Raw genomic sequence first — 53,866 nt, forward strand, 5'->3', positions numbered from 1 at the left:
CAGTCTTGAATCTGATTTGCTCACCTTTGGGAATCCCAAGAGTCCACGACTCCTAGCCCTTTGTTTTTATGCATGTCGTTATCCCGGAACCGCTGCACACTTCCGGACGACATGCATTAATAGGTTCTCGAACCGTTTTGAGACGTCTCTTACCGCCGTCGCAAAGTTGAGTTTTTTCAGTGGCTTGCCGGTTCTTGTGCTTTGGTCGACAGCTGCTTCAACACATCTACGAAGTCATCGAAGCGCTCCTTTCCAACCTCTTTGGACCATTGCTCATGCAACTGCCGAAGACATCCGAAAATGGCTACGACGACTTCATGTCCCCGTGGCGTCAGATAGACCAGTCGGCGATCGCTGCCGTCGGCTGCACGACGCTCGACATAGCCCAGGTCTTCAAGCTGGCTGAGCAGATAATTCACAGCTTGTCGCGACATCCGCTTCTGACGCGCGAGTTCGGACGGTCTCGTGCCATCCGGCAGCGGAAACGAGAACACAGCAAAATGCGCCTCCTGGAAGTCGGCAAAGCCCGCCTCGTGAATGGCTTGCAGCATGCGTTCGCGCACATGCTGCCAGACAATGCGCAGCAGCGCGCCAAAAAACGGCGGACCGGGCAACGCGTCGGGAATTGAATCCGGGGGCAATGGGATTGACATATATGTAAAGCCACTTTACGTTTTGATGTAAAGTTACTTTACATTGTGGGGGCCTTAGATGGAAGCGGTACGAAACGATATTGTGCGGATCGGGCAACTCGAACTGCGTTTTCTCATCAGTGAGGTCGGCGCGACGGTGTTCGAATTCACAGTGCCATCCCGGGCGCGCGTTCCCGCTCCGCACAGTCATCGGGATGCAGACGAATTCCTCTACGGCCTTGAAGGCGCGCTCACCGTCATTGTCGACGGGCAAACGCGCGAGATTCGCGCCGGCGACGCCATATTCATTCCGCGAGGGGCAGTGCACCATCACGAGAACCTGCATGATGGCACAGCCAAGGTCTTGGCGACCATCACGCCGGGTACAATTGGACGGCGTTATTTCGAGGAAATTGCCGAGGTGGTGAACGTGCCCGGCAAACCGGACCTCGCGAAGGCCAATGAGATCATGCTCCGCTACGGACTGGTCCCGGTCTGATCAGGTCACCCAAGCTTCACAATTTTGCGGTTGATTGCGCATCACCCCGCCGCGCGCGCACGTCACGCTGGAGAGTTGCCAGCTGGCCAGTTATTTTTTCAGAAGCTCGCTCAGCTTCGCCTGTTCGTCCGCCGTCAGCTTGCTGCCAGTCGGTTTGCCAGCCCTTTTGCGCGCAAAGACCAGCAGCGACAGTCCGCCGGCGAGCACCAGCAGCACCGGAGCGCCCCAGAGCAGCACCGTCTTCATACCGACACGCGGCTTCAGCAGCACGAATTCGCCGTAGCGCGAGACGATATAGTTCAGCACCGCCTCGTCGCTGTCGCCATCGGTGATGCGCTCGCGCACCAGCAGGCGCAGGTCCTTGGCGAGATCGGCGTTGGAATCGTCGATCGACTGGTTCTGGCAGACCATGCAGCGCAGTTCCGCCGAAAGGGCCCGCGCCCGGGCTTCCAAAGCCGGATCAGCCAGTACCTCGTCGGGATTGACGGCGAAGGCGGAGAAGGGTGTGAAGAGGATGAACAGGATGACGAGGAGTCGGGAGAGCAGCCGCATTCCCCTTCTCCCCTCGGGGAGAAGGTGCCCGACAGGGCGGATGAGGGGGCGGCCACTCGCAGCAAAAACGACCTTTCGCTTGCGCTCAAGCTCCTCGCGGCTCTGCCGCTCGGCCCCCTCATCTGCCCTTCGGGCATCTTCTCCCCTGTGGGGAGAAGGGGGAAAAAGGAGAGAGCCCATCATTCCGCCGGCTCCATTGCAGGCGCTGCCGGCTTTGCCGCCTTCGCCTTCCTGCGTGGCGCGCCGACGCGCAGACGGCGGTCGCTGAGGGAGACGAGGCCGCCGAAGGCCATGATCAAAGCGCCGCCCCAGATGCAGAGGATGAACGGTTTCCACCAGATGCGCACGACGATGCCGCCGTCCTTGGTGGCGTCGCCGAGCGAGACGTAGAGCTGGCTGAGGCCGAAGGTCAGGATGCCGGCCTCCGTCGTCGGCATCTGGCGGGCGGTGTAGAGGCGTTTGGCCGACCAGGTATCGGCAACCGCGACACCGGCGCGGCGGATGGTGAAGTGGCCGCGCTCCTCGGTATAGTTCGGCCCGGTCGCCGGCTGCATGCCGTCGAAATGCAGGCTGTAACCGCCGGCATCGGTGGTCTCGCCGGGCTTCATCTCGATGACATGCTCGGTCTGGAACGTCGTCACCGCGACGATGCCGAGCACGCTGATGCCGAGCCCGGCATGGGCAAGGGCGGTGCCGAAGGCCGAACGCGGCAGGCCGGTCAGACGGCGCCAGGCGACATTGCCCGCGACCTTGCCGACGCCGGCGCGATACCAGAGATCGGCGATGGACCCGAAAACCAGGAACAGCCCGGCCGCGAGCCCGAGCACTGAGAGTACCGGCCCGCCATGCTGGAGATAGAAGAAGATCACCGCGGCAGCGAAGGCGAGGCCGGCGACGACATAGAGCCGCTGCAAAACGCCGAGCAGGTCGCCGCGCTTCCAGGCCAGCAGCGGCCCGAAGGGCACGATGACGATCAGCGGCGCCATCAGCAGGCCAAAGGTCAGGTTGAAGAAGGGCGGCCCGACGGAAATCTTGTCACCAGTGAGCGTCTCCAGCAGCAACGGGTAGAGCGTGCCGGTGAGCACCGTGCCGCAGGCGACCGTCAGGATCAGATTGTTGACGACGAGCGCGCCCTCGCGCGAAATCGGCGCAAACAGCCCGCCGGCCGAAAGCTTCGGCGCGCGGAAGGCAAACAGCGACAGCGCCCCGCCGATGAAGATCAGCAGAATGCAGAGAATGAAGACGCCGCGGGAGGGATCGCTGGCAAAGGCATGCACCGAGGTCAGCACGCCGGAGCGCACCAGGAAGGTGCCCATCAGCGACAGCGAGAAGGTGAGGATGGCGAGCAGCACCGTCCAGATCTTAAGCGCCTCGCGCTTTTCCATGACGAGGGCCGAATGCAGCAGCGCGGTGCCGGCAAGCCACGGCATGAAGGAGGCGTTCTCAACCGGATCCCAGAACCACCAGCCGCCCCAGCCGAGTTCGTAATAGGCCCAGTAGGAGCCCATGGCGATGCCAAGCGTCAGAAAAGTCCAGGCGGCGAGCGTCCAGGGCCGCACCCAGCGGGCCCAGGCGGCGTCGATGCGCCCTTCCAGGAGGGCGGCGACGGCAAAGGAGAAACAGACGGAGAAGCCGACATAGCCGAGATAGAGCAGCGGCGGATGGATCGCCAGACCGATATCCTGCAGGACCGGATTGAGATCGCGGCCCTCGGCCGGGGCCGGATCGAGCCGCAGGAAGGGATTGGAGGTCAAAAGGATGAACAGCGTGAAGGCGACCGAAATCCAGGCCTGCACGGCCAGCACATTGGCCTTCAGCGTCTCCGGCAGGTTGCGCCCGAAGACGGCGACGAGCGCGCTGAACAGCGTCAGGATCAGCAGCCAGAGCATCATCGATCCCTCGTGATTGCCCCAGACGCCGGAATATTTGTAGATCAGCGGCACCAGCGAATGCGAATTCTCCCAGACGTTCTCGACCGAGAAGTCGGAGACGACATGGGCATAGGTCAGAACCGCGAAGGCGAAGCACACGAGCAGGAACATTGCCAGCGAACCTGATGTCGCCACATCCATCATCGCCCGGTCATGGCGGCGCGCGCCGATGACAGGGACGACCGAAAGAATGAGCGCCGTCGCCAGCGCCAGCACCAGCGCGTAATGGCCGATCTCGATGATCATTGCGTCGCCTTCGCCTCCTCACCCTGACCCTCTTTCCACAGCCCCTGCTGCTTCAGCCTGTCGGCCACATCCTTCGGCATATAGGTCTCGTCATGCTTGGCAAGCACGGTATCGGCGGTAAAGACGTTGGTCCCCGGCGCAAACATGCCTTCGGTGACGACCCCCTGCCCCTCGCGGAAGAGATCGGGGAGGATACCGGTATATTGGACCTTCACGGCATTGGCGCTGCCGTCGGTGACGGAAAATTCCACCGTCGAGCCGGCGCCGCGCACGACGCTGCCTTCGCCGACCAGGCCGCCGAGCCGGATGCGGGTTTCCGGCGCCACCGGCGTCTTTGCCAGATCGGCCGGCATGTAGAAATAGGCGACCGACTGGCTGAAGGCGAACATCACCAAAAGCACGGCGGCGGCAATGAAGCCCATGCCGCCTGAAATCACCGCCAGGCGCTTCTGCTTGCGCGTCATTCAGCCAATCCTTCCGTTGATATGCCGAGTTCCTTGGCCATCGCCAGCAATTGCCTGCCCTGTTCACCCGCCGGCGGAAAGGCCGCAAGCCCGCGCTTCAGCGCAGCGGCGGCATGATCCTTGTCGTTCAAGACGGCGTAAGAGCGGACGAGCCGCACCCATCCCTCGAAATTGTTCGGTTCTGCGCTGAGCTTGGCATCGAGGCTTTCAACCATGCCGCGGATCATCTGCTGCCGGTCGCCGGCGCTCATGTTTTCGGCCGCCGCCACATCCTGCGGCGTGGGATTGCCGGGGGCAGCCGTATCGGCGCCCGGGGCAGCCTGATTGGCGCCCGGGGCAGCCGCACCGGCCGGCGCGCCGCCATTCATGGCGATATGCTGGTTGACCAGCGGCAGCCAGGGCGCATCGGCCGGCGATTGTTTCGCCAGCGCCTCGAAGGCGCCGCGCGCCTCATCGGACCGCCCCGCCTGCTCCATGCTGAGGGCTACGTAGAAGCGGGCGCGCGGATTATCCGGTTCCAGCGCCAGCGACTGTTCCAGCACCTGACGCGTCTCCTCCGTCACCACGCCGTCGGCGACCGCCATCAGCGTCTCGGCAAGGCCGTCGAGCCGGGCGGGGCTTGGGCCGAGCAGCCGGATGGCGTTGCGATAGGCCACTTGCGCATCGTTCACCCGCATGGTGCGCAGATAGATCGGCGCCAGCACGTCCCAGCCCTTGCCGTCATCGGGGCTTTGCGCCAGATGCCGTTCCGCCTTGGCGATCAGCACCGCCACATCGTTGCCGGGATTTTCCAGCCGCGCTTCCAACGGCTGCGAGGGCAGGTCCGGCCTGCCCGTCGTCAGATAAAGACAGAGCCCGAGAAGCGGCAGCACCAGCAGCACGAAGGCTTCGGTGAAACGGTGGTGCCGCAAGGGTTTCGGTGCCTCTTCCGGCTCGCCGGCAGAAACGGCGATCAGCCGGCGACCGACTTCCGCCCTGGCATATTCGGCTTCTTCAGGCGTGATCAGCCCGCCATTGAGATCGCGGTCGAGTTCGCGCAACTGATCGCGATAGACCGCCGCCTCACCCGCACGGATATTCTCAGCCACCTTCGCACCGCGCAGAAGGGGGTAGAGCAGGACAGCGGCGACGACTGCCGTCAGAACGGCAACGAGAATCCAGAACAGCATATCGGCCCAAATACGTGAAGCGGGCCGCCATTCCAACTGCCAAAGCCGGAATGACGAAGATTTGAGGCTATAAGCCGCAATTCACCTGATTCAGCCGAGCGGCGACCAGCTGCCATCCTCGTTGCGGCAGGCAGCGCCCCGCACCACGGTGTCCTTGCCGTCGACGGTCAGCGTATGGGTATATTGCCGGCAGTTCTGCGAGCCGACCTGATAGGGTGCGGCGGCGACCACCTTGCCGGTGACGTCCTTGCCGGTCCACAGCACCGGCTGGCCGACGGCGGCACCTTCCAGCGCCCGATATTCCGCCTCCAGCGCCCGCTGCTTGTCGCTGTCGTTCAGCGTCACGCCGCTGCGGCCGGCGAGGCCGCCTTGCAGCGCGGTGAGGAAGGCGGCCGAGGCCGAGGGCTTGCTCGAAAAAATGCCACGTGAAGCGGCACCCTTCGTCGTCGTGCAGCCGGTGAGCGCGACGGCGACGAGGAGAGCGGAAGCGATCATGCCTTGCGAGCGTAAAATCATTGCGTCGAACCACGATCAGGGGTCAATTTCAGCCGATCGAAGTGCAGCGTCCCCGTGTCAGCATTAAGGCAAAGCATGCTATACATTTGCCAGTATCTTTGTGACATCAAGCAGTTGCTCATGCAACATCCTTTGTGATGCCGGGCAGGATAAGCTTCGCCTTGAGCCCGCCCCATTCGCCGCGGGACAGCTCAAGCCGTCCTTGATACTCACTCGAAATCTCGGTGACGATCGACAGGCCAAGCCCGGTTCCGGGCTTGCTCTCGTCGAGCCTGCGGCCGCGCTTCAGCGCCTCGCGGATCTGATCGGGCTCCAGGCCCGGTCCGTCATCCTCGACGGCGAGCTCCACCCAGTGGCGGCGCGCGCTCGCCTCCGCTCCCCTGACGTCGTCGCCGGCCTCGACGGCCGAAAGCCGGACCTTGCTCTTGGCAAAACGCGCCGCATTCTCCAAGAGATTGCCGACGGTCTCCTCGAGATCCTGCTGCTCCATGGCGACGGCCAGATGCGGCGGCGAGACGACGAGATCGAATTCGGTATCGACGTTCAACCGGCGCATGACGCGCACCAGCCGCTCGAGCGCCGGCTCGGCATCGGTGCGGGCAAGCACGGATTCGCGCTGGGCGGCGATACGCGCCCGGTTGAGATAGGACTGTACCTGCCCCTGCATCGATTCCGCTTGGCTGCGCACCAGTTCGCCATGGGATTTTTCGAGCACGCGCGCCTCATTGAGGAGCACGGCGATCGGCGTCTTCAGCGAATGCGCGAGATTGCCGACCTGCATGCGGGCCCGCTCGACGATGCGGCGGTTGCTGTCGATCAGTGCGTTGACCTCGTTGGCGAGCGGCAGAATCTCCCGCGGGAAATCACCTTTCAGCTGCTCGCTCTCGCCGGCGCGGATGCGCTCCAAGGCGGCGCGTGCCTTGTCGAGCGGCTTCAGGCCATAGAGAATCGCCAGCGCATTGACGATCAGGCTGCCGACGCCGAAGCCGGCGAGCGCCAGATAGAGGCTGTGGGAAAAGGTGCGCACGTCGTCCTCGACGACATCGACATTGCCGGTGACGCGGACGCGCGCCGCTCGCCCGTCTGTGTCGAGCACCACTTCGGTTTCGGCCACCTGCACGCGGTTTCCGGAGGCATCCGTCACCTGGTAGTAGCGTTCGTAATTCTTGTCGAAGGGCGCCTCGACGACTGAAGGAACCGGAATCAGCGCGGAGCCGAGCGAGGGCGATACCAGCGGCGCCGTCGTATAGGTGCCGAGCGGCTCCACCACCCAGTACCAGCCGGTCTTCGGCTGGGCAAAACGCAGGTCGCCGAGCTGTGGGCTGCCGCTGAGCGCACCCTGATCGCCTATCGTCACCGAGTTGATAACGTTATAGAGCTGCGCCCGCAACAGATCCTGGAAACCGCGCTCGGCGCTCTTGCGATAGAGGGTGGAGATCAGCAGGCCGATCACCACAAGCGCCACTGTCGACCAGACCGTGGTCAGTAGCAAAACACGTGCGGTGAGCGACTTAATTCGCATGTTTCGGCGCTTGGATGCGGTAACCGAGACCGCGCACCGTTTCGATCAGATCGACGCCCATCTTCTTGCGCAAACGGCCGACAAAGACTTCGATCGTGTTGGAATCGCGGTCAAAATCCTGGTCGTACATGTGCTCGACCAATTCGGTGCGCGAGACGACCTCGCCCATGTGATGCATGAGATAGGCAAGCAGGCGGTATTCGTGCGAGGTCAGCTTCAGCGTCGTGCCGTTGACTGTCGCCTTCGAGGATTTTGTATCGAGCCGTACCGGTCCGCAGATGATTTCGGATGAGGAATGCCCGGCCGCACGCCGGATCAGCGCCCGAATGCGCGCCAGCACTTCCTCGACATGGAAGGGCTTGGTGACGTAGTCGTCGGCCCCTGCGTCGATGCCGGCGACCTTGTCGCTCCAGCGGTCGCGCGCCGTCAGGATCAGCACCGGCACGCCGCGGCCGGCGCCGCGCCATTTTTCAAGAACGGAGACCCCGTCCAACTCCGGCAGGCCGATATCGAGAATGATGGCGTCATAAGGCTCGGTATCGCCGAGGAAATGGCCTTCCTCGCCGTCGAACGCCTGATCGACGACATAGCCCGCCTCCTTCAGCGTGTCGGCCAGTTGCCGGTTCAGATTGACGTCGTCTTCGACTACCAGAATGCGCATCGGTCCGCCTTCGTCCGCTTCATATCGATGATGTCCTGAATAGACCGATTCCGCCTACATCGGAACCTTTACCGTCACCTTGCGTGGGCGCTGGCCGTTGCCCGACACCAGAACGGTGATGATACAGGTATCGCCCACCGGCTGCACGGACAGGAGCTGACCGCCCGTCTGCTCGACGACCTGGGCTGCGGCAGCGCTGCAATCGCCTGCTACGCGATGAATGAGGGTGCCCGCGCCATCCGGTGAGGGCGCCGATACCACCAGTCCGGCGGCCAATGCTGCGACGCTCAGAGGAAAGGCCATGTGCTATGCTTTCAAGGTAATGCCAACGTGCCCCGAATATGTACTCACGCGACCTGAATGGCAAATGAATGCGCTGTAATACAGGGCATTTAGAACCATTCTCGATTGCTGGCGGCGGCTGCTACCGCGGCACCTTCGGCGACCTTCTCCGCGTGGGAAAAGTCTTCGGCACCAGGCGCATACGGAGCGCTGGGGGTGGATGCTCGGGTCAAGCCCGAGCAGGACGGAGGGTGGGGATAACGACCTGCAAGAAGCGGGATGTGCGGAGGAATTCCATCAAAATCGTCGGGGCGGATTTGCGTGGGAATTGCGCAAAACAAGGACGGCAATTCCAACAAAACCGCTGCGCACTTACGGTATTTTCTCCATAGGCTTCCCCACCCTCTGTCCTGCTCGGGCTTGACCCGAGCATCAGGCTTGACCCGAGCATCCATGCCACGGCAGCTGGTGGATGCTGCCGGGAATTGCCATCGCAGCTTTTACCGGCCGATTGAAACTGTTATGTCCTTGCGGCTCCCGCATTCAGGCCATTTCAGCACCCATGCCAAATTCCTTCCGCTTCCGCTCGGCGCAGACGGTCACCGTGCTTGCCGTCACCCAGCTGATCGGCTGGGGCACGACGTTCGACATGCTCGGGGTCATGGGCCGCATCGTGGCGCCCGCTCTCGGCTTGGCGAACGAGGTGGTGTTTGCCGGCCTGACGATCATGATGATGGTCAGCGCCCTCGTCGGTCCCACGACCGGTCGCTGGCTCGCCCGCTACGGCGCCGCCCGGGTGCTTTCGGCCTCATCGCTCACCTTTGCGCTTGGCCTGCTTCTGCTTGCGGCGACAAACGGCGTCGTGCTCTATGCCGCCGCCTGGGTCGTCATCGGCATCGGCGGGGCCTGTGGCCTTTCGGCGCCGGCCTATACCGCCGTTGTCGAGCGCGAAGGGGTAAACGGCAAACGCGTCATCGCCATTCTCATGCTGTTCACCGGCCTATCGAGCACCATCTTCTGGCCGATCCTCAGCCTGCTGAACGAAGCGGTGGGATGGCGTGTCACCTTCCTCATCTGCGCCGGCCTGCAATTCTTCGTCTGCCTGCCGCTGCATCTTTTCGCCCTGCCGAAACCAATCGTGACGCATGTCGACGGCAGCGGGGCAGACATTGCCCCAGTGCCACTGTCGAAGACGGCGCGACGCAAGGCCTTCCTGCTGATTGCCGCGGCGACAACGATCTCGACCTTCATCACCTTCGGCGTCTCGCCATCGCTGCTCGAAATCTTCCGCCAGTCCGGCGCCTCACCAGCCTTCGCGCTGCAGCTCGGTTCGGCACGCGGCATCCTCGGCATCTCGGCGCGTTTCCTCGACATGCTGCTCGGCCGGCGCGGCAACCCCATGCTCAGCGCGGCCACGGGCATCGGCCTGATGATGATCAGTTTCCTGATTTTGTTGGTCGCCGGTTCGTCGACACCGCTGCTCGTCACCTTCGTTCTACTCTACGGCTTCGGCGCCGGCGTCATGACCGTCGCCCGCGCGCTTCTGCCGCTGGCGTTGTTTTCACCCGCCGAATACGGCCTGCAGTCGGCCCGGCTGTCGCTGCCGCAAAACCTCGCCAACGCCATCGCCCCCGTCATCTTCACCGCCATCCTCGACCGTGCCGGCACCGGCCCGGCGCTTATCGTCTGCGCCGCTCTCGCAGCCTTGTCGCTGATCTTCGTGCTGATATTGATGACGATGGTGCGCGGCGCCCACGCGTCGCAGCTGAGGCCGGCCGCCTCTCAAGAACCCGGCCGTCAGGTCAGCCCTTCTTAATATGTCGTGATTATCATCGACATTAGAACGAGTGCGGCTCTCCGTCCACGCGCCGCGACCGTTGCCGCCGCCTGACCATCAGCACGCCGCCGTTTTGCCGAATCTTTTGAATCGCTTGCCGCCGCCTTTTCGAAAGTTGAGTCCGGCGGCTCGGAAGTTGATTGAGGTTCGGCGCGTTCCCGCTGCGCAAAATCATTCATCCAGTTGAAATATCAATGGAATGTGGCAACCGAATGCGGATATTCAAAGCGGCCGCGTCACCGCCGTGCGGCTGTCGTAATCGGCGGCAATGCGCTTTTCGCGGAGCGGCCGCACTCGCTCGATCGAAAGCTGATAATCCGGATGGGCCTTGTAGGCGGCAAGTGCTGCCTCATCGTCAAATTCGCCATAGACCACGAGATCGATCTCGGTGCCCAGCTGATCGGTCTTCACATTGGTGCCGATTTCCAGGAGCCGCGCATGCGGAATGGCGGTCAGGATCGAAAGCCCGGCCCTCACCTCCTGCAGATGTTCCTCCTGCACGGTGAAGAAGACGATATGGCGGATCACGCGAAGCTCCTGTCAGGTTTCAGAGGGTCAGCCGCGCGATAACACGCGCGCCCCAGGCCTTCAACCGCGCGATCAAGCCATGCGCAGCATTGGGACGCATCGCCGCATGGAAGGCCATGGCATAAGCCGCAAGCTTTTCCGCCCGGTCGGTGCCGTTGACGATGCGCCGCGCGTTCACCCAGTCCTCGGTCGCCTCGTTCAGGTGATCGGCAAGCTTGTGGCCGGTAAAGCTGCCTTGCAACATGCCGTCGATCAGGATCGTCACCGCCGCATCCATCTCCATCGCCCGGTCGGGATCGGCAACGAGGTCGATGCCGGTCAGCGTACTCATCGCCTCGTAGTTCCGCTTGTGGGTGAGCTGCACCAGGCCGCGCCCGAGCCAGCAGCGGCCATCTTCATCCGGCCGCCAGTAGGGCGTCTTCACCCAGGAAAGCCGGCCGGCGGCAAAGGCCGTTTCCAGGATTTCGACGGCGCGGGCATCGCTTTGCGCCAGGGTCTCGCGAACCGGCTGCATCGTATAGGCGGTCTCGTGATAGGCGGTTGCGAGGATATAGGCGAGCCACCGCCAGTCGGCATGGGAAAACCGCTCTTCCCAGGCGTCGAGAATCGCCGTCACGCCCACTACCTGAGGATGCGTCATCTCTCCCTTGAAGAGTTCGCCCCGCACCGCATCGAAAAAGACACTTCGGTCCATGTGGACAACCATTCCGCGCTTCCCAGAAATATTGTGGTTAAAACCGCCTTAATCGATTAAAATTCATTTAATCGTTTAAAGTGTTTAAGCCACTGATTTACACACCTTTTGTCTTGTGCAATGCATCTTCGTGCCCTGAAGCCTTGCCGCGAAAAGAGGAGACTTCCGATGCAGACGCCTGCGACTCCGCAAACCACCATTCCCCAGCACCTGGTCGACCAGATGGAAAACGAATGGCGCCAGATTCGCCTTGAACGGGAAAATCCGCGTCCGGCCCCGCAGCCTCAACAACAGCGCTGAGAGATACAGGCAAAGCGGCGCGGATGTAAGGCCAGCCCTCATCGCGTCGCAGCCTCAAACCGCTTCGCCAGCGTTTCCAGCGAGCGGGTAAAGATCAATTCGTCTCCCAGCGCCCGCGCCAAAACCAGCGCGCCTTGAATGCCGGCGACACCTTCCTCTGCGAGCGCTTGCGCCTCTGAACAGCCTGCGCGAGTCAGCGCCGAACGCAAGGCGCCAATCCAGCGGATGAAGTAGTCACCGATCGCCGCCGAAAACCGCTCCCTTGTGTCGTCAAGGGCAAAGGCGCCGACAAGGCAGATGCGGCGGCCGGATCTGAAGTAATCATTCACATTGACCCACATCGCCGCGATCGCCTGGTGGGCGTCGTCCTGTCTCAGCGGCCGATAGATCGCCTGCTCGAACCAAGCGTCGATATCGGCAAGCACGGCGTTAGCCATCTCCTCCTTTCCCCCGGGAAAGAAGTGGTAAAGGCTGCCCTTGCCGAGGCCGGTGCGTTGGGTGATGCGGCTGAGCGACGTCCCTTCGTAGCCGAGTTCGCGGAAAATCTCCGCCAGCAACGGCACGATGTCGGCGCGTTCGTGGACGGTCTTCACCGGCGGAGTTCCTTGGCCTCGTTTGCGTCAGAGGCCAAGCTCGGTCAGACCCGGATGATCGTCCGGCCGCCGGCCGAGCGGCCAGTGGTATTTGCGCTCCGATTCGCCGATCGGCAGGTCGTTGATGCAGGCGAAGCGGCGCTGCATCAGGCCGGCGGCATCGAATTCCCAGTTCTCGTTGCCATAGGAGCGGAACCAGTTGCCGCTGTCGTCGTGCCATTCATAGGCGAAGCGTACGGCGATGCGAGCATCGGTGAAGGCCCAGATCTCCTTGATCAGCCGGTAATCCAGCTCCTTGGCCCATTTGCGGGTGAGGAAGGCGACGATCTCGGCACGGCCGTTGACGAATTCAGCGCGGTTCCGCCAGCGGCTGTCCGGCGTATAGACGAGCGAGACACGCTCGGGATCGCGGCTGTTCCAGCCGTCCTCGGCAAGACGGACCTTCCGGGTGGCGGTCTCAAGGGTGAAGGGCGGGATGAGGCTGGACATTGACGCTCCTGTACTGAACGGCAATCATTGTACCGATCGGTACAATGATTGCAAGATGGCCGAGGCCGCGTTCTGTCTTGGAAGTCGAGAGGCAGCCAAGGCCCCCTCACCCGCGGGAACGGCGCAGCAGATCGGCGCTCTCCTTGCTCCATCGCAGCGGCAGGGCATCCGGGCGAAGCACGATCTTTTCGGGCGAGAAACGCCACAGCCTCTCCGCGTTTTGAAAGGCGGTGATGTCGGGCGAATCCAGCAGCACCTCGACCGTCCCCGTCAGTTGCAGCATGTCGCCGGTTTCGAAATCGATGAAGACCAGCCCGGCCTTCGGGTTGACGAGGAAATTGCCGAGTGTGTTGAAGAAGCGATTGCCGGAAAAATCGGGAATGGTCAGCACGCCGTCGGCACTGAGATGCACGAAGCCGGCATGACCGCCGCGATGCGAGACGTCCACCTGCCGCTCGCCATTGTCGCGATCGACATAGGAGGCGACGAAGAAGGTATCGGCGCCTTCGATCATCCCACGCATGCGATGGTCGAGTTGGCGGGAATGCAGCGGCGCCACCGCTGTCGGCCGATCGGGATCGCGGACAAAGACGGAAGAGCGCGGCTGGATATATTGCGGGCAATTGCCGAAGCTCTGGCCGACGCGCACGCGGAACGCTTCGGCATCCGTCCTGCGGATGACGCCGTTCAGCCGGTTGCGCCGCCGGGTCTCGAGCTGGATGCCGAGCATGGCAATCGCGTCGCCATCCTCCATGCCGTCATCGGCGGGATCGGCCGGGTCGCGCGGCAGGTCGACATCGAGGGCCTCCGGATCGGGCGAGGACATGAAACCCGGTCGCCCAGCCCGCAGCGTTGCCCAGACATCGCCCTTGGCATCGACGGCGCCGAGCACCAGGAAAGGCAGCATTGGAAAGAAAGCCCGGTGCTGCTCCGGCATCGCCTTGCGGACGAAATTCCGCCCAGGCCCATCCATGCGTTCGACGACGCCGACGCTGCGCTGCATGGCGAGTTCGCCCTGATGCCAGGGTGACGACTCGTCCTGTCTTGTCTGCTCCGGCATCACGGCCTCCCTACGAGTACCATTTGGGAAACCGGGACGGTGATCCGTCCCGGCGCAGTCTCAGGCGGCAAGGCCGATCTTCGTCTTGCGAAAGCCGACGAAACCCGGCAGCGCCTCGATACGCGCAAGCCAGGCGCGGACGTTCGGATAGGCCGAGATGTCGACATTGCCCTCCGGCGCATTGGCGATGTAGCTGTAGAGCGCGACGTCGGCGATCACAGGATCGTCGCCGAGCAGGAAGCTGCGGCCGGCGAGCTCCGCCTCGATCAGCGCGAGAATGCGGTGCGCCCGGGCGATCACCTCCTCAACGCGGAAATCGGCACCGAAGACCGTGACCAAGCGGGCAGCGCACGGCCCATAGGCGATCTCACCCGCAGCAACCGACAGCCATTTCTGTATTCGCGCGGCGGCCAAAGCGCCTTCCGGCAGCCAATCGGTACGGCCATATTTGCGCGCGAGATAGACGAGGATGGCAGAGGAATCGGCAATGACCGTGCCGTCATCGTCGAGCATCGGCACCTGGCCAAAGGGATTGAGCTTCAGAAACTCCGGCGCCTTGTGGGCGCCTGCCGCCATGTCGACCTCGACCAGTTCATAGGGCAGGCCAAGCAGCGACAGAAACAGGTGAACCCGGTGAGAATGACCGGAAAGCGGGTGATAGTAGAGTTTCATGATGGTTTCCTTTGGTCTTCCCGAACGACGGGCTTGATGATGGCCGCTTGACCATCTGCGCATAATTTATTGCCTTCCATCTGATTGCAGTAGAATGCTATTCCGGAAGGCATATTCCCAATTTGCGGAAGGATAGAATGGACCGCCTCGACGCCATGACCGTGCTTCTTGCCGTTGTCGAACAGGGTAGCCTGTCGGCCGCCTCCCGGCATCTGCGCTCGCCGCTGGCAACTGTCAGCCGCAAGGTTTCCGAACTGGAAACGCATCTGAACGCCCGGTTGCTGCAGCGAAGCAACCGCAAGGTAACGCTGACCGAAGCCGGCCGCTCCTATGTGGAGGCGGCGCGGGAAATTCTCGATCGGGTGGACGAGGCGGAACGGGCGGCGGCCGGCGAATACAGCGCGCCGAAGGGCGAGTTGACGATGACCGCGCCGATCGTCTTCGGGCGGCTGCATGTCCTGCCCGTGGTGGTGGATTTCCTCAAAGCCTATCCCGATATCAATCTGCGGCTGATGCTCGGCGACCGGCTGTCGAACCTCGTCGAGGATCACATCGATGTGGCGCTCAGGATCGGCAATCTGCCGGACAGCAACCTGATCGCCGTCAGGCTCGGCGCGATCCGCCGCACCGCCTATGCCAGCCCGGATTATCTGACGCGGCACGCCACGCCTCGGCATCCGGGCGATCTTTCCGCACATGACTGCATCACCTTCGAGAGCCTGGCCTCGACGCTGAGCTGGACATTCACCGAGCGAAAACGCGATCTCACCGTGCCGATCCGCTCACGGCTTGCCGTCAATACCGCCGAGGCGGCGGTCGATGCTGCGGTCGCCGGCCTCGGCATCACCCGGGTACTGTCCTACCAGGCCGCCCGCGCCGAGATGGCCGGGCAGCTGGTGCCGCTGCTTGTCGATTTCGAACCGCCGCCGGCACCGGTGCATCTCGTCTATCCCGCGCAGGGGATGGTGCCGTTGAAATTGCGGGCGCTCATCGATTTCGCGTCGCCGCGCCTGCGCGCGACGCTCAACAGATCTCAGGCCAGTCTGCCCTCTTCCGCCTTGTAGAAATATTGACTGGCCACCAGCCAGCCCTTCAGCGGCCTGAGCGGCGGAATGCAGGTAGCGAGCATGAAGGGGCCGGTGACCAGAAGCTGCACCCAGATCGGCGCCGTAAAGGCCACCTCCAGCCAAACGCCGAGCAGCACGCTCGGTATGCAGGCAAAGCAAATGACGAAAAAAGCCGGACCGTCGGCCGGATCGGCAAAGGAATAATCGAGGCCGCAGGCCTCGCATTCCGGCTGCAAGGTCAGGAAACCCTTGAACATATGGCCCTGGCCGCAGCGCGGGCAGCGCCCCCTGATGCCGGTCTGCAGCGGAGGAAGCGGGGGATATTCGGTCTCCATAATGATCACACCTTATTCTGCGCGGGCATAAAACCAATCAATGCCCAACAATGAATGCATTCAATGCAAATACATTGTTGGGACATTGCCAGTCAACTCGTCAGAATGCCGCAGATGTCGGCAGGGCGGCCGACCGCAGATCGCGCAGACATGATGGAAGGGTTGGAAGGACTTATAACTTGCCTAAAGGCTTCGCGGCGGCGTTGCCGGGTCAGAAGAATGAAGCCGCCATTTCCGGCGGACCCTGAAGCGCATGGGCCATAAATTCCAGCGCGCCCTGCAGTTTGTCCCGGGTGATCGGGCCGCCGAGGCAGACCCGCACGGCCTCGGGCGCTGCGCCCTCGACCGTGAAGGCATCACTTGCCACGACGCCGATGCCGGCGGAGCGCATGTGGCTGCCGAAGGTGGAGCGGGTCCAGCCGTTGGCGAGCGGCAGCCAGATGTTGAAACTGATCGGATCGGCGCGGTAGCTGCCTTCAGGCAGGATGGCGGCGACCATCTGCTGACGCGCGGCGGCCTCGGTGCGGATGAAGCATAGGATCGCATCGGCAGTGCCGTCCTCGATCCAACGGGTGGCAAGCGCCAGGGTCAGCGGCGAGGCCATGACATTGTTGGCGCGCATGGCGCTGACGAAAGGCCAGACGGCCTTGCTATCCGGCGCTACGACATAGGCAAGGCGCAGACCGGCGCCGATGCATTTCGCCAGGCCGCCGATATGCCAGGTGAGATCGGGGGCTATTGCCGCGAGCGGCGCCGGGCCCTGCTGCGGAATGAAGCCGTAAGCATCGTCTTCGACGATCGGCACGTGATATTTGCGGGCAACCGCTGCGATTTCCTCGCGGCGCCTGGCCGGGATGGTCAGCGTCGTCGGGTTCTGCAGCGTCGGATTAAGATAGAGCGCCTTCGGCTTCAGCCGCTCGCAGGCTCTCGCAAAGGCGTCCGGCAGGATACCGTCCTCGTCCATTGCCAGGCCAGTCAGATTGAGCCGCAACTGGGCAGCGACCGAACGCATGCCGGGATAGGTGATGATTTCCGAGAGCACGGTCTCGCCCGGTTTTGCCAGCAGGCCGAAGATCGCCAGCAGGGCCGGATGGGCGCCGGGGGTGACGAAGATCCGCTCCTGCGAGGGCCCGAGCCCGCGACGGCTGAGCCAAGCGGCGGCGGCCTCTTTGTCGATCTCGGAACCGCCGAAGCCCTGATAGCGCAGAAGCGGAATGAGGTTTGCTGCTACTGCCGCCATGCCCTCGCGCATGCGGGCAAGCAGTTCCGGATCATCCGGTTCCGGCGGCATGTTCATCGAGAAATCGACGACGGATGCGCGGCGCGGATCGGGCGCGGCGTCAAGCGCGAGACCCTGGCGCTCCCCGTCCGCGCGCCCGGTGACGAAGGTGCCGCGGCCGACATGCGAATCGACAAGTCCGCGCTTCTGCGCCTCGACATAACCTCTCGCCACCGTGGTGAAATCGACATTCAGCCGCTTGGCGAGTTCGCGCTGCGGCGGCAGCCGGTCGCCGGCCACCAGGTGGCCGCTGCGCAGATCCATTTCGATCACATCGGCGATCGCCATATAACGGGGGCTGCTGCTGCGCCCGAGATCGGGATGCCAGTCTTTCATGTCGTAATCCGTGCAGCCTGAGTCTTGATGGGATTGACTGTATATTGTTGCACGATGACGCTGTCACCCAAAATATCCTGTCCGGAAATTGGGTGCCGGCAGCGGATGGCATGGCGCGGCTTTTTCCATGCGATTTGATTGCCCATTGGATGCATTGCGCATTGGGTTCCAGCGGCTTGGAAATTCCATCGGCCATAGCCTTGCCGCCGCCCACCCATCTTCTTACCTATTCAAGACAGAGTGCGCCGGATTTTCCGCCTCTCGCGCCGGCGCCTATCGGGATGAAAGCATGAATATCGATCCGATCTTGCGGTCAGTCGTGGCCGTTCGTTCTTCCATTCCGGACGATGCCTTCACAGCGGAGACGCTGGGCACTGTCCGGGAGGGCAGCGGCGTGGTCATTCGCGACAATGGGCTGGTGCTGACCATCGGTTATCTCATTACCGAGGCCGAAGAGGTCTGGCTGACTACCCATGACGGGCGCGTGGTTCCCGCGCATGCCCTTGCCTATGATCAGGAAAGCGGTTTTGGCCTGGTGCAGGCGCTTGGGGTTCTGAATGCGCCGGCAGTGGATCTCGGCGACGCGGCAAGCGCCAAGCCCGGCGATGCCGTCGTGCTTGCCGATGGCATCGGCGAATTCGTCGAGGCTAATATCGTCGCCCGGCAGGAATTCGCCGGCTATTGGGAATATCTGCTTGATGAGGCGATCTTCACGGCGCCGGCCCATCCCTCATGGGGCGGTGCGGCGCTGATCGGTTCGGACGGCAAGCTACTGGGCATCGGTTCGCTTCGCCTGCAAATGAGCCAGGGCGACGAGGTCGCCGATATCAATATGGTCGTGCCGATCGACCTTTTGACGCCGATCCTCGACGATCTGCTGAACCGCGGCCAGGTCAACAAGCCGCCGCGGCCCTGGCTCGGCGCATTCTCCGCCGAGAGCAATGGCGGCGTGGTGGTGATGAGCGTGGCCGAAGGCGGTCCGGCCGCCCAGGCTGGTCTGCGCCAGGGCGATATCATCTCGGAGATCCGCGACGAAGAAGTCGACGGCCTGGCGGATTTCTACCGCAAGGTCTGGAGCAGCGGCCCGGCCGGCGCCGAGATCCCAATGCGGATTCTCAGGAACGGCCGGGAGGCCTGGCTGCGCATCAAGTCCGCCGACCGCAACAGCTTTCTCAAGAAGCCGCAGTTGCAGTAACTCGCCGCTGCTGCTTCCACGGATTCTACCGGCGGAGATCTCCGGCGATCCAGCCGATCGCGGCCTTCACCCGGCGCGGCACGAATTGCCGCGACGGGTGCACGGCATGGATCGGCAGGCTGTACTTTTCCCAATCGGCGAGCACCTCGGTCAGCCGCCCGGCGGCGATGTCTTCCTCTACCAGGACCAGCGGCGCATAGACTATACCGGCGTCCTCAACTGCGGCAACGCGCATGGCTTCGCCATTGTCGATACCGATATTGCTGTCGATCTTTGCCGCCAGCACCCGTCCATCCTGATCTTCGAAATGCCATTGATCGCGCGGGACGAGGTTGAGGCTTAGGATGCAGCGGTGCTGTTGCAACTGCTCGGGATGTGTCGGCACGCCGTTCTTGCCGAGATAACCGGGAGAGGCGCAGCAGACGAAGCGATAGGTGCCGATCCTTCTTGCGATCAAGGACGATGGCCGCAGATGCGCCACCCGAATGGCAAGGTCATAACCCTCAGCGATCAGATCGACGTTCCGGTCCGTAAGATTGAGATCCAGACTGATAGCGGGATGCTGATTGGCAAAGCGAGCAATGGACGATGCCAGCCGCTTGACGCCGAGCGTCGTCGGGCCGCTGATGCGGAGGTGGCCGGATATTTCGTGGTTGGCTGGGCCGGCGAGGTCGTTCAACTGCTCCAGCTCATCGATGACCTTGCTCGCTCTCTCCAGAAATCTGAGGCCGATCTCGGTCAGCCTCTGGGTTCGCGTGGTGCGCTCGATCAGCTTGACACCATAGTCTGTTTCCAAAGCCTGAATGCGCCGGCCGACCATGGCGGGCGACAGGTTGAGCCTGGCGGCAGCTTTGGCGAAACTACCTGATGTCGCGACGGCGACAAAAGTCTTCAAATTGGTGAGATCGGTCATTCGATACTTTTATGCAATTATATACCGCCATTCAATGCCATTCATGATGGGATCGCGGTCGGCTATATCCAAGTCATTCAACTCGATGAAGGAACCGACCACATGAAAACCGCTATTATCGGAACTGGAAACATGGGCGCCGGCTTGGCGCGTCGCCTGGCAGGCAAGCGCGATCTCATCCTCGCGTCGCGCAATGAGGCCGCGGCAAAGTCGCTTGCCGAAGAGATCGGCGCCACAGGCGCATCGATCGCCTCCGCCGTGGCCGAAGCCGATATTCTGGTGCTGGCGCTGCCTTATGCTTCGGCTCTCGAATTTGCAGGAACGGCGGCATTGCAGGGCAAAATCGTCGTCGACATCACCAATCCGCTGAAGCCCGATTTCTCCGGCCTGCTGTTTGGTCACGACACGTCGGCCGCCGAGGAAATCCAGCACAGGGCCAAAGGCGCCAAGGTCGTGAAGGCCTTCAATACGATCTTTGCCGAGCTGTTTGCGGCCTCCCCGAAGCACACCGCCACCATACCGGTCTTCCTGGCCGGAGACGACGATGCTGTCGAAACCTCCGCAGCGCTGGTGACGGACGCCGGCTTTGCTGTCGAAAAAACCGGCTCGCTCGATGCCGCTCGCCTGCTCGAGCCCTTGGGAATGCTTAATATCCGCCTTGGTTACGGCCTGGGTCGCGGTACCGGGATTGCTCCGAAATGGGCTGCCGTCGACGGCTGAGATCGCGGCTGGTCCCGCCCATGTGGGGCCAGTCACTCCTATCGGCTGATTGGACGGCTGACCGACTTCTCCAGCAGAACTCGATCGCCTGACATGAATGGGCTGCCGGGCCGTCAGACCCGTTCGTTGACTTGGGACGGCGGTTGAAAAATGGTGGCGTCGTGCCATCTTGAGGATGGGAGCGGTGATAAGGAGTTCTGCGGCCCATGTTCGATCATGTCTCCATTGGCGTCAAAAACCTGGAACGAGCCCGCCGTTTCTACGATGCGGCGCTGGCGCCGCTCGGATATGAGCGCCTGTCCAATTCCGACACCATGATCGGTTACGGCCTGGAACGGGTCGGGCTCTGGGTGATGCAGGTCGAGCAGCCCGTTCTTGCCGATCTGCGATCCGGGCTGCATTTCTGCTTCGTCGCGCCTGATGAAGCCGCAGTCGATGCCTTTTATGCGGCGGCAGTCGCCTCCGGCGGCACGGATAATGGCGAACCGGGCATCCGGCCGGATTACGGTCAGTTCTATTACGCCGCCTTCATCATCGATCCGGACGGCTACCGCCTCGAAGCCTATTTCCACAAAGGCGAGCTGTAACAGGCTCTAACTTTTTTACGCCGCAGCTCTCGATATGGAGACGCGGCAGCCGGCGTCTTCGAGCGCCTCCCCGGCGACGTCCAGGAATAGACCGCGGAACCAGCGTGCCCGGCCGTCGGCCTGATCGACCCGGCGATAGAGCATGGTCACCGGATCGGCCGGCAGCGACAGCGGCGGCGCTGCGATCGTCAGCCCATGCAATTGCGCCATGCAGCGGCCGATCGATTCCGGCACGATTGAAATGGCGGGCATCGCCCGCAGCGCCGTCGGCAGGGCGGAAAAGCGCGGCACTGTCGCCACCACACGCCTGACATGGCCGGTGCGGCTCAGCGCGGTGTCGATACTGGTCGAGGCATTGCCTTCGAACGAGACGGTGAGATGGGCGACGTTGGCGAAATCCTCAAGGCTCAATGGCGCCCTCAACTTGAGTTGAGCGTCATCGTAAATGCAGATCGAGGCCTGGTTGAACAGCGGCGCGCGGATATGCCAGGAGGCCGGTTCATCATGCACGGAAACGCTGAAGTCGAAGACCCCTTCGTCCAGCCGGCGGGCGGCATCGCGCTTTTCGGAAGCGATGCCGATCAGCCGGGCGCCGGGCGAAAGCTGGAGCAGGCGGGCGGCAAGCGGGCCGAAGAAAGCGGATTCGAGATTGTCGCACATGCCGATGCGGAACTCGCCCTGCCAGCTCGCCGGATCGAATTCGGCCTGCGGGCGGATGGCGCGCTCGATGCCCGACAGCGCATCCTCGATCGCCGGTGCAATCGAAAGGGCGCGCGGCGTCGGCTGCAGGCCGCGGCCGACGCGCACGAACAATTCATCATCCAGCGCCTCGCGCAGACGTCGCAAAGCGGCGGACAGGCCTGGCTGGCCAAGCAGCAGCCGTTCGGCCGCGCGGCTGACATTGCGCTCCTGCATCAACACCGAAAAGGCCAGCAGCAGGTTCAGATCGATTTTGCGAAGCGTGGCATCATTCATCATCGTGAGTAATACCTGGCATGGCTACTATCAATTTGCAATAGATCAGGAAGCTGTACATTTTCTCGTTCCCTGCCGTCCGCGCACCCTCCCTCGACGAGGCGGCAGCAAAGAAGGAACGATTTCGATGACGCTTTCCAAATCGAAAAGCGGAGCGGGGCTGGCATTACTGCTGCTCTGCGCCGCCAACTTTCTCGACGCCATGGACGTCTCCACCATCGGTGTCGCGCTTCCCGCCATCCAGGCCGAACTCGGCATGGAGGCGACATCGCTGCAATGGGCTGTCAGCGCCTATGTGCTCGGCTATGGCGGCTTTTTGCTGCTCGGCGGCCGGGTCGCCGACGTCTTCGGCCACCGCCGCGTCTTCCTCTGGTCGCTGGCGATCTTTGCCGCCGCCAGCATCGCCGGCGGCTTCGTCGGCAGCGGCCCGACGCTGATCGCCGCCCGCTTGATCAAGGGCATCGCCGCCGCCTTCACCGCGCCTGCCGCCCTTGCGCTGCTGCTCTCCGTCTTCGGCGAGGGGGCGGCGCGGGCCAAAGCGCTCGGCGTCTTCGCCTCCACCGGCGCCACCGGCTTCGTGCTCGGCATGGTGCTCGGCGGTGCCGCGACGATCTTCAGCTGGCGGGCGACGCTGGTGATGGGCGCGCCGGTCGCCATCCTGACGCTCCTTCTTGCGCCGCTGGCGCTGCCGGTCGACCCGAAAAGGACCGGGCCGCGACCAAGCTTCGACTGGGCCGGCGCGCTGACGATCACCCCCGGGCTGCTGCTTTTCGTCTTCGGCATCACCAATGCCGCGGCCGCCGGCTGGCAGGCTTTTGCGACCTGGAGCTCGCTCACGGCGTCGCTGGCGCTGATCCTGCTCTTTCTTCTGGTCGAAGCGCGCCACGCCGATCCGATGGTGCCGCTCGGCATGTTCCGCCGGGCGAAGCTCCGCCATGCCAATGCAATTGCCGCCCTCTTCCAGGGCGCCTATGTCGGCTTCCAGTTCCTGGCGACGCTCTATTATCAGAACGTCATCGGCTGGTCGGCCTTCACCACCGGCTTCTGCTTTGCGCTTGGCGGCGTCTTCGTGATGTTTCTGGCGCCACGTTTTGCGAGCCTCGCGCAAAATCGCGGCGCCACTGGCCTGATGGCAACGGGTGTCGGCCTGCAGGCCTTCAGCTATATCTTCTGGGTAACCGCACTCGGACATGTCGACCCGATCCTGCTTGTGCTGTTCTCGCAGATCCCGCTCGGCCTCGGTTACGCATTGACCTATCCTTCGGTACAGGTCGCAGCCCTTTCCGACGTCGAGGAGGACAAATCGGGGCTCGCCTCCGGACTGCTCTTCGCTTCCTTCCAGATCGGCGGCGGCATCGTGCTCGCAGCCGCCTCGGCGGTGTTCGGTGCCGCACCGCATTTCGGCTGGGACCCTTATGTCGCCGGCATCGCGTTCGTGGCGCTGCTTGCGATCGCGATCACCCTGCGTGCAGCCGCCGGCCCGCGGACACCGGCCGCCCGGACGTCGGCCTATCAGGCAGCGGAATGACGCTTGCGGCCCGCACCCCGAAACGGTGCGGGCCATTCATAAGAAAAAACGAATATTAGCATCAGAATCCCATTGCCTTGCCTCGGCGAAAGGAGCATGGTCTCGGCCTTCGGCAGCCATTGTACGGGCGCTGCCGACTGAGGGTTTCATACCCTCGCCCCGACGAAAGGAGGGCCCATGTCTTCCACTTCCGCAAAGCCGCACCTGACCTCGTCGGATCTCGACATGCTGCAGGGCGTGCTCGATGAGGCTGGCTACGATGCCAGAATCCCGACCGACGATGAGCGCGTCTTCAACGTGGCGGCCGTACTGCTGATCCGGCTGTTCCAGGAGGGCGTTACCTCACCGGCCATGCTCTCGAAGGCTCTCGAATACCATTTCGGCAAACCGAAGGCGCCGCCGAAACCGATCACCCCCATCTGCAACCGATATGCGATACAGGGATTGCCGCGCGAAAGACGCGCCGCCGGCTGATACCGGCATGTTCCGAATGGCGAGGTGACTTTCCGCAGATGAAGGTTTTCCTTCATCGAAGCCAGCCTGGCTGAAGGACAGGCTGGGGTGCTGAAATATGGCTTTCTTGCGGCAGCGCCTTAATGGAGTCTCATTTTCATGCCATAGGAATGTCATTGATGATTGACCGAAACATGCCGTGGCGGGTTTCCGGCGCTGCTGTTTTCCGGGCGAAAGCCCCGGCATCGGGTTCAGCCAGCGTTTTCATTCCATTCCCTGCGGTCCGCCGCTGCCGGGTTGCCTTCGCTACGATCCCGCGAACTTCGATCGCGACCGACAAGCGGGGGTGATTGCGGCGCAGCCCGCAGCTTTCAATTGCAATGAGAGAGGAGATTTCATCCATGGCAAAAGGGCAAATGAGAAGCAACCGCGAAGTCCGCAAGCCGAAGAAGGACAAGCAGGCGGCGAAGACGGATAGCACATTCTCCAACCAGATGAAGACGGCGGCCAATAGTGCGCCGCACGGCAGCGCCCCGAAGAAGTAGCGCCTCACATCTGCGCGGCGGGGACGGCTTGCGCCCCCGCTGCCGGCAGGACTGCATAATTCCTCATGGATCGTGGCAGCCTCGAAGCGGTGGAGCGTCTTTGGCGCATGCCGCCGGACGCGCCGCGCTCCGGCGCGGCACTATCACCCATTGACATGCTTTCAGAAAAACGGGAAGTGCTGCGACCATGACCTCTCTTGAAAGAATGCACCCGTTGGATCATCCGCCCTTCCTCCTTCGCTCGGCCTTCGGCCTTTCGAACATCGCTGCTTTTCACGGCTTCATTCTGTGATCGAATCCGCGCGCCGCAACGAGAGCGAGGAAATGCAGTTTGCCGCTTCGGGCCAGCCGGATGAAAACCCGGCGCGATCCGATGCTGATAAAGGGGCCTTCGCTGAAAAGCACTGGTTGAAGATCCTTGCCGTATATCGCCAGCCACGGACCGGACGCAGCGCTTTCGAGCTTGCCGTCACGGTCGTCCCGTTCGCGCTGTTCTGGGCTGCCGCATGGGCCGCGGTTCATTACAGCTTCTGGCCCGGCCTGATCCTCGTCATTCCCGCCGCCGCTTTCCTGCTGCGGCTGTTCATGATCCAGCATGATTGCGGCCACGGCTCGTTTTTCGCGCGTCGCCGCCTCGACGACTGGGTTGGGCGCATAATCGGCATCCTGACGCTGACGCCTTACGACTATTGGCGCCGGGCGCATGCGGAACACCACGCCTCGGCCGGAAACCTGGACGAACGCGGCGTTGGCGACATCGAGACGCTGACGATCGCCGAATATAATGCGCTGTCGCGCTGGGGCCGGCTCGGCTACCGGCTCTACCGGCACCCGGCCGTGATGTTCGGGATCGGGCCGGCTTGGCTGTTCATCTTCAAGCAGCGCCTGCCTTTCGGCATGATGCGCTCCGGCGCCCTGCCCTGGGTCTCCACAATGGCGACCAATCTTGCCATCGCGCTCGCCGCCGCTCTGCTGATCTGGGCGGTCGGGATCATCCCCTTCCTGCTGGTGCACCTGCCGATCGTGCTGCTTGCGGGTGCCGCCGGCGTCTGGCTGTTCTACGTCCAGCACCAGTTCGAGGAAACGCATTGGTCGAAGAAGCCGGAATGGCAGTTCCAGCATGCGGCCCTCCACGGCGCCTCGCATTACGACCTGCCGCCGGTGTTGCGCTGGATCACCGGCAATATCGGCATCCACCACGTGCACCATCTGTCGAGCCGGGTGCCCTATTACCGGCTGCCGGAGGTGCTACGGGACCATCCTGAACTCGCCGACCTCGGCCGCATCACGCTGATGGACAGCCTGCGCTGCGTCAAACTGGTGCTGTGGGACGAGCAGACAAAACGGCTGGTGTCGTTTCGTGAAGCGGCGGCCCGGTAACAGGCAGCCTCAGCGGTAGCCCGTGACATCCGCCGGTTTGCCGGACTCCTGCACCTCCACCATGTAGCGCCAGCAATCCGGCCGCGAGCCGTCGATGTCGTCGAAGCCATAGAGCCTGGCCAGTCCGCCGCTCGACAGCGACTGACCGTTCCAGCGGGCGCGGTCTGGGTCTGCGGCAATCGCCGCTACGGCGCGGCCGACGAAGCGCGGCGTTTCGGAAATGGCGAAATGCGGCTGCACCTTGGTCGCCTCGCGCCAGTTCTCCTCACGCACGCCATAGGCATCCAGCATCATTTCGGAGCGCAGCCAGCCGGGCGTGATCGAAACGGCGGTGGCACCGTGTTTTGCCAGATCCTGCGCATGCGCCCAGGCCATGCGGGTAACCCCCGTCTTGACGAGGTCGTAGAAGGGCGACAGCCGGTAGTGCGTGGCATTGTAGTCGGCCGTGCCGTCGGTCACCTCGACCAGCAGCCCGCCCCGCCGCTCGATCATCAGCGGCAGCGCGTAATGGGCGGTGATCAGATGCGTGTCGATACCGAGCCGCAGCATGCGCAGGCCTTTGTCCAGCGAATGCTCCCAGACAGCCTTGTCCCATTCGAACAGTTTTTCACCGCCCCAGATGTCGTTGACGAGAATATCGAGCCGGCCGGCCTCCGCCCGGATACGGGCAACCAGCGCCTCGACCTCAGCCTCGACGAGATGGTCTACCCGCACGGCGATCCCCTTGCCGCCCGCCGCCGTTACCAGCTCGGCCGTCTCTTCGATCGTCTCCGGCCTGGCATATTCGGATTGACGCGCGCGCGTCGTGCGCCCCGTCACATAGACGGTAGCGCCGGCAGCGCCGAGCTCCACCGCAATGCCGCGGCCGGCGCCGCGCGTGGCACCCGCCACCAAAGCCACATTCTCCCGCAAGTCCGCTGTCATGTCTCTATCCTCCACACCGAAATTGGAAAAAGTCCTTGTATATAAACGAACGTTCGTTCATAAATAAGGCAAATGCAAGAGGAATTACATGCCGCGCCGCCGCACGCTTTCCGATGAACAGCTTCTCGCCATGGTGCTGGCGCTAATCCATGCCGAAGGGCCGGATGCGGCGACCTTTGCGGCGGTGGCCAAAGCCAGCGGCCTTTCCGGCTCGACGCTGGTGCAGCGTTTTACGACAAAGGCGGCAATGCTGCGAGCAGCCCTGCTTTATGCCTGGGACAGGCTGGATTCGGAAACGGCAAGGCTTGCCGGCAGCGTTGAAAAAACGCCGGACGGCGCCGTCGCGCTGCTCGTCGGCCTGTCGCAGGATTACGGCGAGAATGCCGCCGCCTATGGCGAGGGATTGCTGGTGCTTCGCGAAGATTTTCGCGATCCGGTGCTGCGCGCCCGGGGGGCCGCCTGGGGCAAGGCGCTGACGGCGGCGATCGCACACTGTTTCGGATCGGCGAGCGCGCCTGAGACGATCGCCCGGCTGATGCTGTCGCAATGGCAGGGCTCGCTCACCTGGTGGGGTTTTGGCGCAGAAGGCCGAGTGGATGAATATGTGGAGACGGAGCTGCGGCGGTTCCTCGCCGCGATCCCCGTCCATTCGGCTTAAGAGGCCGTGAAGATCATCGCCTTGATAAAATAGAGCAAGGCGGCGGTCGCGACGATCGTCGCCGATGTGAGCAGCAGTCCGATCAAGGTGACGAGACCATCCCGCTCCATCAGGGCGACGGCGAGCACGACCAGCGACAACACCGGCAGAATATTGCCGAAGGGGATCGGCAGCGCGATCACCACGGCAAGCAGGAAGACAGGAATCCCAAGAAGTGCCTGCGCTGTCGGACCAGTGAGGGCCCGCAGCCGGCCGGCGCGCACGAGCTTTTCCACCCGGGCGATCATCGGGACGGCGTGCCCCACGATAAGATCAAACGCCGCGGGCGAAACCCGGCGATCGCTGACGATGGCGGGCAACCAGACCTTCCGGCCACCGGCGACGATCTGGAGAGCGACCAGCGCGAGCGCGATGCCGAAAACCATTCCGAACGGCCCGGGAATTGGGGTCAGCGCCGGGATTGCCAGAAACAGGATGGTGAAGGCGATGCTGGTCTGGCCCATCGCCTCCAGAGCCTCGCCGATGGAGAGGCCGCCCTTCACCCGGGCGATTTCCAGCATCTCCCGAAGCCGCGCAGTGGCGACACCGCGCGGCAGTTGTCCATTTCCGTCTTGATCGGTCACACGGTCTATTTTTAGCTGGTTGCCGTCACGCACCCTCGCCGTCCCCCTTCAGGGCACTGGCGAGGGCTGCGCATTTGGGGTCGCTGCCGTCGAGAAGTTCTGCCGGCGCGGTATGGCCGATCGCTATGCTGACGACTGTGGCCGCCGCCCAGCCGTAGTCGCCGGTGGCGCGCTCGATGAGCTTTGGTCCCTGGGATGTCAGGCAGGCCTGGGACTGGCGGACGATCTCCACGGGAAGCCTGGCGCGCTCAGCCTGTTGCTGTATCTCAGCCTGCAGAGGGCCGACGACGAGGAGGGCAAAAATCCAGCCGATGAAATCCGAAATCATTTCTGTTTCCTTCCTTTGTTAACGTATTCCTCGCAGAGCCCGCTCAGGCGGGCTGCTGCGGATCCCGCGTCTTGAGGAGGCTCCAGACCACGCCGGCGGCGATGATCGCGAAGGTGATGCTCAGCGAGAGCGCGGCCGGGAATTTTTCCAGGCCCAGCAGATCGGCGAGGAAGATCTTCGAGCCGATGAAGATCAGCACGATGGCAAGCGCGGGCTTCAGATAGCGGAAGCGATGGATCATTGCCGCCAGCGCGAAATAGAGGGCGCGAAGGCCGAGGATCGCGAAGATGTTCGAGGTGTAGACGAGGAACGGATCGGTGGTGATCGCGAAGATCGCGGGAACCGAATCCACGGCGAAGATGACGTCGGCCACTTCGACCATCACGAGCGCCATGAAGAGCGGCGTGATGAACCATGTCATCGCTCCCGTTTTGGGGTTTGCCTTTCTGACGAAGAACCGTTCGCCGTGATGTTCCTCGGTGACGTTGAAACGGCTGCGCATGAAGCGGACGAGGACGTTCTTCGAGACATCGGGCTCGGCCTCCTTGACGAACAGCATCTTGATGCCGGTGACGATCAGGAACGCGGCGAAGATATAGAGAAGCCAGGCGAATTCGGCGACCAGCGTGGCGCCGACGCCGATCATGATGGCGCGCAGTAGGATGACGCCGAGAATGCCCCAGAAGAGCACCCGGTGCTGGTAGATGCGCGGCACGGCAAAGAAGGAGAAGATCAGGGCGATGACGAAGACATTGTCGAGGGCCAGCGTCTTTTCGACGACGAAGCCCGTCAGATAGGCAAGGCCGGCCTCGGAGCCGAGATACCACCATACCCAACCACCGAAGGCGAGACCGAGCGCGATATAGAGGGCGGACAGTCTGACGCTTTCGGCGACGCCGATTTCCTTGTTCTGTTTATGAAGAATACCGAGGTCGAACGACAGAATGGCGATGACGAGGGCGAAAAAGCTCGACCACATCCAGAGCGGCGTTCCCAGCCACTCGACGAACAAAAAAGACAGATTCAAGGGTAGTCCCCTGTCGGCACTGGTTGTCGGAGAAGAGGTCCGACATCGCAAGAGTGCCGAAGCTCTCGCCAGAGGGGCCCGGACCAGCGGGTTGCACCGCAAGTGGGGTCTCACTTTTCAACAATCAAGCAGCGGCCGGTGCCAATTTTATATTTTTGCGCCGGAGAAAAGGCGGCCGTGCAAATGCGTCATTCGCCCCGCAGGAGAAAGCCGCGGCGCCGGCCGCTTCAGGCTTCTTCCTCGTCCTTCTCTTCGCCGACGGTCAGCGGCCAGTCGACGACGTAATCCTCGAGATCGTCGATATCGATCTCGTTTTCGTTGATCGTGCGGCCGCGCGCGGAAATGCCGGCGGCATGAACGGTTTCCGGATCACCGGAGATCAGCGGATGCCACCAGTAGAGGTCGTGGCCTTCATTGACCAGCCGATAGCCGCAGGTGGGCGGCAGCCAGGCGATATCGGGGACGTTCTCCTTGGTCAGCTGCACGCAATCCGGCACGAAATCCCAGCGGTTCTCGTAGCTGGAGCAGCGACAGCTTTCGCCGTCGAGCAGCTTGCAGCGGACCGAGGTGAAATAGATATCGCCGCTATCCCATTCCTCGATCTTGTTGAGACAACAGAGGCCGCAGCCGTCACAGAGGCTTTCCCACTCGGCGACAGTCATTTCGGCAAGCGTCTTGCGCTTCCAGAAGGGCAGATCGTTCATCGTTCGTTTCTTGCAACAGCGGCCCGCAAATTCGCGTGACCCTCATGCATCTCTCTTGTTATCAGCCGCAAAATCAATCAATTCTTCAGTATGCTCCTGGTACCGGAGAACTGTCTCCCGGTATCGGCGAGCTTTGCGGCCATATGCGGGCCTCGCGCTCTCGTCGCCTTCCGGCGGCAGGATATGACCGAAGTGCGATCAAGCGGGAATACAGGACGTGCAGGACCCGGACAACCCAGAAAGCGGCTCGGAAAACGAGCCGGGAAAAGCGGCGAACGGCACGGCGGGCAAACGTCCGGCGAAGAGTCGCCACATCCTGCTGCGCATCGATTCATGGATCGATTCGACCGTCTGGAACGCCGGCTTCCGCGCCGCCGAGATCTGGGAAGATATCACCATCTTCTTCCGCCGCTTCCGCGTGCGCGGCTGGAAGCGCATGGTCTTCGAACTGGCCGGCGAAGGGCTGACACTCGGGGCAGCCGGCTCGGTGCTGATGCTGCTGCTTGCCCAGCCCGCCTTCGAGGCGACCAAGGAGGACTGGCGCAACCGCGGCGATTTCGCCGTCACCTTTACCGACCGCTACGGCAACATCATCGGCCATCGCGGCGTCATTCACCAGAATTCCGTGCCGATCGACGAGCTGCCGGATTCCCTGATCAAGTCGGTGCTGGCCACCGAAGACCGGCGCTTCTTCGACCATTTCGGCATCGACGTGATCGGCCTCTTCCGCGCCATGGTCACCAACGCCCAGGCCGGCGAAGTCGTGCAGGGCGGCTCGACGCTGACCCAGCAGCTCGCCAAGAACCTGTTCCTGTCCAACGAGCGCTCGATCGACCGCAAGGTCACCGAAGCCTTCCTCGCCCTATGGCTCGAGTCGAACCTTTCCAAGAAGGAAATCCTCTCCACCTATCTCGACCGCGCCTATATGGGCGGCGGCACGTTTGGCGCGGCCGCGGCGGCGCAGTTCTATTTCGGCAAGAACATCACCGATGTGAACCTGGCAGAATCCGCCATGCTCGCCGGCCTGTTCAAGGCGCCGGCAAAATATGCGCCGCACGTCAACCTGCCGGCGGCGCGTGCGCGCGCCAACGAGGTGCTGACCAATCTCGTGCAGAGCGGGCTGATGACCGAGGGACAGGTGATCGCCGCCCGGCGCAATCCGGCCACCGTCGTCGACCGCAACGAGGTGGAATCGCCCGACTTCTTCCTCGATTGGGCCTTCGACGAGGTGCAGCGGCTTTCGCCGCGCTTCCACCAGCATTCGCTGATCGTGCGCACGACGATCGACATGGGCATCCAGCAGGCGGCCGAGGAATCGGTCGAAACGTCGCTGCGCGAATATGGCGAGGCCTATCACGCCAAGCAGGGCGCCATGGTGATGATCGAGAACGGCGGCGCGGTACGCGCCATGGTCGGCGGCCGCGATTACGGCGAGAGCCAGTTCAACCGCGCCACCAGGGCACTACGCCAGCCGGGCTCCTCCTTCAAGGTCTATACCTATTCGGTGGCCATGGAGAGCGGGATGACGCCGCAGACGACGATCGTCGACGCGCCGATCTCCTGGGGCAACTGGAGCCCGCACAATTATGCGAACCACTATGCCGGCCGCATAACCCTCGAGACAGCGATCGCCCAGTCGATCAACACGGTGCCGGTGCGGCTGGCCAAGGAGAAGCTCGGCATCCAGCCGATCCGGGCCATGGCCAAGAACCTCGGCGTCGAAACGCCGATCCGCGACGACGTCACCATCCCGATCGGCACATCCGAGGTGACGGTGCTCGACCAGGCGACAGCCTATGCCACCTTCCCGGCCGGCGGCTACCAGTCGCGCCGCCACGGCATCACCCAGGTTCTCGATTATGACGGCGACGTGCTCTACGATTTCGACCGCGACGAGCCGGCGCCCAAACGTGTGCTGTCGGAGCAGGCCGACGCCTATATGAACCAGATGCTGTCGCGGGTTCCCTATGTCGGCACGGCGCGCAAGGCAGCACTCGACAACGGTATCGTCACGGCCGGCAAAACCGGTACGACCCAGGCCTATCGCGATGCCTGGTTCGTCGGTTTCACCGGCAATTACACCTGCGCCGTCTGGTTCGGCAATGACGACTATACCTCGACCAACAACATGACCGGCGGCTCGCTGCCGGCAATGACCTTCAAGCGCGCCATGGACTATGCCCATCAGGGTGTGACGCTGCGCGCCATTCCCGGCATCGAAAATCCCCTGCCCTCGGAAAAGGATCTCGCCAAGACCGTCGCCGCCATGCCGCAGGACGGATTGCCGCAGCTCATCCGGCCGCGCATGCTCTCGGTTCAATCGACCGACATCATCAAGAAGCTCGGCGAAAAACTGAAAAATGCCGCCCCGCTCGCGCCGGCGAAGGTGGCGAGCGCGGAGTAGATGCTGCGTGGATGGCGTCGAATGATGCCCAGGAGATCGGCGAGAGAGTGGCCCCTCATCCGACCCTACGGGCCACCTTCTCCCGCTCGCGGGGCGAAGGGACCACGCTAGCGCCCTCTCTGTTCCCACCAATGTCTCGCAGGGCATGTCCCCTCGCCCCGTTTACGGGGGTCCGTAGGACGGGTTAGGGTGAGGGGCAGCTTTCGACGTTAACCGGACAGATCAACGTCCCATGTCGTCGCATGGCATTCCACCCTGCCAGAATCAGTGGTAACCCTTCATCTGATATGGTTTCCAAGGTCTTGACGTGTTTCGATTCCCCCTCTTCATCCTGGTCACGCTGATCGTCGCCTTCGGCGGTGGGATCATGATTTCGCTGTACGCGCTGGATGCGACACAGGGTTTCGGGGCGATCAAGCTCGGTGCCTGGGAGGCCTTCCCGGCGCTGCAGACGGTCGATGCCGATCCTTACGCCAAGTCGCACAGGGCGCGCGCCGGCAAGCTGCTTTACGGCAGCGCCGAAGGGCTGACCTTCACGGCAAGCGTCGATGACGACGGCGCGCGGCTGAATGCCGGCTGCCGCTACCGCATTAGCGGACAAACGCCACCTGCCCGGCTCTGGACGCTGTTTACCGCCGACAATGGCGGCAGTCCGGCGGCGGTCAAGACCGGGCATCCCGCAGCGCTCAATTCCTGGACGGTACTGCGCCAACCCGACAGCAGCTTCTCGATCGAAATCTCGGCCGCGGCGCAGCCGGGCAACTGGCTGGCCTTACCGGAGGCCGGCACCTTCAGACTGGTGCTGACGCTGTTCGACACGCCGACCGCCGGCAGCTCCGGCGTGATCGACCTCGCCATGCCGAAGCTCGCCAAGACCGGATGCGGCAATGCTTAGGATCTTCTTCGCCATCCTGACCGGGCTTTTCGGCGCAGCGCTGCTGCACCTCGTCATCATCCTGTCGCTGCCGCATTTCACCGGCAGGGATGCAGCGACCCGGGTGGCGGCGGAGGGCGACCTCAACAATTTCACTCTGCTCGGCGGCCAGTATGACGAGGCAGGCCTTGCCAATGGCGACCCCTTCGTGCGCACCGCCGTCTGCTCCTTCAACGTCGATGACGCGCCGGTGCATTTCACCGCCAAGGGCAATGTGCCGTTCTGGTCGATCGCGATCTACGACAGCGCCTCGAACGAGGTCTTCAGCATGAACGACCGGACCTCGGTCGGCGGCGCGCTCGACGTCGTGGCCGGCGGGCCGATCCAGCTGACCGACCTGCGCAAGAACCTGCCGCAGGAATTGCAGCAGGCGATCCTGGTGGAGATGGCGCGGCCGGACGGTTATGCCGTGCTGCGGACGCTGGCGCCGCAGGCAAGTTTTGACGACGCGGCGCGAAACTTCCTGACGGAAGCCGGCTGCGAGCAATTCAGCGCCCGCTGAAGTTGAACGGACGTTACTTCTTGTTGACGCGCGGCGCCGGCGCCGGGCCATGTCTAGGGCTCTCGGCCAGCCGTTCGTAGCGGACGCCGGTGAACCAGAGGATCTTGGCTTCGCGGGGCTCTTTGTCCGGGCGGCGCGGCGCCCGCGGCTGCCGATCCGCCAATGCGACTACTATTGCCATTCTCGTCTCCATGCACTGCCCGAGACGGATGAACTTGCGATGGATTTCACCCTGCCCGCCAAAGTGCGAGCCGGCGCGTCCTGCGGTGGCGGAGTGACCGGACCGAGGGCATTCGCGCCTTTCCCACGGCACCTGATTGAAATACCGTGACCAGGAGTTTCTACGATCCAAACACTCAAATCGCGTCGTTCCCATCCGAATTGAGACAGATGACAGTTAACAGTTTACTAATATTCGGCGAAAGCCAAACATAGTTCACGTCACTTCTTCTGTAACGCGCAACGAGTTGATTTGGTTTCACGCCGCCCGCTCAAAGCGCCGACCGTGTATCGATGTATAAACTTAGAAACAATTCATAGGGTTGGCATGAATGCTGCAAGCCTACTCACGGGCAAAGCGGCGATGTTGCAAAAATGCTTCATGAAAATATTTAATTGCGGCGACCTCGGATGCGCGTATGGTTGCTCCAGTCGATCACCTATTTCCGGCCCCGATCGATTGCGGATATGCACGCTTTCGCCGGAATGCGGAGGCTAGCGATGTCTTTGCTGGTGAATTCATATTTCTCGCCTGACGATCTCGACGTGCTGCGCGGCGCGCTCGATGCGTGGTGCGCGGAACGGCGCGTCGACATCAAAAGCGTCGAGGCGCAGTATGCGGCATCCGCAGCACTCGACCTCTATCAAGCCGGCCACGACAGCCGCGAAAAACTGCTGGACGCACTGCGCGATCGCAAGGCCGCCTGAACTTTTCCCCCATCGCGCCAGCAATGTGCAATCGTTGCAGTGGCCCCTTCAAACCAGGCTTTTAATATGCCGGCTCATCATCTGGCGACACGCTCCGCGTGTACATTTCTGTTACATTTTAATAAAATCTTCAGCATGCATTAACCCTGTCGGTGTAGGATTTGTTCATAACCCATGTGGCCCGGCATGCGTTCCGCCAGCGCATATCGGCCCGTGGATCCCCTTGGTTCGGCGTTTTCGGGGTGTTCTTGTGCGTGACCGGTTTCGAGACCTAGAGGGCCCATTGGCCGTCAGGAAAAAGGACGTGGTATTGATGGCGACCGTCAGCAGTTTCGAGAACCTGTCTCATCCGACACGGTCCGAACTGCGCCAATTTGCCGAGCTTTTCATGCCGCTCTTCCAGGCATCCTCCGACGAGGCCAAACGCCAGGCGGTCGCGGCACTCTCCCAATGCGAAAACATGCCGGCGGCCGTGGCGCTGTTCATCGGCAACCAGCCGATCGAGATCGCCGCCCCTTTTCTTGCCGCCTCCAAGGCAATCGCCGACGAGACGCTGATCACCATCGCGCGCATGCAGGGTGCAGCGCATGTCAAAGCGATCGTCAGCCGCGATTCACTCTCCCCGAAGGTCATCGATGCGCTGGTGGCGCTGCGCCAGAGCCAGCCGCGGCCGGCGGCCGCATCGGCGCCTATGACGGAATCACAGACGGTGCCGCTTTCACCGGCGCCTGGTGAAACCAACGAGGCGGATGCGCTGCAGGAACAGCGGGTTGCCAATGAGGAGGCGTTGCGCGAGCGTATTCTCGGTCTCGCCGGTCATCTCGGCCGGGCCGACGATGACAGGCTCGGCCTGCGTACGCTCACCGACATTCAGGAAGCGCTGCTGGTGCGTTTCGCCCGCTCGCGCGAGGCGATACATTTCGCAACCGCGCTTGCCGATGCGCTGTCGGCCAGCCGCTGGCTTGCCGAGCGCATCATGCTCGATCTTTCCGGCCAGCAGCTCGCAACGACGCTGACGAGCCTCGGCATGGGCTTTCTCGACGCCGTTTTCGTGCTGGAAAAGCTCTATCCGCATCTTGCCGAACAGCAGCACAATGTCACGCGCGGCTGGATGGTGCTTGATGCGCTCGATCCGGAAGAATGCCACGAACGGGTGGAAGCCTGGCGGCGCGCCGATCGCTACACCTACAAGCCCGAGGTGGCCAATGCGCCCGCGCTACAGGAAACGGCGAACCACCGCTTCCTCAATCAGGCGCCGGCGCAGCGCGACATGCGCATCCTGGGGCGGCGATCCCGCTGAGATCAGGAGCGCCGCCGGCCCTCAGCCATCCCGCGCAAGCGGGATCATGTCTCCCAGTTCCTCCGCCTCGAGCTCGACGATCCAGAGATCGGGGTCGAATCGGCGTTCACGCTCCAGCATGGCGCGCACTGCTTCCGGCTCGCTGCGCAACAGGCGGATTTCGAACAGACGGCTGCCCACCTCCCCCTCGCCGAAGGCGGTCTGCGGCGCCGGCGCGTAGAGGGTTTCCAGGCCGTCGCGAAAATGCTGGCGGATGAAGACCGCCCCCGCCTCCTCCGCCCCCTTCTTCTCGACGGCGGCGAAATCGCCGCTGGCGAAGACGCGGCGCAGCAGGGCGGAAACGAAGATATCGGCGCGTAATCTCATCGGCGCGGTATAGACCGGGCTGCCGTCGGCGGCAATGCGGCGCAAACATTGCCCCGGGCAATCAGACCTTGACGGCCAGCCGCACCCCTCCCCAATGCCGTCCGCGGACGGTGATCGGAGCGGAAATATCCTTCATCATCACGAAATTGCCGCCGCCCATGTCGCGCCGATAGGTCTGGACGAGGAAGGGCGCGGTGCTGCGGCCGGCGGCAAGGCCGACGCGATCGGCGAAGATGCGGCGATTGCGGCAATTGGCGGTGTTCCAGACGACGTCGCCGGGTCGTTGCCGCTGCGAGAATTTCCGGTTGTGGGTGGGGAGGTAGCCGTTTTCGTCGATCGCCGCGCAGAAGGCGATGCGCTCGTCCGCGGCTGCCGCGGGTTCCTGGATCGGCGGCAGCAGGCGGTCGGTGAGCTCGGTAAAGGCCGCCATCATCTGGGCCGGATCGGAGCCCGGTATCGGCCGATAGCGCCGGTCGAACAAAGCATCGAGACCGATCTGCCCCTCGGCGACGGCCCGTTCGAAGGCGCCGGAAATCTGCCCTGCTACCGATTGCGCTTGCTCGATCCAACGGCTGTCGGCGGTCTTGACGCCGGCGCTCGCCGTCAGCTGGATCAGCGTTTCGGAAAGGCCGACGACGCTGTCGACACGTTTGGCCGCCTGCTGCAGGGCGACATTCGAGCCGGTGACCTCGGCCGACATCTCGCCGAGTTTTTCGACGAAGCCGGCGCATTGCTGGTCGACCGCCTCGGTGGTGTTGGCCATGACCGTCGAACTGTCGAGGATGCGGGTGATGACATGTTCCATGCTTTCGAAGGCCCCGCGCATCGCCTCCGACTTGTCGCGCACGCCGCCGGCACTATCGCGCGCATCGCTGCCGACGGCCGATAGCCGGTCGATCTTCACCCGCAGTTCGTCCAGCGTCTGCTGGATCGAGCCCGTCGCCTTGGACGTCTGCAGCGACAGCGCCCGGACCTCGGCAGCGACGACCGCGAAGCCCTTACCCGCATCGCCGGCGCGTGCCGCCTCGATCGCGGCGTTCAAGGCCAGCAGGTTGGTCTGGCGGGCGATGATGCTGATCTCCTCGGCGATACCGTCGACATCGGCAAGCGACTTGGAGAATCCGGCAATCTCGGTGCCGATCTCTTCAGAGGACCGAACCATGTGGCCGATTTCGGCGACCGAGCCCGTCAGGCGGTCGGCCGATTCTTTCAGCATATGGCGGGCCTCGGCCGCCGTGCGGTCGGTCTCCCGCAGCGACATAGCGACCGAGCGGTTGGTCTCGGCAATCGACAGTGCGGTGCGGGTGACATGATCGAAGGCGGAGGCATGCCGGGCCGACATCGCCGCCATGTCCTGGATCGCGCCAGCGATATCGACGAGATCGATGCCAAGGGTGGAAGCCTCTTCGGCAAGCCGCATCAGGATGTGGCGTAGCGCCGCCTGATCAGTGCCTTCCGCTTCCGCCGGATCTCCGGCCAGATCGTCTATCCCTTTCAGCGCATGCATGACCGACGCTCCCCCGTCCCAATCGGAAAAGCTTCGGGCAACATGGTTAACAACTTGCAAACAGCAGCCGCACCTTAGACTTAGGTTGCAGGGCAAAGCCGCGGTATTGCTAAATTGCGCCGATTTCCTTGAGCTTTTTCAGCACCGCCTGGGTCGGCTCGCCGTTTTCGGGCAGGTTGTAGTGCTTCTGGAAATGGCGGATGGCCGCGCGGGTCTGCTCGCCGGCGACGCCGTCGACGCCGACATTGGCATAGGCCATGTTGGAAAGGCCCTTCTGGATCTTCAGCACCAGGTCGACATTGGTGATTTCGCTCGATGGTACCTGCTTTGCGGCCGAAGGAGCGGTTTTCACCGACTTTTCGGCGCTGCGGATCGCCGCGGCCACCGGGTCTTCGGCCGCCGCCTTCGAGCTCACATCCTCGGGCGGCCTTTCCACGGGCACGGTCGAAGGGCCTGATGCATCCGTCTGCAGCGCCGCCAGCACCTCCGGCGTCGGATCGCCGGTCTGGGCCATGCCGACGGTTTCCTCGTAGAAGAGGATGGCCGCACTGGTGCGTGGGCCGATGACGCCGTCGGGTATGCCATTATAGAGGCCGCGGCGCACCAGCTGCTGCTGGATGTCCATGACGAGCTGGCTCGGCTGCTGACCGGGCGCGGCAGGCGCCGGCGTCGCGTTGGTGGTGGTCGCGGCATCCTCCGGCCGTTCGATGCGGAAGGTGGTGACGTCGCCCTGCTGCTCCTCGGCCGGGCGGCGGGCGCCGAGCACATTGGGAGACTGCGGATCGCGGGTGCGGAAAATCGGGTGCGGATGCAGGCCTGGCTGATACCAGAGCGCGTTGGCGGCGACGAAGGAGAAGATGACGACGAAGGTGATCGTGCCGCCGGCAACCGACGGATTACGGCCGATGACGCCGCCGAGCACCGATGCGCCCTGCAGGCTAAGGCCGCCGAGCGCCGCCGCACCCGACATCAGGAGGCCCGGCTGCTGCCGTCCCCTTTTTCCCTTAGGCGATTTTCGCTTGCGCGCGGCCATCGAAACGCCCCTCCCCCAATTCTGCACCTGCATTGACCGCGCCCTTCAGCCGCGGCGGGAACTCGACAGTCGCACCATGACCGGCGTCTTCGGCGCATACGGCACCCGAGCCGTCCACCGCGATCTCGATGGTGATGATCGTGCCTTCGCCGGGCTGGCTGGCGATGGCGAAATGCCCGCCATGCAGCGCCACCAGCCCCTTGACCAGGGAAAGACCAAGGCCGGTGCCTTCAAAGCGGCGGGTATAATCGTTCTGGATCTGGACGAAGGGCTGGCCGAGCAATGCCAGCTTGTCGGCCGCAATACCGATGCCGGTATCGCTGACCGTCAGCTTGAGGATGCCGTCGCGCGCCGCCGCATCGACCGAGACGACGCCGCCGGCCTCGGTGAATTTTATGGCATTGCCGACGAGATTGATGAGGATCTGCTGGATGGCGCGCTGATCGGCGACGATCTCACCGAGGCCGCGCTGGATCCGGCTCGTCAGCGTCAGGCCCTTGGTCTTGGCCTGCAAAGCCAGCATCGATTCGCAGGATTTGACCGAGCTTGATATATCGAAAGCTTCGAGGATCAGCTCGTAACGGCCGGCTTCGATCTTGCTCATGTCGAGCATGGTGTTGACGACGGACAAGAGATGCGCGCCGGATTCGCGGACTAGGCCGACATATTCGCGCTGGCGGTCGTTTTCGAACTTGCCGAAATATTCACCGATCAGGATGTCGGAAAAACCGAGAATGGCGTTCAGCGGCGTGCGCAGCTCGTGGCTGACGGCGGCGAGGAAGCGCGATTTGGCGTCGTTTGCCGATTCGGCATCGGCGACGCGATTCTGGGCTTCGGCCCGCAGTTGCTGCTCGACGGAGACATCGCGCAGCTGGGCAATGACGGCGGCAAGCTCGCCGTCGGCGTCGCGCCGGGCCGTCATGTCCATTCTGAGATAAGCGAACTGGCGCTGATCGCGCGCGACCGAGGGGCGGTCGATGCGCAGATCGACGCACTCGGCATCCTCGCCCCGGCGCAGACTATCGAGCGCCTGCAGGAAAAGGATGCGGTCGGAGACATGCACCTGCTCCAGGAACCCCCTGCCCTTGGGATCGCGCATCCAGGCGAGAAAATCGCGGCGGTCGCGGCCGCCGATCGTGGCCACACTGCCATGCGGGTCGAGGAAGAAGACCAGGCCCGGCGTGGCGGCAAGGAAAAAATCCTCGGCCGACTGCGTCGCGATGCCGGCCGACGAACCCTGACGGGCGAGCGCGATGCTACCGACGGCGGAAAAGAGAAAGGCGGCGCAGACCATGGCGACACCCGCCGGCAAGGCGACGGCCGGACTGGTGACCGCCGAAAGGCCGATGGGCGCAGCAATAAGAGCGGCCGACGAGAACAGCACGAGGCGGCGCAGGATCGCGAGCTCACGCTGGCGCACGGCTTCGCCGCCGCCCGTCCGGGAGAGCCAGCTTGTCGCCGCCCGGTCTACGAGCGCCGTCACCCAGCCGCCAATGTTACTCAATACTCGCACGCAATACCCGCCCAAAAAGGCTGTCTGTCGATCCGGACAATAGGCCCCGGCGGCTTAAAGAAAGGATAAGGCAAAAGCGCTGTTCACAGCCGGAAAGGGCCGAAAATCCCGTTTTGAAGCATCCGGAAGCCTCTTTGCCTTTTGTGGTTAATAGCGGGTAAGCGACGGATATTCCTCATATTTCAGCATTGCGTTAACTCCTGTGGCAAGGCGAGCCGGCAAAAGCCCTGCAATTGCAAGCAGGTGCTGCCCTGATGCTTAACGGCGATCGCTCGCATTCGACTAAAACGCCCGTCAAATACCGTTCGCTAAAATTTGAACTAAATTTGCCGCAAATGCGCGTGAGTTTCGAAAAGCGGCATTCGCAACTTGGCGGTAGGGTGAAATGACACCGGACAACCGGCCTGATTCGGCGACAAGAACCGGACGGGAAAACAGGATGGGCAACGACAATGTGGTTTCTGATCAAAGGATCCTTCTGGTTTGGCCTTGTGCTCGTGCTTCTTTCCGTCTTCAGCACGGAGAGTTCCGACAAGCTCGCCGGCGGCCCGCAATTGCAGCTTTCCGACGCGTTTACGGCGGTAAGCGGCGCCTATGACTATCTCACCGGCATGTGCTCCGAAAAGCCCGAGGTCTGCGCCAAGGGCGCCGAAACCGTCACCGCGCTCGGCTACCGGGCCCGCGAAGGCGCCCGCGTCGCCTATGAACTGCTCGACAGCCAGTTCAAGGACGAGGCTCCGGCGACTGCAAGGCATGCCGAACCGCAGACGCCGGTGGCTCTTGCCATGCCTTCGCTGGCAGCGCCCGCCATCCAGGAAAAGATGCGCGAAGCAAAGGCCGCGCTGAACCAGCCGATGCCTTACCGCCCGCCGGTCGAGGATGACGCCTCCGCCGAGACTGTTGTCACCGGCGCGATCCCGCTGCCGACGCCGAAGCCGGCAATCTGAATTTTCCGACCTTGCATCGGTGGTCCGCATGACGCGGAAATGCCCCATGCCTGACGTGCCTGCCCTGTTTAATTCAGCATGTTGCTGCGCCGTGAGGATGCCCATCCCTCACGGCGTTTCTTTTTAATGCATGTCATCAGGAAGTGTGCCGCGGTTGCGGGATAACGACCTGCATAAAACAAAGAAACCAAGCCCGTCGCATGAATCCTGTTCGATGCGACGCGCTTTAACGGTTCAAATCCGCCGGTCTTTCACCTATATGCAGTTTAGAGCTTTTCCTGGCGCATTCCGGACGCAAAACCGCTGTGCACTTTTGCGGGAAGTGCTTTAATAGTGAAAGGCTTTTCCATGGCATCCCTCGACCAGATCATCGACGACTTCGCCTTCCTGGACGATTGGGAAGATCGCTACCGCTATGTCATCGAACTCGGCAAGGCGCTGCCCGACCTGGCCGAGGAGAAGCGCACCACGGAAAACAAGGTGATGGGCTGCGCCAGCCAGGTCTGGCTGGTGACGCATACGACAGGCAATCCCGACAATCCGGTGATGAGCTTCGAGGGTGATTCCGACGCCCATATCGTGCGCGGCCTCGTCGCCATCGTGCTTGCCACCTATTCCGGCAAGACGGCGTCCGAGATCGCCGGGCTCGATGCCTTCGAGATTTTCTCGAAGATCGGCCTGGTGGAAAACCTGTCATCGCAGCGTTCGAACGGATTGCGGTCGATGGTCAACAGGATCCGGGAAGAAGCAAAGGTCCGCGCCACAGCCTGAACGCGCTTGTGTGGAGGGGCTTTGCGAGATCTAGAGTCGAGTGATTCGTAAAGCCCTGACTCAGCAGATCAGTATATTAACACTTGCTCATAGTACAGGAATACATCCCGCGGCCGCCGGCGAAGCATAGTGCAGCGCCCCTGCCGCAAGCGCAGACAGAAAAGCCGGGCACAAGACCCGGCTTTTGTCGTTGGTGGCTTTCGAAAAGCTCAGCCGCGGCCGCGCTTGCGGCGCTGACCCAGGCCCATTTCCTTTGCCAGGCGCGAACGCGCTTCGGCATAGGCGGGCGCTACCATCGGGTAGTCGGTCGGCAGGTCCCACTTCTCGCGGTATTCTTCCGGCGAGAGGCTGTGATGCGTCATCAGGTGACGCTTGAGGGACTTGAAGTTGCCGCCGCATTCCAGACACGTGATCTGCTCGTCCTGTACGGACTTGCGGACAGAGACTGCAGGCTTCTGTTTTTCGACGATCGCCGCAGCAGGCTGCGGTACGGACGTGTTGCTGAGTGCCGAATGCACGTCGGAAATCAGATTTGCCAGGTCGCTGACCGGGACAACATGGTTGCTGACATAAGCCGCGACGATGTCGGCCGTCAGTTCCACAAGCAGCTCCGGCGCATTGCCGGTCGCCATTTCCGTCATATTTTTTCTCCTGTTAGCATGCTCAAACGGCCTCTGACTGTTACGTCAAAGACCCGCCTCGTAGAAGCGAACAGCAAAAGCACGGGAACCGACCTTCTGTTTCGAAAAACGCGAATCCACCCCTAGATTCCGAAGAGCGAGACCTGTTCTTATACTGCCTGACTGCAAACCACTACGTCATGCCCCAGGCGACGGCCTCAGTTTAGACATGAAAAATCAAAACTGAGGGACTTGGAAGCAGTACGATTGCGATTCACAATCAGAACTCTACTTGCATTTTCAAATACCATCGTTTGGTCGAAAGGCCAATTATTATTTGTCGTTTTTCTTGAGAAAAAATGACGGATGAAGAATTAAGGCACTCAGAAGCAAGCTTTACTCACATCTTCCTGTGCATAAGTTTTGCATAAATCTGGTAAAGCAGCGAAGTAGCACAGGCTCAGCGCTTGCGCATATCGTCGCGGACCGAGACGGCACCGAGCGCATGTCCCGAAAGGTGGGCGGCTCTGGCCAGCAGATGGGCAGAGACCGGCGCCGTCAGCAACAGGAAGAAGAAGCCGGCAATGGCGCGGGCAAGAATCGCCAGGTCCTGCGAATAGAGACCGGCGGCAAGGAGCAGCAGGCCGGAACCAACAGTCCCCACCTTCGAGGCGGCGTGCATGCGCGTATAGAGATCGGGCAGCCTGAGCAGGCCGATCGCCGCCGAAAGAGCAAAGAGCGCGCCTGATATCAGCAGCAAAGCGGCGACGGCAGCCAGGATATAATCCATCACCGCTTCTTCCCCCCCGCATGACGCCTTTTGACGCCGGCCTGTGGCGGAGATGCAGAGGCCGGCGATTTGATGTTGCCGCGCGACAGCACGAATCGGGCGAAGGCGACGGTCGCCAGGAAGCCGACGAGGCCGAGCGAGATGGCGATATCGATATAGAGCGAAAAACCGGTTTTGACCGCGATGACGGCGATGAAGCCGATGGCGATGCCGGTCAGCATATCGAGGGCGAGGATGCGATCCGGCAATGTCGGCCCGGCAACGACGCGCCAAACCGTCAGAATCAGCGCCAGGCCGAGGATGACGAGGGCGGCCGAGGATGCGGCCGCGACGATGGCGGCAGGGGTGATCACCGGAAAGCCTCCATGATCTTGCGTTCGAAACCATTGGCGATATCACGCTTGCTTGTCTCGGGATCGGAACAATCGAGCGCGTGGACATAGAGCGTGCGGCGATCGGCGGAGACATCGACCGAAAGCGTGCCGGGTGTCAGGGTGATGAGGTTTGCGAGCAAAGTGATCTCGAAATCGCTCGTCACCGTCAGCGGGAAGGCGAAGATGCCGGGCTTCAGCTTCATATCGGGCGAGAGGATGGTGAGCGTGACCCTCCAGGCCGACAGCGACAATTCCTTGAGGAACAGAAGGGCGAGCGACAGCACCAGGCCGGCACGTCGCAGATAAGCCTTGCCGCCGAAGGGCTCGCGGATGACGGTGAGCGAAAGGGCGGCAAGCAGGAAGCCGAAGACGAGATTGTGCAGCGAGGCGCTGCCGGTAACCGCGACCCAGACGATGGCGAGCAGCAGATTGAAGAGGAAGGCGATCACCTGAAGCCTCCGGGAAAGACCGACTGGAAATAGGCCTGCGGATCGGCAAGGCCGGCGGCTGATGATTGCGACAGCGCCAGCAGCCGTTCCGGCAGGATGCCGAAGCCGACGACCAGCGCCGTCAGCGCAGCAAGCGGCAGGCCGGTGCGCCAGACGGCTGCCGACGGCATCGCTGCTGTCGGCGCCGGCCGCCAATAGGCGAGCAGAAAGAGCCGACCGAAGGCGATCGTCGTCAGAAAACCGCCGACGAGGATGACGGCCGCCAGCCACCAGGCGCCGCTATCGAGCGAGGCTTTGACCAGAATGACTTTCGGCCAGAAGCCGGAAAAGGGCGGCAGGCCGCAGGCAGCAAGGAAGAGCATGAGGGAGAGCGCGGTGAAGCCGCCGCTTTGCCGATAGAGGCCACCGAGCCCCGACAATAAAAAGCCGCCGCCGCGCCGGGCGATCTCGCCGGCGGCAAGGTAAAGCGCCGTCATCAGCACCATCGAATGAACGGCATAGAAGACTGCGCCGGCGACACCTCCAACACCGCTGGAGTTGCCGCCGAGTGCAACGCCGGCCAGCATATTGCCGATGCCCGATATGACGACATAGCCGAACAGCCTGCGGATATCGTTTTCGGCAAGTGCCCCGAGTGCACCGACGAGAATGGTCGCACCGGCCGCAAGCGCGATCAGCAGGCTCAATTCCTGGCGCTCCACCGGCAGCAGCATGACCACTACCCGGATCAGCGCGTAGATGCCGACCTTGGTAAGCAGGCCGGCAAACAGTGCCGAGACCACGATGCGCGGCGTATGATAGGCGGCGGGCAGCCAGAAATTGACCGGGAAGGCTGCTGCCTTCATGCCAAACGCGAGCAGGAAGAGGCTTGCCAGCGTCATCAGCGGCGCCGTGGCCCGCAAATCCTTCGCCTTTGCCGCGATGTCGGCCATGTTGAGCGTGCCGAAAGCGGCATAGAGGATGCCGACGCCGATCAGAAACAGCGTCGTGGCGATGAGGTTCAGCACCGCATATTTCAGCGCGCCGTCGATCTGCTGGCGTTCGGAGCCGAGGATGATCAGCCCGAAGGAGGAGATCAGCAGCACCTCGAACCAGACATAGAGATTGAAGACATCGCCTGTGAGAAAGGCGCCCGTCACGCCGGCCATCAGCAGCATGAGCAGCGGAAAAAAACCATATCGCCGGCCGCTTTCGCCGATATCGGCCAGCGCGTAAATGCCGGCGGCGAGCGCCACAAGGGCTGATGTGAAGGCCATCAGCGCCCCGAAGAGGTCGACGGTGAAGGCGATGCCGAAGGGCGGCAGCCAGCGCCCCATGACCATGGTGAGCGGGCCTTCGGCTGCGACTTTGGCAAGCAGCGCCGCATCGATCAGCACCAGCATCGCAAGGCCTGAGATGGCAAGCCAGGCCTGCAGCCGGAGATGCGCGCGCAGCATCAGCAGGACGGCGCCGAGCGTGATGCAGTGAGCGACCGGCAGGATGGCGAGCCAATGGCCGATCGGCACCGGGGCGGTGACCAGGGCGGCGGAGAGATCGATGGTGGAGGTAGGAGCGGCCATCAGGTGCGGCCTTTGGTATTGCGGGGGGCGGCTGCTTCCCTCTTCTTTCCAGCGGGGAGAAGGTGGCCCGAAGGGTCGGATGAGGGGGGCCACACGGTATAGGCCGTCCTTCGCCGTGCCGAAAATACTGCCCTTTGCTTGCGCATCGGGCGCTCGTCGCTATTGCTCCTCACCCCCCTCATCCGCCCTGACGGGCACCAACCGGGGTCGAGCCACGGGTCTCGACCCGTCCTTCGGACCCCCGCTGGGGAGAAGAGGGAAGCAGCCGACAGCGCTTCAACCAAGCTCCACATCTCCATCCTCAATACCCCAATGGCGGCAGCGGCCGGTCGTCGGGTTCGGCGGCGCGCATTTCGCTGGTGTCGTCGGTGCCGAGGTCCTGATAGGCGCGATAGGTCAGCACCAGCAGGAAGGCAAGGAAGGAGAAGGAGATGACGATCGCCGTCAGGATGAGGGCCTGCGGCAGCGGGTTGGCGGTGCCGGCGGGCAAGGCGTCGAGACCGGCTGGGATGATCGGCGGAACCTCGCGCGTCAGCCGGCCCGATGTAAAGAGCAGCAGATTGACGGCATTGCCGAGGATGGCGATGCCGAGCATGATGCGAATGGTGAATTTCGACAGCATCAGATAGATGGCGGCGGCGAAGAACAGGCCGACGAGGATCGCCAGAAGCGGCTCCATCACTCCACCTCCTTTTCTTCCAATGTCACTTCCTTTTCTTCCAATGTGAGGGCGATCGAGGCAATGGCACCGAGCACGACGAGATAGACGCCGAGATCAAAGAGCATGACGCTGGACAGCGGCACTTCGAGACCGAAGAGGTTCGGATAGACCCAGAGGCCGGTCATGAAGGGAACGGCGAAGAGGATGGACAGAAGACCTGATAGCGTCGACAGCAGCAGGCCGAAGCCGGCGATCGACAGCGGATGGAAAAACAGCGCGCGGCGAACGGCGGCAACGCCGAGGGCGATGCCGTAAATCGCCAGTCCCGAGGCGGCGATCAGCCCGCCGATGAAGCCGCCGCCCGGCTCGTTATGGCCGCGCAGCAGCACGAAGACGGAAAAAAGCAGCATCAGCGTGGTGAGGAACGGAGCGATGGTCCGGAAGATCAGGGTGTTCATCAGCCCTCCGCCTCCAACGTGGGATCATTGGCGGCAAGCTTGCGCTCGCTGCCGGCGCGGATGCGGATCAGCGCCAGGATGGCAAGGCCGGTGACCGCGACGACGGCGATTTCGCCGAGCGTGTCGGTGCCGCGGAAATCGACGATGATGACGTTGACGACATTGGCGCCGTGGGCGATCGATTTCGAATAGGCGTTGAAGAAGAGCGTCAGCGCATCGTTGAACGGCGCCTGCGTTGCCCGCATCAGCAGAAGCGTGAAACCGAGGCCGCAGGCCAATGCAAGCGCGCCGTCGAAGAGCCTGTGTGCGAGCGGGCGCCGATCGCCCGGCGAGAGGCGGAGCCTGGTCATGACCAGAGCGAGAATGACCACCGCGAGGGTTTCGACCATGAACTGGGTGAAGGAGAGATCCGGCGCGCCGAACAGCAGAAAGATGATGGCGACGGCAAAACCCTGGATGCCGAGCGAGACAATCGCCGTCAGCCGGTCGCGGGCAACGAGCACGGCGGCAAGGCCGACGGCGGCGATCAGCAGGACCGCCCACTCATGGAGCCTGACATCGGAGGGCCAGGCGGGAAGAGCCGGCAGTTCGCCATAGACGATCGCCGGAATGATGAGGATGGCGGCGACCGAGAGGAAGGTGCAGGAGATATAGATCTGCAGCCGCCCTGGCTGGAGGATACGCATGAGGCGACCGGCCAAGCGCACAAGGCCCGATATGGCAAGATCGAAACCGTGATCCGGTCCGCGCCCGGCCGCGCGCAGGAAGACGGCCATCGCCGCACGGACACGGGCGAGCTGCCAATAGACGCCGATGCCGAGCAGCACCGTCAAAGCGGAGAGCGCCAAGGGCACGCCTGGATGCAGCGCCAGCGAAATGTCGATTTCAGCAGGGGTCTGGCGGATGGCGGCTGAGATCGGCGCCGACAGGACTGCGTGGGTGAAGGTCGAAAAGATCGCGGCAAGCAGGCCAAGGGCGGCGAGAACGGCCGGGCCGAGCCAGAGCAGGACGGGCGCTTCGTGCGGATGTCTCGGCGTCTCCACCGGCGGGCCGAGAAAGGGTGTCAGCGCCACCGCGAAAGCGACGGCGAACATCAGCGCATTGCCGAGGACAGTGATGGCGGTGAAGGTAAGCGCGCGGACATCGGCCCCGGTGAGCGCCGTATAGATCTCCTCCTTGGCGAGGAAACCGAAGAAGGGCGGCAGGCCGGCCATGGAGAAAGCCGTCGCAAGTGCGATGACCCATGTCAGCGGCATCACCCGCCCCAAGCCGCCGAGGCGGGTGATATCGCGTGTGCCGGTTTCATGATCGATGATGCCGGCGACCATGAAGAGCGCACCCTTGAAGAGGCAATGCGCCACCAGATAGAGGGAGGCCGCCGCCACCGCATGTTCCGAGCCGACGCCGATCAGCATGACCAGCAGGCCGAGCGAGGAGACGGTGGTATAGGCGAGCTTGAGCTTCAGGTCGGTCTGGCGAATGGCAAGCGCGGCGCCGACAACCAGCGTCAGCCCGCCGAAGAAGGGCAGCAGGATTTCCCAGGCGGATGTTGCCCCCATCACCGGATTGAGCCGCATCAGCAGATAGACGCCGGCCTTCACCATGGTGGCCGAATGCAGGTAGGCCGACACCGGCGTCGGCGCCTCCATGGCGTTCGGCAGCCAGAAATGAAAGGGGAACTGCGCCGACTTGGTGAAGGCGCCGGCAAGAACCAGAATGAGGGCAGCGAGATAGATCGGGCTTTCGCGCACGACATCGCCAAATCCCATAAGCTGCGACAACTGCGTGACGCCCGAGACGTTCCAGAGCAGCAGCAGGCCGGCCAGCAGGCAGAGCCCTCCCCCGCCGGTCACGACAAGCGCCTGCAGGGCGGCGCGGCGAGCCGCCTCGCGCTCGTGGTCGAAGCCGATCAGCAGGAAGGAGGTGATCGACGTCAGTTCCCAGAAGATGAAGAGCATCAGGAAACTGTCGGAAACGACGATGCCGAGCATGGCGCCCATGAAGAGGAAGATGAAGGAGAAGAAGCGGCCCTGATCCTTGTGTCCCTTGAGATAGCCGCCGGCAAAAAGCACGATCAGCGTGCCGATGCCGGTGATCAGCAGCGCGAAAGCCAGCGACAGGCCGTCGAGGAACCAGGAGAAGGAGAGATTGTAGCTCGGCACCCAGGCATAACCGCCGGTGACGACCTTGCCGCCGGCAATAACAGGCACGAAGCGCAGGAAATGCAGGAAGGCGAGCAACGGGGCGATCGCCAGGAGCCAGGCACCGTTGGCGCCGAAGATGCGGATCATGAAGGGAGCGGCAAGAGCGCCGGCAAGCGGCAGACACAGGGCCAGAAATGTCAGAGCCGTGACATCGGCCATGTCTCCTCCCCAACAGCGATAAACGAAGCACCAGCGAAAACCGGCCTGTCTTCTGACTTAGGCGAAACGGGAGGGCGTCTCAAGCGATTTCGGCGGCAAGAGATGTTCGACGCGATCAGGCGGCCGATCGGGAAAGACGCGTCAGCAGCCGGACGACGCAGCCGTGCAGGATAAAGACCACAAGCGTCAGCGGCCACAGCAGGCAGGCGAAAAGCCCGGCCAGACGATGGAACGTCAAGCCGTCATGATTGGCCCAGCCTTCCAGCAGCGTGACCGCCATGGCGGCTGCGGCTACGAGGCCGTAGAGCAGGACGATTGCTGCTTCAAACACCAGTGATTCCCCAATACACGTAACATTAACCCTAACAGAAAACCCCTCACGGATGTAAGAGCAAGCGTCCTCCCCAAAAAGCGGTACATGGCGAATGGGGCAGGATGGTGCCCAAGTCTTGATGAACTGCCGATGGCGCACCACATTTTCTGGCAAGATGGAACCGCCCCTCGGCGAAAGGAGCATGGCATGTCCGAAACTGCAACCACCGCCAAGATCCACAAGACCGATGCGGAATGGAAAGAGCAGCTCACCCCCGAGCAATACCGCATCACCCGCCAGCACGGCACCGAGCGCGCCTTCACCGGCCCCTATTGGGATTCCTTCGAGACAGGGCTTTACCGCTGCGTCGGCTGCAACGCCCCGCTTTTCCGCTCCGACACGAAGTTCGATGCCGGCTGCGGCTGGCCGAGCTATTTCGAAGCCGTCTCGCCCGATGCGGTGACCGAGCATCGCGACACGGCCTTTGGCATGGTGCGCACCGAAATCCGCTGCGGCAGCTGCGAAGCCCATCTCGGCCACGTCTTCCCCGACGGCCCGCCGCCCACCGGCCTGCGCTACTGCATCAACGGCCATTCCATGGTGTTCGAGGCGGGGGAATAGGGGTTCGGCGCAGAGCCGGCCTGCCCCTCATCCGCCTGCCGGCACCTTCTCCCCGTAAACGGGGCGAAGGGGGGTGTGCCGCACCCTCTCCATTCCCCACAAACCTCTCGTAAGGCACGTCCCCTCGCCGCGTTTACGGGGAGAGGGTTAGGGTGAGGGGCAACCTTGGGCGCGAACCAAACCCCGCCCGACTACTCATGCTCAGCAGGGCATGGCCAGGTCGTCGGTGCCGACAGGCCGGCGGGGAGCTTGGTCGAGGTGTCGCCGCAGGCGAGGTCGATCTGGGCCTGTTCGAGGCCGGATGCGGCCGAGAGGTCGAGGCCTTCGATGCGGGTCAGGAACATGAAAGCGCGCTCGAAGATCGCCGGGCCTTCGAAAGTGGCGTTGGAGAGATCGGCGCGGGAGAGATTGGCGAAAGCGAATTTCGCGCCTGTCAGCACCGCCTTGTCGAAATCGGCGCGGCCGAGTTCGGCCTTTTCGAAGCTGGCGCCGGCAAGCCGGGCGCCGGCGAAATTGGCGCGCTGCAGCTCGGCGCCGGCAAAGGACGCGCCGTCGGCGGCAATATTGGCGAAGCTGGCGCGATAGGCCTCGATCTTGGCGAAGTTGGCGCCTTCGGCGTGGGCGCCCTCGAGCGAGGCGCGCACCAAAGTCGCCTTTTCGAGATTGGCGGATTTGACATTGGCGCCGGCGAGATCGGTCAGCGAAAAATCGGTGCCGAAGAGGTTGGCGCCTTCGAGATCACTGCCCTGCAGCATCAGGTTCTTCTTGGTGCATTCCTGCCAGTCGAGCTTCGGCGAGGCTAGGTTGCCGCAATCGGCGGCCCGGGCGGCAGCCTGCGGAAATGCCAGAAGGACGAGGGCAAGGAGACCGAGCGACGATCCGTGCATTGCCATTGAACTGTACACCTCCATACCATTCTGAAGCCGCCCACGAAGCAGGCTACCTGCACTTTCTTACACAGCTCAGACTACAATAAAAAGATGGTGAGCGCCGTTCACAATGGCAATGCCGGGGCTTGCCCGGAGTGCCGGATCAGACCGAGGGCAGGCGAAGCTCCATGCAGGTGAGGTCCAGCCAGCGGCCGAACTTGGTGCCGACCTCGGAAAATCTGCCGGCGATGCGGAAACCGAGTTTTTCATGCAACCGGATCGAAGCGGTATTCTCGGCCTCGATGCCGGCGATCATCACATGGATATTGCCGGCGACCGCCCGGACGATCAGTTCGCGCATCAGCCGCTCGCCGACGCCGGCGCCGCGGCAATCCTTATCGACATAGACGGAATGCTCGACCGTGTGACGATAGCCGTCGAAGGCCCGCCAATCGCCATAGGAGGCGTAGCCCGCGACCTTGCCCGACAGCTCGGCGACGATGACAGGAAAGCCGCGGCCCTTACGCGCCCTCATCCATTCCCGCCGGTTTTCGAGATCGACCAGCGTATCGTTCCAGATCGCCGTCGTGTGTTCGACGGCGTGATTGTAGATATCGCGGATAGCGGAAAGATCAGCTTCGGTGGCGTCGCGGAGGAGGACGGCGTCTGTCATGATGGCCCGGTTCGAATTGACTGCCGGGATGGCATACGCCCCGCTCCTGAAGATGTAAACGGCGGATGCAGCATGCCGGCTGCTTCGGGAACAGCCCTTGTCAGACACCCGGCGCCGACAGGCTGAAGCAAGTGAAGACGGCCGAATAATGCACGGCCGCGGCGGTGACGACGAAAGCGTGCCAGATGGCGTTCTGGAAGCGCAGCTTCTCCCAGACATGGAAGATGACGCCGAGCGAATAGATGACGCCGCCGATGACGATCAGCAGCATCGAGGCGGTGGGAATGCGCGCGGCCACAGGGCCGGCCACCAGCACGCCGCTCCAGCCCATGGCGAGGTAAAGGAGGATGGCAAGACGGTCGTAACGGTCGGGGAAGACGCATTTCAGCACGATGCCGGCGGCGGCAAACAGCCAGATCGCCACCAGCATGAAGAGGAGCAGCGGATCGTCGGCGCCGCGTTCGAGGAAAGGCGTGTAGGTGGCGGCGATCAACAGGAAGATCGCCGAATGATCGAAGCGGCGCAGATACCATTTGGTGCGCGAGACCGGCCAGGCATTGTAGGAAAAGGAAATGGCAAGCGTCAGCACCAGCCCGACGCCATAGATCCAGGCGGCGGCGAGCGCGCCATTGGAACTCCAGAGCGTGGCGTAGAAGATCAGCACCGTGGCCCCGATCAGCGCCAGCACGAGACCGACGCCATGGACGATACCGTCGGCGATCAGTTCATATCTGTCGTAAGCCCAGCGAATGCCGTTGAACTCGGCCATGCACGCCAATCCGTTTCAGACCCGATTGCAATCGTCGCATCGAACGAACGGGCGCGCAACCGCGGCAAAGCGCACGGCCGGTAAATCTTCGTGACAGGCTGTTTGGCGGCGGGACGACTCGCGCAAATCAAACCTTTTGCCGGTCGACCAGCACCGAGCATTTGGCGTGGCGCACGACCCGGTCGGCGGTGGCGCCGATGAAGTAGTTGGAAAAATCCGGAACATGCGAAGCGACGATGATGAGGTCGGCACCGTAACTTTCGGCGGTCGAGATGATTGCTTTGGCGGGCGGGCCGTTGCGGATCTCCACGGTTGCCGCAATGCCGGTTGAGGCGATCAGCGCGTGCAACTGGTCGCGGCTGTCCTGCATGGCGTCCTCGACCATATTGGCCGGCAGTTCGATGGCGACATAGGTCGGCACATCCTCGATAACGTTGAGCGCGACGATTTCGCCGCCGTCGTCGAGCAAGGACGCGGCCTTGCGGAGTATCTTCTCTCCCTTTTCGATGCCGCCGAGCGCGATCGCGACGATGATCTTCCTGTACATGGCTCCCTCCATGACTGAGATGTATAAGTATCCTCTAAAGAAGATATGGACGCTTTGACCGCGATCAAGTGGGCGCAAATCATCGTCAACGCCTGCTCAACAGTTCATCGTCAAAAACCGGACTTCTGTGAACAATCGCAATCGGCCATATAGGTATCAAGTACGGCAGGCCAGAGGAGACAGTGGCGAATGAACCGGCGAAACTTCCTCGGCCTTGCTGCGGGCGGCACATTTGCCGCCACCGCCGGCGCGCCCTCCATTTTACAGGCCAGATCCGTGGCAGGAGAACAATCCATGACGACCGAAACTTCCTATGCGCTGACGCGGCCCGCCTATATCGACCAGTCGCATCTCGTCGTGGCGGACCTCGAT

At 62.8% G+C, this 53,866-nt stretch carries 64 protein-coding genes (1 of these 64 cut by a window edge); 21 read left to right on the top strand and 43 right to left on the bottom strand.

All coding sequences use genetic code 11. The features are described 5' to 3' along the window. Window positions 1-176: 176 nt before the first annotated feature. Window positions 177-653 carry a MarR family winged helix-turn-helix transcriptional regulator gene (locus AF337_RS26150; protein ID WP_063844350.1) on the bottom strand — a complete coding sequence of 159 codons (477 nt, stop codon included), beginning with the start codon at window positions 651-653 and terminating at the stop codon, window positions 177-179. A gap of 58 nt (window positions 654-711) precedes the next feature. Here AF337_RS26150 and AF337_RS26155 point away from each other — a divergent pair, with 58 nt between their 5' ends. Further along, the gene (locus AF337_RS26155) at window positions 712-1,131 is read left to right on the top strand and encodes a cupin domain-containing protein (RefSeq protein ID WP_049734398.1); all 420 of its coding nucleotides are present in this window, start codon (window positions 712-714) and stop codon (window positions 1,129-1,131) included. Between the two features lie 90 nt (window positions 1,132-1,221). On the opposite strand, the gene AF337_RS26160 is transcribed toward AF337_RS26155, so the two are convergent. The 8 genes from AF337_RS26160 to AF337_RS26195 all read right to left on the bottom strand — a co-directional run bounded on the left by AF337_RS26160 (window position 1,222) and on the right by AF337_RS26195 (window position 8,495). Next, window positions 1,222-1,677 carry a cytochrome c-type biogenesis protein gene (locus AF337_RS26160; protein ID WP_049734577.1) on the bottom strand — a complete coding sequence of 152 codons (456 nt, stop codon included), beginning with the start codon at window positions 1,675-1,677 and terminating at the stop codon, window positions 1,222-1,224. Window positions 1,678-1,862: 185 nt separating this feature from the next. Beyond that, window positions 1,863-3,860, bottom strand: coding sequence for a heme lyase CcmF/NrfE family subunit (locus AF337_RS26165; protein ID WP_049734399.1), 1,998 nt, complete (start codon window positions 3,858-3,860; stop codon window positions 1,863-1,865). Continuing rightward, window positions 3,857-4,324 (bottom strand): cytochrome c maturation protein CcmE, encoded by a 468-nt coding sequence (gene ccmE, locus AF337_RS26170; protein WP_049734400.1) that lies wholly within the window; start codon window positions 4,322-4,324, stop codon window positions 3,857-3,859. The genes AF337_RS26165 and ccmE overlap by 4 nt, the downstream gene beginning before the upstream one ends. Further along, window positions 4,321-5,493: a c-type cytochrome biogenesis protein CcmI gene (ccmI, locus tag AF337_RS26175; protein ID WP_049734401.1), complete on the bottom strand. Its 1,173-nt coding sequence runs from the start codon at window positions 5,491-5,493 to the stop codon at window positions 4,321-4,323. Before ccmI ends, ccmE begins: the two co-directional genes overlap by 4 nt. Before the next feature lie 90 nt (window positions 5,494-5,583). Then, window positions 5,584-6,009 (bottom strand): hypothetical protein, encoded by a 426-nt coding sequence (locus AF337_RS26180; RefSeq protein ID WP_049734402.1) that lies wholly within the window; start codon window positions 6,007-6,009, stop codon window positions 5,584-5,586. Window positions 6,010-6,127: 118 nt separating this feature from the next. Continuing rightward, complete coding sequence (locus AF337_RS26185) at window positions 6,128-7,531, bottom strand: sensor histidine kinase (RefSeq protein ID WP_049734403.1); 1,404 nt, start codon at window positions 7,529-7,531, stop codon at window positions 6,128-6,130. After that, window positions 7,521-8,192, bottom strand: a complete 672-nt coding sequence (locus AF337_RS26190) for a response regulator transcription factor (protein WP_049734404.1) — start codon at window positions 8,190-8,192, stop codon at window positions 7,521-7,523. The genes AF337_RS26185 and AF337_RS26190 overlap by 11 nt, the downstream gene beginning before the upstream one ends. 54 nt (window positions 8,193-8,246) lie before the next feature. Next, complete coding sequence (locus tag AF337_RS26195; protein WP_049734405.1) at window positions 8,247-8,495, bottom strand: hypothetical protein; 249 nt, start codon at window positions 8,493-8,495, stop codon at window positions 8,247-8,249. A gap of 541 nt (window positions 8,496-9,036) precedes the next feature. Between AF337_RS26195 and AF337_RS26200 the strand changes: the two genes are divergently transcribed. Beyond that, window positions 9,037-10,290: an MFS transporter gene (locus tag AF337_RS26200; RefSeq protein WP_193393661.1), complete on the top strand. Its 1,254-nt coding sequence runs from the start codon at window positions 9,037-9,039 to the stop codon at window positions 10,288-10,290. A gap of 243 nt (window positions 10,291-10,533) precedes the next feature. Here AF337_RS26200 and AF337_RS26205 read toward each other — a convergent pair whose 3' ends face one another. Then, a complete protein-coding gene (locus tag AF337_RS26205; protein ID WP_012557062.1) occupies window positions 10,534-10,839 on the bottom strand; it encodes a Dabb family protein in 306 nt (101 codons plus the stop codon). 19 nt (window positions 10,840-10,858) lie between these two features. Further along, entirely contained in the window at window positions 10,859-11,545 is a 687-nt protein-coding gene (locus AF337_RS26210) for a chitinase (protein WP_049734406.1), read from the bottom strand. A gap of 156 nt (window positions 11,546-11,701) precedes the next feature. Between AF337_RS26210 and AF337_RS46120 the strand changes: the two genes are divergently transcribed. After that, window positions 11,702-11,833, top strand: a complete 132-nt coding sequence (locus AF337_RS46120) for a hypothetical protein (protein ID WP_280138871.1) — start codon at window positions 11,702-11,704, stop codon at window positions 11,831-11,833. A 38-nt stretch (window positions 11,834-11,871) separates the two neighbouring features. On the opposite strand, the gene AF337_RS26215 is transcribed toward AF337_RS46120, so the two are convergent. The 4 genes from AF337_RS26215 to AF337_RS26230 all read right to left on the bottom strand — a co-directional run bounded on the left by AF337_RS26215 (window position 11,872) and on the right by AF337_RS26230 (window position 14,647). Continuing rightward, window positions 11,872-12,426 (bottom strand): TetR/AcrR family transcriptional regulator, encoded by a 555-nt coding sequence (locus tag AF337_RS26215; protein ID WP_049734407.1) that lies wholly within the window; start codon window positions 12,424-12,426, stop codon window positions 11,872-11,874. A 27-nt stretch (window positions 12,427-12,453) separates the two neighbouring features. Then, window positions 12,454-12,915: a nuclear transport factor 2 family protein gene (locus tag AF337_RS26220; protein ID WP_049734408.1), complete on the bottom strand. Its 462-nt coding sequence runs from the start codon at window positions 12,913-12,915 to the stop codon at window positions 12,454-12,456. 106 nt (window positions 12,916-13,021) lie between these two features. Further along, the gene (locus tag AF337_RS26225) at window positions 13,022-13,975 is read right to left on the bottom strand and encodes a pyridoxamine 5'-phosphate oxidase family protein (protein WP_049734409.1); all 954 of its coding nucleotides are present in this window, start codon (window positions 13,973-13,975) and stop codon (window positions 13,022-13,024) included. A gap of 60 nt (window positions 13,976-14,035) precedes the next feature. Beyond that, window positions 14,036-14,647 carry a glutathione S-transferase family protein gene (locus tag AF337_RS26230; RefSeq protein ID WP_049734410.1) on the bottom strand — a complete coding sequence of 204 codons (612 nt, stop codon included), beginning with the start codon at window positions 14,645-14,647 and terminating at the stop codon, window positions 14,036-14,038. 137 nt (window positions 14,648-14,784) lie between these two features. Between AF337_RS26230 and AF337_RS26235 the strand changes: the two genes are divergently transcribed. After that, window positions 14,785-15,711, top strand: coding sequence for a LysR family transcriptional regulator (locus AF337_RS26235; RefSeq protein WP_049734411.1), 927 nt, complete (start codon window positions 14,785-14,787; stop codon window positions 15,709-15,711). Here AF337_RS26235 and AF337_RS26240 read toward each other — a convergent pair. Together AF337_RS26240 and AF337_RS26245 are read right to left on the bottom strand one after the other, a co-directional pair. After that, window positions 15,681-16,049, bottom strand: coding sequence for a DUF983 domain-containing protein (locus tag AF337_RS26240; RefSeq protein ID WP_049734412.1), 369 nt, complete (start codon window positions 16,047-16,049; stop codon window positions 15,681-15,683). The two genes, AF337_RS26235 and AF337_RS26240, sit on opposite strands and share 31 nt — an antisense overlap. A gap of 211 nt (window positions 16,050-16,260) precedes the next feature. After that, the gene (locus tag AF337_RS26245) at window positions 16,261-17,664 is read right to left on the bottom strand and encodes an aminotransferase-like domain-containing protein (protein WP_049734413.1); all 1,404 of its coding nucleotides are present in this window, start codon (window positions 17,662-17,664) and stop codon (window positions 16,261-16,263) included. 289 nt (window positions 17,665-17,953) lie between these two features. Here AF337_RS26245 and AF337_RS26250 point away from each other — a divergent pair, with 289 nt between their 5' ends. Then, complete coding sequence (locus AF337_RS26250) at window positions 17,954-18,859, top strand: S1C family serine protease (RefSeq protein ID WP_049734414.1); 906 nt, start codon at window positions 17,954-17,956, stop codon at window positions 18,857-18,859. A 25-nt stretch (window positions 18,860-18,884) separates the two neighbouring features. On the opposite strand, the gene AF337_RS26255 is transcribed toward AF337_RS26250, so the two are convergent. Further along, complete coding sequence (locus tag AF337_RS26255) at window positions 18,885-19,772, bottom strand: LysR family transcriptional regulator (RefSeq protein ID WP_049734415.1); 888 nt, start codon at window positions 19,770-19,772, stop codon at window positions 18,885-18,887. 102 nt (window positions 19,773-19,874) lie between these two features. Between AF337_RS26255 and AF337_RS26260 the strand changes: the two genes are divergently transcribed. Further along, the gene (locus AF337_RS26260; protein WP_049734416.1) at window positions 19,875-20,492 is read left to right on the top strand and encodes an NADPH-dependent F420 reductase; all 618 of its coding nucleotides are present in this window, start codon (window positions 19,875-19,877) and stop codon (window positions 20,490-20,492) included. A 206-nt stretch (window positions 20,493-20,698) separates the two neighbouring features. Next, window positions 20,699-21,079: a VOC family protein gene (locus tag AF337_RS26265; protein ID WP_049734417.1), complete on the top strand. Its 381-nt coding sequence runs from the start codon at window positions 20,699-20,701 to the stop codon at window positions 21,077-21,079. A 15-nt stretch (window positions 21,080-21,094) separates the two neighbouring features. Here the strand turns inward: AF337_RS26265 and AF337_RS26270 are convergent, their stop codons facing one another. Further along, window positions 21,095-22,057 (bottom strand): LysR family transcriptional regulator, encoded by a 963-nt coding sequence (locus tag AF337_RS26270; RefSeq protein WP_049734418.1) that lies wholly within the window; start codon window positions 22,055-22,057, stop codon window positions 21,095-21,097. 124 nt (window positions 22,058-22,181) lie between these two features. Here AF337_RS26270 and AF337_RS26275 point away from each other — a divergent pair, with 124 nt between their 5' ends. Both AF337_RS26275 and AF337_RS26280 read left to right on the top strand, forming a co-directional pair. Next, the gene (locus tag AF337_RS26275) at window positions 22,182-23,582 is read left to right on the top strand and encodes an MFS transporter (protein WP_049734419.1); all 1,401 of its coding nucleotides are present in this window, start codon (window positions 22,182-22,184) and stop codon (window positions 23,580-23,582) included. Window positions 23,583-23,759: 177 nt separating this feature from the next. Then, on the top strand, window positions 23,760-24,056 hold the full coding sequence (locus tag AF337_RS26280; RefSeq protein ID WP_049734420.1) for a hypothetical protein: 297 nt from the start codon (window positions 23,760-23,762) through the stop codon (window positions 24,054-24,056). 136 nt (window positions 24,057-24,192) lie between these two features. Here AF337_RS26280 and AF337_RS42610 read toward each other — a convergent pair whose 3' ends face one another. Then, window positions 24,193-24,438 carry a hypothetical protein gene (locus tag AF337_RS42610; RefSeq protein ID WP_152971201.1) on the bottom strand — a complete coding sequence of 82 codons (246 nt, stop codon included), beginning with the start codon at window positions 24,436-24,438 and terminating at the stop codon, window positions 24,193-24,195. Here AF337_RS42610 and AF337_RS43790 point away from each other — a divergent pair. Next, on the top strand, window positions 24,437-24,580 hold the full coding sequence (locus tag AF337_RS43790) for a hypothetical protein (RefSeq protein WP_164896004.1): 144 nt from the start codon (window positions 24,437-24,439) through the stop codon (window positions 24,578-24,580). The genes AF337_RS42610 and AF337_RS43790 overlap by 2 nt on opposite strands. A gap of 324 nt (window positions 24,581-24,904) precedes the next feature. Next, window positions 24,905-25,960: a fatty acid desaturase gene (locus AF337_RS26285; RefSeq protein ID WP_193393663.1), complete on the top strand. Its 1,056-nt coding sequence runs from the start codon at window positions 24,905-24,907 to the stop codon at window positions 25,958-25,960. Window positions 25,961-25,969: 9 nt separating this feature from the next. On the opposite strand, the gene AF337_RS26290 is transcribed toward AF337_RS26285, so the two are convergent. Then, a complete protein-coding gene (locus AF337_RS26290) occupies window positions 25,970-26,884 on the bottom strand; it encodes an SDR family oxidoreductase (protein ID WP_049734422.1) in 915 nt (304 codons plus the stop codon). Between the two features lie 88 nt (window positions 26,885-26,972). On the opposite strand from AF337_RS26290, the gene AF337_RS26295 reads away from it, so the two are divergent. Continuing rightward, window positions 26,973-27,542 (top strand): TetR family transcriptional regulator, encoded by a 570-nt coding sequence (locus AF337_RS26295; protein WP_049734423.1) that lies wholly within the window; start codon window positions 26,973-26,975, stop codon window positions 27,540-27,542. Here AF337_RS26295 and AF337_RS26300 read toward each other — a convergent pair. From AF337_RS26300 to AF337_RS26315, 4 genes are all read right to left on the bottom strand, one after another. Then, window positions 27,539-28,165 (bottom strand): exopolysaccharide biosynthesis protein, encoded by a 627-nt coding sequence (locus AF337_RS26300; RefSeq protein ID WP_049734424.1) that lies wholly within the window; start codon window positions 28,163-28,165, stop codon window positions 27,539-27,541. The two genes, AF337_RS26295 and AF337_RS26300, sit on opposite strands and share 4 nt — an antisense overlap. A 25-nt stretch (window positions 28,166-28,190) precedes the next feature. Then, window positions 28,191-28,493, bottom strand: a complete 303-nt coding sequence (locus AF337_RS26305; protein ID WP_049734425.1) for a hypothetical protein — start codon at window positions 28,491-28,493, stop codon at window positions 28,191-28,193. A 43-nt stretch (window positions 28,494-28,536) separates the two neighbouring features. Then, window positions 28,537-29,520 carry a TerC family protein gene (locus tag AF337_RS26310; RefSeq protein WP_049734426.1) on the bottom strand — a complete coding sequence of 328 codons (984 nt, stop codon included), beginning with the start codon at window positions 29,518-29,520 and terminating at the stop codon, window positions 28,537-28,539. Window positions 29,521-29,747: 227 nt separating this feature from the next. Further along, the gene (locus tag AF337_RS26315) at window positions 29,748-30,224 is read right to left on the bottom strand and encodes a YcgN family cysteine cluster protein (RefSeq protein ID WP_049734427.1); all 477 of its coding nucleotides are present in this window, start codon (window positions 30,222-30,224) and stop codon (window positions 29,748-29,750) included. A 217-nt stretch (window positions 30,225-30,441) separates the two neighbouring features. Between AF337_RS26315 and AF337_RS26320 the strand changes: the two genes are divergently transcribed. From AF337_RS26320 to AF337_RS26330, 3 genes are all read left to right on the top strand, one after another. After that, window positions 30,442-32,628, top strand: coding sequence for a transglycosylase domain-containing protein (locus tag AF337_RS26320; RefSeq protein WP_049734428.1), 2,187 nt, complete (start codon window positions 30,442-30,444; stop codon window positions 32,626-32,628). Window positions 32,629-32,935: 307 nt separating this feature from the next. Then, on the top strand, window positions 32,936-33,523 hold the full coding sequence (locus AF337_RS26325) for a DUF1214 domain-containing protein (RefSeq protein ID WP_049734429.1): 588 nt from the start codon (window positions 32,936-32,938) through the stop codon (window positions 33,521-33,523). Then, window positions 33,516-34,064, top strand: coding sequence for a DUF1254 domain-containing protein (locus tag AF337_RS26330; RefSeq protein ID WP_049734430.1), 549 nt, complete (start codon window positions 33,516-33,518; stop codon window positions 34,062-34,064). Before AF337_RS26325 ends, AF337_RS26330 begins: the two co-directional genes overlap by 8 nt. Window positions 34,065-34,077: 13 nt before the next feature. On the opposite strand, the gene AF337_RS43795 is transcribed toward AF337_RS26330, so the two are convergent. Next, window positions 34,078-34,245, bottom strand: a complete 168-nt coding sequence (locus AF337_RS43795; RefSeq protein ID WP_003578079.1) for a hypothetical protein — start codon at window positions 34,243-34,245, stop codon at window positions 34,078-34,080. A gap of 539 nt (window positions 34,246-34,784) precedes the next feature. On the opposite strand from AF337_RS43795, the gene AF337_RS26335 reads away from it, so the two are divergent. Both AF337_RS26335 and AF337_RS26340 read left to right on the top strand, forming a co-directional pair. Continuing rightward, entirely contained in the window at window positions 34,785-34,991 is a 207-nt protein-coding gene (locus AF337_RS26335) for a hypothetical protein (RefSeq protein ID WP_003569406.1), read from the top strand. A gap of 250 nt (window positions 34,992-35,241) precedes the next feature. Continuing rightward, window positions 35,242-36,291: a DUF2336 domain-containing protein gene (locus AF337_RS26340; RefSeq protein WP_082336870.1), complete on the top strand. Its 1,050-nt coding sequence runs from the start codon at window positions 35,242-35,244 to the stop codon at window positions 36,289-36,291. 21 nt (window positions 36,292-36,312) lie between these two features. On the opposite strand, the gene AF337_RS26345 is transcribed toward AF337_RS26340, so the two are convergent. The 4 genes from AF337_RS26345 to AF337_RS26360 form a co-directional block, all read right to left on the bottom strand. Then, window positions 36,313-36,657 carry a DUF1491 family protein gene (locus AF337_RS26345; RefSeq protein WP_049734579.1) on the bottom strand — a complete coding sequence of 115 codons (345 nt, stop codon included), beginning with the start codon at window positions 36,655-36,657 and terminating at the stop codon, window positions 36,313-36,315. A 61-nt stretch (window positions 36,658-36,718) separates the two neighbouring features. Further along, on the bottom strand, window positions 36,719-38,164 hold the full coding sequence (locus AF337_RS26350) for a methyl-accepting chemotaxis protein (RefSeq protein WP_049734432.1): 1,446 nt from the start codon (window positions 38,162-38,164) through the stop codon (window positions 36,719-36,721). A gap of 109 nt (window positions 38,165-38,273) precedes the next feature. Further along, entirely contained in the window at window positions 38,274-39,197 is a 924-nt protein-coding gene (locus AF337_RS26355) for a peptidoglycan-binding domain-containing protein (protein WP_049734433.1), read from the bottom strand. Next, window positions 39,169-40,710 (bottom strand): sensor histidine kinase, encoded by a 1,542-nt coding sequence (locus tag AF337_RS26360; protein ID WP_049734434.1) that lies wholly within the window; start codon window positions 40,708-40,710, stop codon window positions 39,169-39,171. The genes AF337_RS26355 and AF337_RS26360 overlap by 29 nt, the downstream gene beginning before the upstream one ends. A 452-nt stretch (window positions 40,711-41,162) precedes the next feature. Here AF337_RS26360 and AF337_RS26365 point away from each other — a divergent pair, with 452 nt between their 5' ends. Further along, entirely contained in the window at window positions 41,163-41,657 is a 495-nt protein-coding gene (locus AF337_RS26365) for a DUF5330 domain-containing protein (protein WP_049734435.1), read from the top strand. 348 nt (window positions 41,658-42,005) lie between these two features. Next, the gene (locus AF337_RS26370) at window positions 42,006-42,428 is read left to right on the top strand and encodes a SufE family protein (protein ID WP_049734436.1); all 423 of its coding nucleotides are present in this window, start codon (window positions 42,006-42,008) and stop codon (window positions 42,426-42,428) included. A 209-nt stretch (window positions 42,429-42,637) separates the two neighbouring features. On the opposite strand, the gene AF337_RS26375 is transcribed toward AF337_RS26370, so the two are convergent. From AF337_RS26375 to AF337_RS26415, 9 genes are all read right to left on the bottom strand, one after another. Continuing rightward, window positions 42,638-43,069: a Ros/MucR family transcriptional regulator gene (locus tag AF337_RS26375; protein WP_003569414.1), complete on the bottom strand. Its 432-nt coding sequence runs from the start codon at window positions 43,067-43,069 to the stop codon at window positions 42,638-42,640. Between the two features lie 439 nt (window positions 43,070-43,508). Next, window positions 43,509-43,841, bottom strand: a complete 333-nt coding sequence (mnhG, locus tag AF337_RS26380) for a monovalent cation/H(+) antiporter subunit G (protein WP_049734437.1) — start codon at window positions 43,839-43,841, stop codon at window positions 43,509-43,511. Then, window positions 43,838-44,191, bottom strand: coding sequence for a cation:proton antiporter (locus AF337_RS26385; protein ID WP_049734438.1), 354 nt, complete (start codon window positions 44,189-44,191; stop codon window positions 43,838-43,840). The genes mnhG and AF337_RS26385 overlap by 4 nt, the downstream gene beginning before the upstream one ends. Next, window positions 44,188-44,661, bottom strand: a complete 474-nt coding sequence (locus AF337_RS26390; RefSeq protein ID WP_049734439.1) for a Na+/H+ antiporter subunit E — start codon at window positions 44,659-44,661, stop codon at window positions 44,188-44,190. Before AF337_RS26390 ends, AF337_RS26385 begins: the two co-directional genes overlap by 4 nt. Further along, window positions 44,658-46,220, bottom strand: a complete 1,563-nt coding sequence (locus AF337_RS26395) for a Na+/H+ antiporter subunit D (protein WP_049734440.1) — start codon at window positions 46,218-46,220, stop codon at window positions 44,658-44,660. Before AF337_RS26395 ends, AF337_RS26390 begins: the two co-directional genes overlap by 4 nt. A gap of 301 nt (window positions 46,221-46,521) precedes the next feature. After that, window positions 46,522-46,899 (bottom strand): Na+/H+ antiporter subunit C, encoded by a 378-nt coding sequence (locus tag AF337_RS26400; RefSeq protein WP_049734441.1) that lies wholly within the window; start codon window positions 46,897-46,899, stop codon window positions 46,522-46,524. Continuing rightward, window positions 46,899-47,339 carry a Na(+)/H(+) antiporter subunit B gene (locus tag AF337_RS26405; protein ID WP_049734442.1) on the bottom strand — a complete coding sequence of 147 codons (441 nt, stop codon included), beginning with the start codon at window positions 47,337-47,339 and terminating at the stop codon, window positions 46,899-46,901. The genes AF337_RS26400 and AF337_RS26405 overlap by 1 nt, the downstream gene beginning before the upstream one ends. Next, the gene (locus AF337_RS26410) at window positions 47,339-49,702 is read right to left on the bottom strand and encodes a putative monovalent cation/H+ antiporter subunit A (RefSeq protein ID WP_049734443.1); all 2,364 of its coding nucleotides are present in this window, start codon (window positions 49,700-49,702) and stop codon (window positions 47,339-47,341) included. The genes AF337_RS26405 and AF337_RS26410 overlap by 1 nt, the downstream gene beginning before the upstream one ends. A 115-nt stretch (window positions 49,703-49,817) precedes the next feature. Then, window positions 49,818-50,033: a hypothetical protein gene (locus AF337_RS26415; protein ID WP_049734444.1), complete on the bottom strand. Its 216-nt coding sequence runs from the start codon at window positions 50,031-50,033 to the stop codon at window positions 49,818-49,820. A gap of 189 nt (window positions 50,034-50,222) precedes the next feature. Here AF337_RS26415 and msrB point away from each other — a divergent pair, with 189 nt between their 5' ends. Continuing rightward, entirely contained in the window at window positions 50,223-50,636 is a 414-nt protein-coding gene (gene msrB, locus AF337_RS26420) for a peptide-methionine (R)-S-oxide reductase MsrB (protein ID WP_049734445.1), read from the top strand. A 191-nt stretch (window positions 50,637-50,827) separates the two neighbouring features. Here the strand turns inward: msrB and AF337_RS26425 are convergent, their stop codons facing one another. The 4 genes from AF337_RS26425 to AF337_RS26440 form a co-directional block, all read right to left on the bottom strand. Beyond that, the gene (locus AF337_RS26425; RefSeq protein WP_049734446.1) at window positions 50,828-51,529 is read right to left on the bottom strand and encodes a pentapeptide repeat-containing protein; all 702 of its coding nucleotides are present in this window, start codon (window positions 51,527-51,529) and stop codon (window positions 50,828-50,830) included. A 139-nt stretch (window positions 51,530-51,668) separates the two neighbouring features. Further along, window positions 51,669-52,178 (bottom strand): GNAT family N-acetyltransferase, encoded by a 510-nt coding sequence (locus tag AF337_RS26430; protein WP_049734447.1) that lies wholly within the window; start codon window positions 52,176-52,178, stop codon window positions 51,669-51,671. A gap of 100 nt (window positions 52,179-52,278) precedes the next feature. Further along, window positions 52,279-52,947, bottom strand: coding sequence for a PAQR family membrane homeostasis protein TrhA (gene trhA, locus AF337_RS26435; RefSeq protein ID WP_049734448.1), 669 nt, complete (start codon window positions 52,945-52,947; stop codon window positions 52,279-52,281). A 127-nt stretch (window positions 52,948-53,074) separates the two neighbouring features. Beyond that, window positions 53,075-53,494: a universal stress protein gene (locus AF337_RS26440; protein ID WP_049734449.1), complete on the bottom strand. Its 420-nt coding sequence runs from the start codon at window positions 53,492-53,494 to the stop codon at window positions 53,075-53,077. A 189-nt stretch (window positions 53,495-53,683) separates the two neighbouring features. Between AF337_RS26440 and AF337_RS26445 the strand changes: the two genes are divergently transcribed. After that, window positions 53,684-53,866, top strand: the 5' end (the start) of a protein-coding gene (locus AF337_RS26445; protein WP_193393662.1) for a VOC family protein. It continues 783 nt past the right edge of the window; only the first 183 of its 966 coding nucleotides appear in the window; its start codon is at window positions 53,684-53,686; the stop codon falls past the right edge of the window.

The sequence above is a fragment of the Rhizobium ecuadorense genome, from assembly GCF_001187535.1.
GTDB classification, from domain to species: domain Bacteria; phylum Pseudomonadota; class Alphaproteobacteria; order Rhizobiales; family Rhizobiaceae; genus Rhizobium; species Rhizobium ecuadorense.

Excerpts from the sequence above, each read along its gene's own strand:
- AF337_RS26345 (WP_049734579.1), bottom strand. The coding sequence starts at position 36,657 with ATGAGATTACGCGCCGATATCTTCGTTTCCGCCCTGCTGCGCCGCGTC.
- AF337_RS26280 (WP_049734420.1), top strand. The coding sequence starts at position 23,760 with ATGTCTTCCACTTCCGCAAAGCCGCACCTGACCTCGTCGGATCTCGAC.
- AF337_RS26185 (WP_049734403.1), bottom strand. The coding sequence starts at position 7,531 with ATGCGAATTAAGTCGCTCACCGCACGTGTTTTGCTACTGACCACGGTC.
- AF337_RS26230 (WP_049734410.1), bottom strand. The coding sequence starts at position 14,647 with ATGAAACTCTACTATCACCCGCTTTCCGGTCATTCTCACCGGGTTCAC.
- AF337_RS26150 (WP_063844350.1), bottom strand. The coding sequence starts at position 653 with ATGTCAATCCCATTGCCCCCGGATTCAATTCCCGACGCGTTGCCCGGT.
- AF337_RS26200 (WP_193393661.1), top strand. The coding sequence starts at position 9,037 with ATGCCAAATTCCTTCCGCTTCCGCTCGGCGCAGACGGTCACCGTGCTT.
- AF337_RS26235 (WP_049734411.1), top strand. The coding sequence starts at position 14,785 with ATGGACCGCCTCGACGCCATGACCGTGCTTCTTGCCGTTGTCGAACAG.
- AF337_RS43790 (WP_164896004.1), top strand. The coding sequence starts at position 24,437 with ATGGCAAAAGGGCAAATGAGAAGCAACCGCGAAGTCCGCAAGCCGAAG.
- AF337_RS26270 (WP_049734418.1), bottom strand. The coding sequence starts at position 22,057 with ATGATGAATGATGCCACGCTTCGCAAAATCGATCTGAACCTGCTGCTG.
- AF337_RS26155 (WP_049734398.1), top strand. The coding sequence starts at position 712 with ATGGAAGCGGTACGAAACGATATTGTGCGGATCGGGCAACTCGAACTG.
- AF337_RS26250 (WP_049734414.1), top strand. The coding sequence starts at position 17,954 with ATGAATATCGATCCGATCTTGCGGTCAGTCGTGGCCGTTCGTTCTTCC.
- AF337_RS26335 (WP_003569406.1), top strand. The coding sequence starts at position 34,785 with ATGTCTTTGCTGGTGAATTCATATTTCTCGCCTGACGATCTCGACGTG.
- AF337_RS26410 (WP_049734443.1), bottom strand. The coding sequence starts at position 49,702 with ATGGCCGATGTCACGGCTCTGACATTTCTGGCCCTGTGTCTGCCGCTT.
- AF337_RS26290 (WP_049734422.1), bottom strand. The coding sequence starts at position 26,884 with ATGACAGCGGACTTGCGGGAGAATGTGGCTTTGGTGGCGGGTGCCACG.
- AF337_RS26165 (WP_049734399.1), bottom strand. The coding sequence starts at position 3,860 with ATGATCATCGAGATCGGCCATTACGCGCTGGTGCTGGCGCTGGCGACG.
- AF337_RS26285 (WP_193393663.1), top strand. The coding sequence starts at position 24,905 with ATGCAGTTTGCCGCTTCGGGCCAGCCGGATGAAAACCCGGCGCGATCC.
- AF337_RS26305 (WP_049734425.1), bottom strand. The coding sequence starts at position 28,493 with ATGATTTCGGATTTCATCGGCTGGATTTTTGCCCTCCTCGTCGTCGGC.
- ccmE (WP_049734400.1), bottom strand. The coding sequence starts at position 4,324 with ATGACGCGCAAGCAGAAGCGCCTGGCGGTGATTTCAGGCGGCATGGGC.
- AF337_RS26195 (WP_049734405.1), bottom strand. The coding sequence starts at position 8,495 with ATGGCCTTTCCTCTGAGCGTCGCAGCATTGGCCGCCGGACTGGTGGTA.
- AF337_RS26225 (WP_049734409.1), bottom strand. The coding sequence starts at position 13,975 with ATGCCGGAGCAGACAAGACAGGACGAGTCGTCACCCTGGCATCAGGGC.
- AF337_RS26405 (WP_049734442.1), bottom strand. The coding sequence starts at position 47,339 with ATGAACACCCTGATCTTCCGGACCATCGCTCCGTTCCTCACCACGCTG.
- AF337_RS26355 (WP_049734433.1), bottom strand. The coding sequence starts at position 39,197 with ATGGCCGCGCGCAAGCGAAAATCGCCTAAGGGAAAAAGGGGACGGCAG.
- AF337_RS26190 (WP_049734404.1), bottom strand. The coding sequence starts at position 8,192 with ATGCGCATTCTGGTAGTCGAAGACGACGTCAATCTGAACCGGCAACTG.
- msrB (WP_049734445.1), top strand. The coding sequence starts at position 50,223 with ATGTCCGAAACTGCAACCACCGCCAAGATCCACAAGACCGATGCGGAA.
- AF337_RS26180 (WP_049734402.1), bottom strand. The coding sequence starts at position 6,009 with ATGATTTTACGCTCGCAAGGCATGATCGCTTCCGCTCTCCTCGTCGCC.
- AF337_RS26240 (WP_049734412.1), bottom strand. The coding sequence starts at position 16,049 with ATGGAGACCGAATATCCCCCGCTTCCTCCGCTGCAGACCGGCATCAGG.
- AF337_RS26295 (WP_049734423.1), top strand. The coding sequence starts at position 26,973 with ATGCCGCGCCGCCGCACGCTTTCCGATGAACAGCTTCTCGCCATGGTG.
- AF337_RS26400 (WP_049734441.1), bottom strand. The coding sequence starts at position 46,899 with ATGGAGCCGCTTCTGGCGATCCTCGTCGGCCTGTTCTTCGCCGCCGCC.
- AF337_RS26395 (WP_049734440.1), bottom strand. The coding sequence starts at position 46,220 with ATGGCCGCTCCTACCTCCACCATCGATCTCTCCGCCGCCCTGGTCACC.
- AF337_RS26330 (WP_049734430.1), top strand. The coding sequence starts at position 33,516 with ATGCTTAGGATCTTCTTCGCCATCCTGACCGGGCTTTTCGGCGCAGCG.
- AF337_RS26260 (WP_049734416.1), top strand. The coding sequence starts at position 19,875 with ATGAAAACCGCTATTATCGGAACTGGAAACATGGGCGCCGGCTTGGCG.
- AF337_RS42610 (WP_152971201.1), bottom strand. The coding sequence starts at position 24,438 with ATGGATGAAATCTCCTCTCTCATTGCAATTGAAAGCTGCGGGCTGCGC.
- AF337_RS26255 (WP_049734415.1), bottom strand. The coding sequence starts at position 19,772 with ATGACCGATCTCACCAATTTGAAGACTTTTGTCGCCGTCGCGACATCA.
- AF337_RS26245 (WP_049734413.1), bottom strand. The coding sequence starts at position 17,664 with ATGAAAGACTGGCATCCCGATCTCGGGCGCAGCAGCAGCCCCCGTTAT.
- AF337_RS26265 (WP_049734417.1), top strand. The coding sequence starts at position 20,699 with ATGTTCGATCATGTCTCCATTGGCGTCAAAAACCTGGAACGAGCCCGC.
- AF337_RS26220 (WP_049734408.1), bottom strand. The coding sequence starts at position 12,915 with ATGTCCAGCCTCATCCCGCCCTTCACCCTTGAGACCGCCACCCGGAAG.
- AF337_RS26275 (WP_049734419.1), top strand. The coding sequence starts at position 22,182 with ATGACGCTTTCCAAATCGAAAAGCGGAGCGGGGCTGGCATTACTGCTG.
- AF337_RS26375 (WP_003569414.1), bottom strand. The coding sequence starts at position 43,069 with ATGACGGAAATGGCGACCGGCAATGCGCCGGAGCTGCTTGTGGAACTG.
- AF337_RS26210 (WP_049734406.1), bottom strand. The coding sequence starts at position 11,545 with ATGGTTGTCCACATGGACCGAAGTGTCTTTTTCGATGCGGTGCGGGGC.
- AF337_RS26440 (WP_049734449.1), bottom strand. The coding sequence starts at position 53,494 with ATGTACAGGAAGATCATCGTCGCGATCGCGCTCGGCGGCATCGAAAAG.
- AF337_RS26430 (WP_049734447.1), bottom strand. The coding sequence starts at position 52,178 with ATGACAGACGCCGTCCTCCTCCGCGACGCCACCGAAGCTGATCTTTCC.
- AF337_RS26315 (WP_049734427.1), bottom strand. The coding sequence starts at position 30,224 with ATGAACGATCTGCCCTTCTGGAAGCGCAAGACGCTTGCCGAAATGACT.
- AF337_RS26370 (WP_049734436.1), top strand. The coding sequence starts at position 42,006 with ATGGCATCCCTCGACCAGATCATCGACGACTTCGCCTTCCTGGACGAT.
- AF337_RS26425 (WP_049734446.1), bottom strand. The coding sequence starts at position 51,529 with ATGGCAATGCACGGATCGTCGCTCGGTCTCCTTGCCCTCGTCCTTCTG.
- trhA (WP_049734448.1), bottom strand. The coding sequence starts at position 52,947 with ATGGCCGAGTTCAACGGCATTCGCTGGGCTTACGACAGATATGAACTG.
- ccmI (WP_049734401.1), bottom strand. The coding sequence starts at position 5,493 with ATGCTGTTCTGGATTCTCGTTGCCGTTCTGACGGCAGTCGTCGCCGCT.
- AF337_RS43795 (WP_003578079.1), bottom strand. The coding sequence starts at position 34,245 with ATGGCAATAGTAGTCGCATTGGCGGATCGGCAGCCGCGGGCGCCGCGC.
- AF337_RS26350 (WP_049734432.1), bottom strand. The coding sequence starts at position 38,164 with ATGCATGCGCTGAAAGGGATAGACGATCTGGCCGGAGATCCGGCGGAA.
- AF337_RS46120 (WP_280138871.1), top strand. The coding sequence starts at position 11,702 with ATGCAGACGCCTGCGACTCCGCAAACCACCATTCCCCAGCACCTGGTC.
- AF337_RS26365 (WP_049734435.1), top strand. The coding sequence starts at position 41,163 with ATGTGGTTTCTGATCAAAGGATCCTTCTGGTTTGGCCTTGTGCTCGTG.